Raw genomic sequence first — 48,746 nt, 5'->3', positions numbered from 1 at the left:
GGCCAATCACCCAGCATCATCCCAGCTCACCGGCTTGCCGAGCGAGAACGCAACGGCCCTGTGACCCGGCTCTCCAATCCTCACAGCGGCTTTGCCCTACGTACGCATTTACAGGACTTGCCGGATACCCGCCATGTGGACAAAGCCCCCGTCATGTCGTACGGCAGAGGCTCACCCTCTCGGGCAAGATTCTGCCGCGCCACCCCCCGGCGAGATCACGGACGGTGGCCGGGCCGGCGGTAGCCCGGACCGCCAGGCACAGTCGGGTCGTCGCACCCCAGGGCACTACGCCCGTCCACTTGACACGCTTTTGACACGACCTCTACGTAAGAGGCGAATAGTGCCACTATCTGTCACTGGCGGTGACTCATTCAACTACACAACACAACCGTCGAGAAATCGGGAGTTGCCTATACCAATGACGAGCGATAGTATCCAGCGTTAGCGAGACGCCGACAAATAGAACAAACCTCCTTGGAAGAATTCATTTATGCGCTTACACAGCCGAGCGGCACGGCACCACAGGTGCCCCCGACAAACGTCCGACCGGCACTCCGGGTGACCTCATGTTGATGGGGGAGGTAGCCGTCAGGCGTGCGTTGTGGACGATGCGCGAAAGGCTTGACGAGCCGCTGACAATCGACGAACTCGCGAGCGTGGCGATGTTCAGCAGGTACCACTTCTCGCGACTGTTCCGCCGGATGACAGGGATATCACCGGGACGCTTCCTCGCCGCGATCCGGATCCAGGAGGCAAAACGTCTGCTCGCCAACACCTCGATGACCGTGGCGAGTATCAGCATTTCTGTCGGATACACCAGTCTCGGCACCTTCAGCTCGCGATTCCATCGCAGCGTCGGAGTGTCCCCGGTAGCCTACCGGCGTCGATTCCTCAACCCGTTGCCGCCGATCGGGCAGAACCGGACGTCGCAGGGCAGCGCCATCATCAGCGGTGAGGTACGCACGTTCTGCCCGCGCCTCACCAAGCCGATCTTCATCGGACTGTTCCCGGACGCCATCGCCGAGGGGCCACCGATGAGCTGGACCACCTTGAACCGTCCGGGCCCCTACCGGCTGTGTGGCGTCGGCGCCGGTGACTGGTACCTCGTCGCGCACTCGCTCGGCCAGTGGCAGTGCCCGCCCAGCGATCAGCACCCCACCGATCATGTCCCCGGGGTGGCCCGGTACGGACCGATCCGAGTCTCCGAGGGCGGGAACGTGCAGGGGGCCGAGGTGTTCGTCCGCCCCCACCGCGACCTCGACCCACCAGCACTGCTGTCCCTGCTCGACCTGCCACCCGAGACGGCGCTCAGGATCCGACGCGCCCAGGAACGCGACCGCCGTCAGCCGCCGCCGTCCACCGCCCTGACCAGCATCGGCAGCCCGCCGCGGATCCTCAGCGACAGCATCGGCTCCGGGACTACCTGGTGCCCGGGAGGCGTCGAGAGCCGGAACTCCCGGGCGATCATCGCCAGCACGAACACCGCCTCCATCAAACCGAGATTGCTGCCGACACAGATGCGTGGGCCGGCACCGAACGGGATGTAGGCGTACCGGGGTCGGTCCCGCGCCCTGGCCGGGTCGAACCGCTCGGGGTCGAACCGCTCAGGGTCCACCCAGAACTCTCGATGCCGGTGCAGGGTGTACGGCAGGATCACCACATCGGCTCCGGCCGGCACCGCGTGCCCCCCCACCACGTCGGGCGCGACGGCGATCCGGGGCAGCAGCCACACCGGCGGGTGCAGTCGCATCGCCTCCTTGACCACCATCGTGGTGTAGCGCAGCTGGTGCAGGTCCTCGTAGCAGGGCAACCGTCCGCCCAGCACCGCCTGCGCCTCCGCTCGCAACCGGTGCCGCACCTCCGGCTCGCGGTCGACGCGGTACAACGTCCAGCCAAGGGTGCTGGCGGTGGTTTCGTGGCCGGCCAGTACCAGCGTGACCAACTCGTCGCGAAGTCGACCACGCGCCACCCGGGGATCCGGCTCGGCGCGGGTGGATACGATGAGCCGGGAGAGGGCGTCGTCCTGACCGTCGGCATCTCCCGCCCGCGCCGCCACCAGCCGGTCCACCACCCTTTGCAGCTCACGTCGTGCCCGCCGAAAGCGCAGCTGGCGAGGCAGCGGCACCCAGGCGGGCACCATCCCGAGCGTGGCCAGCTCGAACATCGCCTGGTCCTGGACCGCCGCGAACTGCTCGCCGACGGATCCGAACGGGCTCAGGTCGGCATCGAGCAGGGTCCAACCCAACACACTCAGGGTGAGGCCGGTGAACTCGGCGATCACGTCCACCGCACCGCCCCCCTCGCGCTGACGGAGCCGGTGGACCAACCGCTGCGCCTCGGCCGCGATAAAGCCGGCGTGGTGTGCCAGCCGCCGCGGCAGGAACACCGGCTGGATCACCTTACGCTGCATGCGCCACAGCTCGCCCTCGCTGGTCAGCAGGCCGTCGCCGAGTGCCCGCCGGGCGTGCACCAGACCGATGCCCTTGCGATAGTTGCCCGCGTTGTCGGCCAGCACGTGCTGCGCGTGGTCCGGGTGGTTGAACACGTGCAGGCTCTTGTGGCCCACCGGGATCCGTACCGCATCGCCGTACCGGTCGACGGCGTCCCTGATCATCCCCAGCCGGTCGCGGGTCATCACCGCCAGCATCCGCAGCGCCGACCGCCTGGGCGGCCCCGGCGGTGCCACCGGTCGTGGATCCCGTGCCGTCATCCCCACGTCCTCCGCTCGTACTCGGTCGTGCCCAGCAGCCCGTCGTGAAACAGCAGGGCCCCGCCGGCGGCGACCCGCCCGGCCGCGAGCAGCCGGGCGACGACGATCGTGTGATCGCCGCCGTCGTACCGTCGCCACGGCTCGCACTCGAACCAGGCCAGGGCACCGGCGATCAGCGGTGCACCGGTCCGCGCCCCGGGCACCGTCCGGATCCCGGAGAACTCCTCCGGTCCGACCGGGCGCCGGGAATCGGCGAAGTAGCGCGCGATGTCGGCGTGACCGGCCGCCAGCACCGAGACCCCGAATTCCACGGCGTCCGCCAAGCGGGAATGCATCACCGTGCGACGGCCGACACAAACGAGCACCAGCGGCGGGTCGAGCGAGACGGACGCGAAGGAGTTCGCCGTCATGCCGTGCGGATGCTCACCACCCACCGTCAGGACGGTCACACCGGTGGCGAAGGTGCCGAAAACCCGCCGCAGCTCACGGCCGGTGGCGAGGTGCCCATCGGGTGGGGGTTCGGGCCGCACACCCGGCGCTGTGGTCACGACGCCTCCGCCCGCACGTACGGCGCAAGCGCCTGTGCCAGAACCTCCGGTACCCGGGTGGGCACGGTCCGCGTGTTCGGGCCCCGCATGCAGGCCACCCGCTGCATCCCCCGGGCCACCAGCGTTTCTCCCACGGCCTCGGTGAGGCGCAGGTAGTCGAAGCCGAACTCGACCTGTGTCTGCGCCAGATCGACCAGTCGCATCCGGACGGACACCTCGTCGAGGGCGGTGAGTTCGGCGAAGAACTCGCAGTCGACCCGCAGGGTGAACAGCTTGAGATCCGCCCGTAGTTCGTCGAGCACCCGCGGCGCCCGTTCCCGCAGGAACAGCTCACGACATCGGCCCTGCCAACGCAGGTAGTGCACGTAGTAGACGTTGCCGACGAGGTTGGTCTCCTCGAACCCGACCACGTGCCGGTACTCGAAATAGCGGGCCATCAGCCCTCCCTGGTCAGGAGCCCGAAAACCACCGGCTCGGGCACGTCGCGCAACGCCGTCACGAAGGTCGCGACGGTGATCGGTCCCGCGCTGAGCACGACCCAGCCGGGCTGCTCGACAGGCCGGACGGTGATCGGGCCCGCCAGGGGTTCGCCCGCCTTCTGCAGGCATTCCATGGCCACCCAGACACGGGTGCCCGCCACGTCGCGGTCGTCGCCACCGTCCGGCCCGGTCAGCAGCTCCGCGTGCGCGCCGAGCAGCCCGCGCCACTCCACCGAGGTACGGGGCACCACCGCCTCCACGTCACAGCCGGTCGGTTGGGACGCCACGGTGCACACCGTCACTCCCGCACCGTGCGCGAACGAGACCTGCTGTCCCCCGTCGATCTCCGGCCGACCGTCACCGCGATACCGCACCAGCCACCTGCGCCCGGTGGCGCGGGCCAGTGCCCGGGCCGAGCGGGACCGGCGGGTCGCCACCAGATCGCCACTGTCGTTGGCGTCCGTCCCGTCGGGCTCGACCCCGACCGCGACCTCGACGCCGGTCAGCTCACCGGCCGCGCGTTGCAGGATCGGCCCGAGCAGCGGCGCGAGCCACGGCCCCCGCCCGTCGCCACGGCGTACGGCACGCAGGCTCAAACCCTCCCAACGCTCGACCACGTCGCCGTCACCGGTCCGCAGCACCACGTCATAGATGAAGGTGTCGCCGTCGCGGGACCGTTCGACCGCCTGATACCGGTACGGTCCCGGCCCCCGCGCGCCGGCGGCGGCCCGGATCTGTGCGACCCCGGTCGGCAGCAGGGTGGCGTTCGGCACGCAGACCTGGTTGCCGTGCATCAGCGCGTCCCGGAGGCCGGGGTCGCCGAGCAGCAGCGTCCGCGGATGGAAGGCGGCGAACCAGTCGTGCTCCTCGGCAAGCAGGTCGGCGTCGACCTCGCGGGCCGCGGCTTGGTGGTAGCGCAGTACGCGCTGGAACCGGCGGCCCTGGAACAGCAGGTCACCGTAGAGCTCCGTCGCCGGCCGCACCGGCACCTCCGGCACATCCGCCGGTACCGGCCAGGGCGGCCCGTCGGGTACGACCGGTGTGCCGTACCGCAGGCGGGCCCGGAAGTGTTCGGCGGCGAACCGGGTCTCGCTGCTGTGGATGGCCACCTGCACCACGTCGGGAGCGGTAACCACCGCTGCGACGCGGATCTGGGTCGCCCCCTGCGGCGCGATGACGATCGGTCGCAGGAACTCCGCGTTCTGCACCGCCGGCGCCGACGACCGACCGGTCAGTGCCGACGCGACCTGAGCCATCGCCTCCATGCCGAGCACCGCCGGAAACAACAGATTCCCGTCGAGACGGTGGTCGGACAGGTAGAAGTCGCTGCCGGTACTCAACTCCGCCTCGGTCACCAGCTCGACCCGGGGATAGTGCACCAGCGGCCGTTCCAGGAACCGCAGCAGCGGCAGCTCCACCCGCTCGTAGCGCACGGTCTCGATGCCGGAGGTGCGTCCACTGATCACCACCACCGGCGGCACCGCCGGGTCGGTCACCAGCCGGCGCAGGAGTTCGACACCCTGGGTGGGAGTGATCGGCGTGACGCCCTCCCGGGCCAGCGTGTCCACCACGGAGAGCCGCTCACCCATCCCCACCCCGGACCACACCGACCATTCCAGGCAGACCGACCGGCAGCTCGGATGCTCCTCGCCGACCGTCCGGGTCACGTCGACCAGCCACTCGTTGGCCGTCGCGTAGTGGGCCTCGCCCCGCAGGCCGGCCCGGCCGATGATGCTGCCGAGGGTGACCAGCAGACGCAGGTTGCCAGCTCCGACGACGTCCAGCACCGCCCGCAACCCACCCACCTTCGCGGCGAAGGCACGCCGCAGCGCGACGGTGTCGATGCGGCCCAGCGCCGCCGGTTCGTTGGTACCCGCGCCGTGCAGCACAGCGGTCACCGGACCAAGCTCCCGGACGGCCTCCTCGACGGCGGCGGCCACCTGATCCGGCTCGGTGACGTCGGCCCGCACGTAGTGGGCGACCACGCCGTGATGGGCTAGCCGCTCCAGGTTCGCCGCCAGCTCCGAGTCGGTCGCCGGGTCGGATCGCCCGAGCAGGGCAAGCCTGGCCCCGGTCTCCGCGGCCAGGGTCAATGCGCACTCGGCCGTGATGCCCTTGCCACCGCCGGTGACCAGCAGGACGTCCGACTCGTCAAGCGGCGCGCGGGTCTGCTCCGGTTGCAGGGGCATCGCCCGCAACGTCGGCACCCGTCGCGTGCCGTCAGAATCGTAGTACGCTTCGACGTAGTGGCCGGTCGCCCGTACCTCGTCGACGACGTACTCGACCGCGTCGGCGGTGGCGGGGACGTGCGCGATCGTCACCCGCACCCGTGGCTGCTCCATCCGCAGCGTCTTCGCCAGGCCGGCGGCACCGCGGTCGTGTTGGACGAGCACGAACCGGTCGACGTCGGCATCGTCCAGCGCGTCCTGGGCGCCGTGCAGCGCCCGCTCCAGGTCGGACTCCGTACAGCCCCGCGGCAGGCAGACCAGCACACCGGAGCCGGTGTCCGTCGCCGCCAGCCGGTCGGCGAGCACGACGGCGAACGGATGGTCCGCCGGGGCGTACAGTCGCCAGCCACCCGGCCCGAGCGGGTCGACGGGCTCGGGCACCGGCGCCGGATCCAAATCGACCGCCCAGGCTCGCGCCCAGCTCTCCGCGCCGAGCACCGGCGGGCTGGCCACTACGGCCGCCTCGCCACCGGTCGCCTGCAGTTCCTCCAGCGCGGCGGCGAGCTCCCGCACCGACGCCGCAGCGAAGTTCAGTGGCATACTCACCACGCCCATTCCCATCCGCTCGGCCACCTCGTTGACGAGTTTGCCGACGGTGATGGAGCTCAGGTGCAGGTCGTCCAGGAGCCGGCTGTCCGGCCGCACCATCTCGACCGGGAGCTCCGCCCGACTCGCGGCCATCTGCCGGAACAGGTCGAGCGCTCCCGGCCCGGACCGGTCGGCGGGCTCCCCCGGCCACGTCATCTCACCCGGTGGTGCGGCCGGACCGAAGGCCGCGCCCTCACCCCCGGCGACGCCGGCCACCGGCACCGCCTCGCAGGGGCTGGTCAGCACCGCCGGTGGCACGGTGACGTCGATCGGGCGGGCCAGGCGGTCCTCGAACAGCGCGGCGGGGATCCCGGCCGCGCCCCCGACGTACGCCGCCCCGACCACCCGCAGCAGGCTGACCAGCGACTCGTCGTCGGTGTCGAGCGGGACCGCAGGAGTGCCGGTGGCCTCGGCCGCGAGCCGCGACAGCACCCGGCCCGGTCCCACCTCCACGAAGAGGTCGACCTCGCCGCTGGCGATGGCGACGGCCGCGCTGAACCGCACCGGCTCGGTGATCTGCCGGCGCAACAGGGACGGCACGTCGGAACCCGCCGGCAGCGGCTCGCCGGTGACAGTGGAGACGACCCGACGCCCGACGGGAGCGAGGTCGGCGCCGACCAGCGTGGCGGCAAAGACCTCGGCCGCCGGCGCGACCAGCGGCGAGTGAAAGGCGTGGGAGACGGTCAGCGGGGTGGCGCCGATGCCGTCGGCGGCAGCACGGCGGCAGACCTCACGTACCGCGGCGACCGCACCGGATACCACCGTCTGCGCGGGACCGTTGTACCCGCTGACCACGGCCGGCAGCCCGTCGACGAGACGGTCGACGATGGCCGGTGGGGCGGCGATCCCCGCCATGGTTCCGGACGCGCTGTGCCGCGCCATGGCCGCTCCCCGCGCGGTTGCCAGCCGCAGCAGCTCCGCCTCACTCATCACGCCAGCCCAGTGCAGCGCGGTCAGCTCGCCGAGGCTGTGACCGACGGCCACGGTGGCCTCGATGCCGAGCAGCGTCAGCGCGGACAGGCCGGCGACCGAACCGGTGACGATGCGGGGCTGGGCGACCTGGGTGGCGACCGAGTCGGCATCGCCCGGCAACCCCGCCTGCAGGTACACCGTGTCCACAACCGGGAACCTGCGTCGCAGCGCGCCGCCGGCCGTGCTCCGCCCGGAGCCCTGGCCGGGAAAGAGGTAGCCGATCCGGGACCGGCCGGCGACCTGCCCCAGGAACACCCGGTCCTCACCGTCGGGAAGCGACTGCTCGCCCCGGCTCACCACCTCGACGATCCGGCGCAGCCGGCGTTCGGCGTCCTCCGGGTTCACCACCACGACCGCGGCCCGGTACGGCAGGTCGCGCAGTTCACGCCGCAGGGTCACGGCGAGGTCGGTCAGCTGTGCGTACGTGGCGGCGCCAGCGAACGTCGCGAGCTGCTCCGCCCGGTCCCGCAACGCCGCCCAGGACATCCCGTCGAGCACGAGCAGTTCGGCGTCCTGCGCTGCGGCGGCCAGCCTCGCGGTCCGCGCGTCGAGGCCGCCCGGCCGCCTGGCCCGGGTGCTCTCCACCACCACGTGGGCGTTGATCCCACCGAAGCCCATGGCGGTAACGCCGGCCCGCAGCGGTGCACCGGTCGGCCAGGGTTCGGCTACCGGGAGCACCCGCAGGGTCCGCTCCGCTCCGGTGAGCAGTTCGTGCGGTTCGGGGCAACTGAGCGCCGGGGGGAGCACCTGTTGGTGCAGCGCCAGGACCGCCTTGATCAGGCCAGCGACTCCGGCCGCCGCCTTGGTGTGCCCGATCATGGCCTTGATCGAGCTGATCACCGCCGGCGGCGCATCGGGGTCGGCCAGCCGGCGGGCCTGGGACAGCGCGGACAGCTCGGTGCTGTCGCCCACCTGTGTACCGGTGCCGTGCCCCTCGAAGAGCGCGACCGTCTCCAGCCCAAAACCGGCCCGCGCGTAGGCACGCCGCAAGGCCAGCTGGTAGCCGCCGATCTCAGGCCGGGTGATGCCACCACGGCCGTCGGAGGACACGCCCCAGCCGGCCACGGTGGCGTAGATCCGGTGTCCGGCGCGCCGGGCGTCCGGCTCGCGCATGAGCACGACCATGCCGCAGCCCTCGCCCGGCCAGAACCCGTTGGACCCGCGGTCGTACACCCGCATCTCGCCGGTGGCGAGAGCACCCGTCCGGGCGAACCCGATGGTCTCGAACGGATCGATCGAGAGGTCGACCCCGCCGGTCACCATGACGTCGACGTCACCGTCGGCGAGTGACCGGCAGGCGGTGGTCACCGAGAGCAGTGACGACGAGCAGGCGCCGTCCACCGTGTAGCCGCCACCACGCAGGTCGAAGTGGTTGCAGATGCGCCCGGCGATGGTGTTCGACAGCGCTCCCGCGAGCGTGTCCTCGTCGATGGGCGGGAAGGGTCGCTTGTAGTCGGCCTCGACAAGGTCGAGGAAGTCTCGCGTTCGCTGCTCGCCCCAGTCCAGCTCCGACAGGACGGGTGCGAGTACCCGCCGGACGAACGGCCAGCGCAGCCGCAGCTGGTTGGCCCGGGCGAATTCACCGGTAAGGCTGTTGCCGACCACCACCCCGGTCCGTTCGGTGGGAAGGCCCGCCCCCATCGGGAAGCCGGCGTCCGCCAGCGCGGCGGCGGCAACCTCCAGGGCCAGCCAGTGCGTCAGGTCGGTGGATCGGTAGGTACTGCCGGCCACCTTGAAGGCGACCCGGTCGAATTCCCAGTCCTGCAGCACCGCGGCGTTGCGGGCGTAGAAGCGGTCCGGCGCGGCGGCGTCGGCCGACCAGTAGTCGTCCAGACTCATCCGGGCGTCAGGCAGCCGGCGGAAGGCGCGCCGGCCGGCGACCGCGTTCTCCCACAGCTCTGTCGGCGACGACGCGTCCGGGTATCGACAGGCCATTCCGACGATGGCGATCCTTGTCATGGTGGCGGAATCTCCGATCTGGTCGCGGGCGACCGCAGTGCTAGCGGTCGGTTGCGGCACGGGCACGCTGGCCGACGACGAAGCTGTCCCGGATCCAGTTCCGCCAGATCTCGTACGTCGGTGGTTCACCGGGCAACGACAGGCCCGGCCGGACCCGGTCGGTGACCGCCGCCGCGTCGGCCGGCGAGAGATCGCAGAACAGCCGGGTGGCCAGTTCCACGTGGGGCACCACGAGTCCCGCCCGGACCCTGGCAGCCGCGCCGAACGCCGCGCCCTGAGCCAGGTGGGAGCGGTACGTGGCCGCGCGCCGCCACAACTCGCGCAACTCGGATTCGTCGGCGCCACCGGCATAGGTGGCGGCCAGCCCGACACCGCTGTACAGGTCGGCCCGGCGGGCTTCGGCGAACCCCTCGACGAGGCGGCTGACCTGGCGTACGTCGGTGCCACCGACGAACCACAGGGCACGGCCGATGCCCTGGTCGATGACCCGGGTGGCGTAGCCGGTGTCGTCGTCGACGGGCCAGGGGAACCGCTCGTGCCGGAACTGCTCGATCACGTACTTTTGGGTGTGGAAGTACGCCTGGTGGAAGCCGTACCCGTCGAGCACGAGCCAGCGCAGCAGCGGGTCCGGGGCGTACAGCCGGGACCACCGGAACCGGGGCAGGCGGGCCATCGCCCAGCCGATCCCGACGTACGCCATGTAGATGTGCGGGTCACCGGGACCGGCGAGGAACTCCTTTACCCGGCCCCCGCCGAACGGCAGGCAGTCGCGGACGGCCAGTCCCATCGCCGCCCCCTCGTAGGCGAAGCCGCGGAAGCGGGTCGGCACCCGATCCAACGCCGGTTCGGTCTCGGCGACCCGGCGGGCCCCGGCGGCTTCGCCGTACCCTTCCAGGAAGGTTCGGCCGATAGTCTCGAGCAGATCCCGCGCCTGCTCGGATCGAGTGTGGAAGCCCCGAACGCTCATCCGGGTCCCACGTGGGTCCGGCGTCAGGACGGCACGGCGCAACGAACCGATGAAAGCCACAACTACCCCTCATATGGTCAGCGTCGACCGGACGGATCGGGGCATGCGTCCGATTCGCCTGGCGACACGGGTGGCGGCGGGCCGACTACCCGCCGTGGATGGGTCAGGACTCCGGCGCGCCTGCCGGCTGGCTGGCGAGGCGCGACCGGACCCGGCGGCGCCACACCTCGTACGGAGGGTCGGCCCGCTCGGCCGGGATCCCACCGACCGCGACCTCGTCGGCCAACGCCGAGGCGGCGGCGACCGACAAGCTGGTCAGCGCCGCGACTGTGTCCTCGGTGTACGGCGGCACCGCACCCGAGAACGTTCGGGCCCGGGCCGCGAAGACCGTCCCCTGTGCCAGGTGTGACCGGTGCCCGCCGGCGTGCCGGCGCAGCGTCACCAGGCCGGCCGGATCGCAGCCGCCGGCGAAGGTGGCCGCCAGACCGACACCGGCCCAAAGGTCGGCCTGCCGCTCGCCGGCGAAGCGGCCGATCGCCGTCGTCACGTCGTCAGGCCGGGCACCGTGGATGAACCACAGGGCGCGACCGACTCCTTGGTCCACGGCGCGCAGGAAGTAGTCGGGCGCGCCCGCCCACGGGTACGGCCGGGGTCGCTCGCCCCTGCCCACCCAGCGTTCGACGTCGAGGTAGGCCAGGTCGAAGCCGTACCCGTCGACGGCGAGCCAGCTCATCGTCGGGTGGTACGGCATCCCGGACAGCTCCGGCAGGATCCGGCGCCAGGTCGCCCGGGGCAGCCGCGCCATAGCGAACCCGATGCCGATGTAGTTGAGGAAGATGTGTGGCCGCCCCGGCCCGAGGAGCAGATCACGGGTACGGCTGGTCCGGAACATCGACATCGCGTCGCGGATGGTGAACGCCATCGTGGCGCCCTCGTAGGCGAAGCCGCGCAGGTACGGGTCGACCAGCGCGAGACGGTGCTCCGCCTCCGACAGGTCGCACGAGTCGATGCCCCACTCGAATCCACACACGACCGCCTGCGGGATTGCCTCCAGTCGCCTCGCGGCGGCCGAGGCGGCGGCAGGGAAACCTCGCGCGGGGAAGCCCACCTCCTGCCACGACGGAGCCAGTACGTGGCGACGTAGCGAACCGACGATGGTGGGCATCGCTCCCGCTCTCCTACCGAGGTCGACTGGTAACCGTCAGCTGTCGACGGCTGTTCCATCGTCGGCCACCGGGGCGGACGATTCTTCTCCCGCCGTGCCCAGTGCCCCTGCCGAGCAGGCGACGACGGGACCGGCGCAAGTGCGTCCGGGGCGACCATGTCGCCGATCAAAAGCGCACAGCGGGAGAGGACGGCGTACGGCCGCGTCGGCAGGCTGAACCTCGCCACTGCCCCGACGCGTTCGCCCCCGTACGCCGTCGCGACAGCGACGCCGGCGGGGCGCACGGGGCATCGTCAAACGCGAAGGAACGAGATGGACAAGTCGAACGTGTTCGCCGACCTGGCGGACGACTGCGCGGAATTCGACCGGCTGCTGGCAACCCTGGACGCCGACGACTGGGCCCGACCGACGCCGGCGCCCGACTGGGAGATCCGGCACCAGATCGCGCACCTGAGCGCGGTCTTCCGGATGGCGGCGGTGGCCGCCTCCGAACCCGAGGCGTTCCGGGCGCTCGCCGCGAGGCTCGGCGACGACTTCGACGCCAACGTGGCGGTCGCGCTGTCCCGCTATCTCGACGGCGGCACGGCGGCCCTGCGCGGACGGTGGCGCGAGGAGTGGACCACGGCCGTGGAGGAGCTCGCCGGCGTGCCGGCCGACCAGGTCGTGCCCTGGCTCGTCCGCCCGTTGCCGGCCTCGGTCCTCGCCGCCGCCGGAATGATGGAGCTTTTCGCGCACGGCCAGGACGTGGCCGATGCCCTGGGTCGGACGCCCGAGCGCACCGACCGGATCTGGCACGTGGTCGACTTCGCCGTCCGGACCTGGGACTTCGGTTACCTGAGCCGTGGCCTGACGCCGCCCAGGGAGGGCCTCCGGTACGAGCTGACCGCGCCCTCGGGTGAGGTCTGGGCGCACGGGGCCCAGGACGCCGAGTTGATCGAGGGCCCCGCAGTGGACTTCTGCCTGCTGGTCACGCGTCGGCGGCACCGCGACGACCTTGGCCTGCGGGCGACCGGAGCCGACGCCGACCACTGGCTGGACATCGCTCAGGCCTACCGTGGCCCGGCGGGGCCCGGCCGGCGTCCGGGCCAGTTCGCCGCGGGCGCGACCGAGGCGCCGGGCGACGCCGGGCGACGCCGGTGATGGCCGCCGCCACGCCGGTCGAACCGGCGACCACGGCGACTCTGGAGGCTTTCGCCGACACGATCGTCCCGGGTGTGAAGCGCTCGCCCGACGACCGGGCGATCGCCGGTGTCGAGGACGATCCGGGCGCGGTGCAGGCGGGCGCCCTAGAGGTGCTCGCGCATCCCGCGCTGGGCCTGACAGAGGCGCTGGACGGGATCGCCGGCCTGCTCAACATGCACGCGCAGCACCAGGCGCGAGTCGGGCAGCACACCCTGGACCCGGCGGTGCCACCGTTCGTCGCCCTCGACTTCGACACCCGTACCGCCCTGGTCGAGCAGCTGACCGACCCATCACATCCGGAGCGGGAGGTGTGGTTCGGCGTCGCCCTGTTCTGCACCATGGCCTTCGACAGCGCCCCGCATCTGCCCACCGCTGAGGCGCTCGACCAGGGTCACCCCGGGCTGTCCCTGCTCGGCGTTGGTCAGCCGGACCTCGACGGGCTCTGGCGTTTCCCGCAGTTCTCCTATCATCGGCGGTTGGCCTCCGTGCACCCGCACACCACGGCGACGGGGAGTCCGGCATGACCAGCATCGAGCAGACCGACGTCGTCGTCGTTGGCAGCGGCTTCGGCGGCGCGATCCCGGCGTACCACCTCGCCGCCGGTGGGGCCCGCGTGGTGATGCTGGAACGGGGCCCGTGGCTGGCCAGCGACGAGTACCAGCACGACTTCCTCCTCGGCTCCTCGTACACCCGGATCTTCGACTTCACCGTCGGCGACGGGATGAGCGTGCTCGCCGGCAACTGCGTCGGTGGTGGCAGCGTCGTCTACTTCGCCACCATGCCGCGCGCCCCTCGGTTCGTCTTCGACCGGACCGGTGGCCTCGGCCGGCGGATGTGGCCCTCCTCGATCGACCGGGACACCCTGGAGCCGTGGTACGACATCGTCAGCGGCGCGCTACCGGTGACCGAGCAGTCCTGGGACGACGTGCCGTTCGCCGGTGGCCTCTTCGCCGCCGCCTGCGCCCGCGCCGGGCGTACCGCCAACCCCGTCCCGTCGGCAATCGACAAGCCCCGCTGCACGAACTGCAATTGGATGATGGCGGGTTGCCGGTTCGACGCCAAGCGGTCGCTGCTGCTGAACTACCTGCCCGCCGCGCTCGCCCACGGCGCGCGGATCCGGCCCCTGCACGAGGTCCAGCGGCTGACCCGGACTCCGACGGGCGGGTACCAGGTCCACTACGACGTCGTGGACGACGTCGACTATCGCCTCACCCGGGGCTCCGGCGTCATAGAGGCGAAGATCGTGGTGCTCGCCGCCGGGGCCGGTGCCACCCCGGTCATCCTGCAACGCTCGGCGGCGGCCCTGGGCACGATGCCACCGGCCGTCGGCCGCTACTTCTCCGGCAACGGCGAGCGGTTGAACACCGCCGTGGTGGACGAAGAGCGGGCCCGCGACCTGCTCGGGCTCGACCGGGGCGACGGCACCGCGTACGAGGCGTACCAGATTGGGCGGGGCCCGTGCGTGGCCACCTGGGACAGGCTCGACGGTTCGTTGCCCGAGTACAGCCGCTTCTCGCTGGAGCAGTTGTACTTCCCGCCCGGCTTGGGCACAGTCCTCGCCCAGGTGCCCGGAGCCACCGGACCGACCTGGTTCGGCCGGGAGAAGAAGGCGATGCTGCGCCGGTGGCGTTCCTGGCTGACGGTCTTCACCATGAGCGAGGACGACAACGAGGGTGTCTTCGGCGCCCCACCGCAGCGCGGCAACGCCGAGCGGATCGCCCAGCAGATGCTCGGCCGTGGTGCCCTTCGCTACGAACCGACCGTGAACACGCTGCGCGGGTGGGCCGAGTCCGACACCGAGGTCCGGGACATCCTGGAACGCGACGGCCTGGCCCGGGTCAGTCCGTGGACCAACGACCAGGTGGGTGCGTACACCGTGCACCCGCTGTCGTCCTGCCGCATCGGCGACGACCCGGCGACCTCGGCCCTCGACGACCGGCACGAGTTGCGGGATCATCCGGGCATCTTCGTCACTGACGGCTCGGCGGTGCCAGGAGCCCTGACCGTCAACCCGGCCCTGACCATCGCCGCGTTGGCCGAGCGTGCGGTACCCGGTCTGGTACGCGCGGCCCAGCGGCGGGGGGTGACCGTCAGGTACGGCGCGCCCAGCCCCGACGGCACCCGGACAGTGGCGGTGCCGCCGCCGCTGGCCGCGTGACCGGGCTACCGTCGTCAGAGGAGACGCCGTGGGCATCCTGCTCGCCCGGCTGACCAGCCGGGCCACCCAGCGTCACATCGAACACCTACGACCCGTCCCGGCGCGGGCAGCGCCGCCGCTGGTCCGCCAGGTCTACCGCCAGCTCGCCCGCGAGTTCGGCCTGCTCGCCCCGCCGATCACGCTGCACGCCGCCGCGCCACCGGTCCTCGGCGCCTGCTGGTTGCTGCTGCGCGAGGCCCTGCTCTCCGACGGCCCCGTCGGCCGGGACACCAAGGAGGCGGTCGCCGCCGCGGTCTCCCTGGCCAACCGCTGCCCGTACTGCGTCCAGGTGCACGGCAGTGCTCTGCGCGGAATGCTGCGCGGACCGGACTCCGCCGCGGTGGCCGACGACCGGATCACCGAGATAGCCGAGCCTCGGCTACGCGAGATCGCAACGTTCTTCCGGTACGGCGGTGGCGGCCCGCCCGTGGTCACGGCCCGGCTGGACGCCACCGAGCTGGCCCACCTGGTCGGCGTGGCGGTTCTCTTCCACTACCTCAACCGCATGGTGAACGTCTTCGTCGCGCCCTCGCCGATGCCGGACCTACCGTCCCCGGCGACCGGCGTGGTCCGCTGGCTGGCCGGCATCATGATGGGCCGGCTGGCCCGCCGTGGCGGTGTCGCGGGGCGGCAGCTCGACCTGCTCCCGCCGACGTCCCCGCCGTCCGACCTCAACTGGGCGCGGCCGGACGCCACCCTGCACACCGCCTTCGCCCGGGCCTACGCGACCATCGACGGTGCCGCCGAGCCGGCGGTTCCGCCGTCCGTCCGTCGGTTGCTGCCCGAACTGCTGGCCGGGCAGCGGACGCTCATCGACCCCGGTGAGGTGGCGGCGGCGCTGGACGGGCTTCCGGTGCGGGACCGCAGCGCCGGGCGGCTCGCGCTGACCATCGCGTTCTTCTCGTACCGGGTCACCGACTCGATGGTGGCGAGCTACCGGCGGCACGACCCGGCCGACCGCCGCCTGCTGGAGCTCACCGCCTGGGCCAGCCTCACCGCGGCCCGGACGGCCGGCCCACGGCTCTGCTCGGCATGGCAGGACGCGACGTCGGCCTGAGCCGGCGTAAAATCCGGCCGCCGTGGTCAGCCGCCCACGGCCGACACCGACGTGGGCGGCCCGGCTCCCGGGCCGCTCACGTCGGTGTCGGGCTGGACTCACACGACATGCACGTGTGGCACGTAGAGGATCCAGCGTCCACCCTGGGCCACGAAGTGAGGCTCCTTGGCCACGATCTCCTCGGCGTGGTTCCAGGCGAAGAGCAGAGCGTAGTCGGGGTACGGATCCGCGAACGCCGCGTGCGGGCGCACCGGGATGTGCATCCCCGGTGACAGCCGGCCCTGTTTCTCCGGGGTGGTGTCGCAGATGAACGGCACCAGGTCGGGACCGATGCCGCAGAAGTTGGTGACGGTTGCGCTCTTGGATGTGGCGCCGTAACCGACCACCCGTCGCCCGGCGTCACGCAGGTCGGTCAGCAGCGCGACCAGGTCTGCGCCGGTGCGTTCGATCTGCCGGGCGAACCGCAGGTACGTGTCGTACTCGCCGATGGCGTGCCGGGCCTCGTCGTCGATCATGCGGGCCGCACCGTCGCGGCGAGGGCGGGCTCCGGGCCGCGCGACGGTAAAGCGCAGCGAGCCGCCGTGGATCGGGATCCGTTCCACGTCGACCAACTCGAAGCCGAATCGGGCCACCATCGCGTCCACCGCGCGCACCGAGAACAGGTAGAAGTGCTCGTCGTAGATCTGGTCGAAGTACGCGTACTCCACGATGTCGGCGACGTACCGGTCCTCGAACACGAAGATCCCGTCCGGTGTGAGAAGCCGGTCAACCCCCCGGAACACCGTGCCGATGTCGGCGACATGGCTGATGGTGTTGGCCGAGAAAACCACCTTGGCCGGCCCCCGCTCGGCGCGGATCGCAGCGGCGGAGGTTTCGTCGAAGAAGCCGACCCGAACGTCGGCGCCCCGGGCGGTGGCCGTCCGCGCGGCACCGGCCGACGGGTCCACGCCGAGGTGCCGCACACCCGCCGCGCCGAATACGCCGAGCATCGCGCCATCGTTGCAGCCGACCTCGACGACCAAGTCGGCGCGATCGGTGAGTTCTGTGTCGCGCAGCCAGCCGGCCACCGCCTCGAAGTGCCGGCGCAGGCCGTCCGAGGTGGACGAGCGATAGGGATAGTCGGCACGGAACATTCGGTCGGTCGGCATCGCCTCCAGCTGCTGGACCATGGTGCAGTCGGCACAGATGCCGACCGCCAGCCGGAAGAACCGCTCCGCGCCGGTCTCGTCCGGCCGGGGAAAGGCGTTGGAGGCCGGTTGCCGGCCAAGGTCCATCCATTCGCGCACCGGGCCGGCACAGAGCCGGCAGGTTGGGGCGACTGACACCAGCTCGGGGCCATTCACGTCGTCGTACTCCTTCCGCCGACCGTCATCGTCGCCAGTACCGCCCGGCCGGCGCACATCCGAGATTGCTCGTCCCGGGCCGCCCCCGGGTGGCCGCATCACGGGTTGGTGCCGGCCGAGTTGGTGGGCAAGCAAGGAGATGCCGCTCCCGGCGATCGGCGACAGGATCTGTGGCATCGGGAGAAACGAACCCAGCGCGGCCCAGCTCACCGTTCACCGGCTGCCGGCGGCTGGCGGCTGGCGGCTGGCGATCCCGAGCACCCTCCCGGTCCGACGCTGCGGCAACAGCGTCGGACCGGGAGTTGATCTTTGCGACGAGGGTGAGGGAACACGCATGTCCAATGCCACACCGCGGGTGTGCCCGGCGGATCCACCGCGCCGGGCGCGGACCGAATCCGGGCGCACCACAGGCCGGACGGGAGGAGCGGCGTGACCGAACCAGCCGTGGTCGCGGTCGTCGGCATGGGCTACGTCGGATCGTGCGTCGCGGCCACCCTCGCCGATCGCGGCCTGTCCGTCGTCGGTGTGGACACCGACGACGCCCTGGTGGACCAGCTCAACCGGGGCGCCACACCGCTGAAGGAACCAGGCCTGACCAAGCTGATCGCCACCGAGGTCGACAGTGGCAGGCTGCGCGCGACCACAGCCGAGTGGGCCTGTGCCAGCGCCGACGTCGTGCTACTCACCATCGCCACCCCAGTCCGGCAAGACGGGTCACTGGCCGACGAACACCTCCGGGCGGCCTGTACGGCGTTGTCCGCGAACCTGCGCTCCGGGCAACTGGTGATTCTCAAGAGCACGGTGCCGCCCGGCACCACCCGGGACGTCGTCCGCCCGCTGCTGGAGGCGGGCGGCCTCCGGACCGGTACTGATTTCGCGCTGGCCTACGCGCCGGAACGGCTCGCCGAGGGTACGGCGCTGCACGACCTGCGTACGCTGCCGGTGGTCGTCGGAGGCTTCGACCCGTACAGCACACGGCTCGCCGCGGACTTCCTGCACAGCTCGCTCGGCACACCGACACTGCCACAGCAGTCACTGGAGGCAGCGGAGATCGTCAAGCTGGCCGACAACTGGTGGATCGACCTCAACATCGCCCTGGCCAACGAGCTGGCGATGTTCTGTGACCTGTACGGGGTCGACGTGCTGGACGTGATCACCGCCGCGAACGCGATCCCCAAGGGCGACGGCCACGTCAACATCTTGCGGCCGAGCGTCGGCGTCGGCGGTTCCTGCCTGACCAAGGACCCCTGGATGGTGTGGCAGTCCGCCCGCCGGCACGGGCTGGAAATCACCACCGCGCCGACCGGCCGCGAGGTCAACCAGCGGATGCCCGGCTACACGGCCCGGCTGATCCTCGACGACCTGGCCACCCGTGGTGTGCCCCCGGCCGAGGCGACGGTGGCCGTGCTCGGTCTGGCCTTCAAGAACGACACCGGCGACCTGCGGGCGACCCCGACCGAGCCGGTGGTGGCGGCGCTGCGCGCGACCGGCGTCCGGGTGCGGGTGCACGATCCACTTGTCGATCCGGTACGCGCCCACCAGACCTTCGGTCTGCCGGTCACCGACACCGTCGAGGAGGCGGTGCGGGGGGCCCACTGTGTCGCTCTGCTGGCCATGCACCGCCAATTCCAGGCCGTCGACTTCGCCCGGCTGCCGGTTGCCGAGTCCTGCCTGGTCCTCGACGGACGCGCATACCTGTCCAAGGAGAAGATCGCCACACTGGAACGCCTGGGCTACACCTACCGTGGGATCGGGCGGTGAGCAGCCCCCGCGTGGTCGTCACCGGCGGCCACGGGTTCGTCGGCAGCCACCTCGCCGACCGCCTTGTCATGGCCGGCGCGGAGGTGACCGTGCTCGACAGCGGCGACCCACCGCCGCACCTCAACCTGCTGCGCCAACACGCCCGGCACGTACGCGGTGACGTACGGGACCCGGACCGGCTGGCAAAGGTGATCACGCGGGGGGTGCAGGTGGTCTACCATCTGGCCGCGGCCGTGGGCGTCGACACGTACCTGGACCGCCCGTTGGAGGTCATCGACGTCAACTTCGTCGGGACACAACGGGTACTGGAGCGCGCCAACGAGGTCGACGCGCGGGTGGTCGTCGCCAGCACCAGCGAGATCTTCGGCAAGAACCCGGCGGTGCCCTGGCGTGAGGACGCCGACCGGGTGCTCGGCCCCACCAGTGCCCAGCGGTGGAGCTACTCCACCAGCAAGGCCCTCGCCGAGCACCTCACCTTCGGGTTCGTGCAGCAGCACGGCCTCGCCGCCGGCGTGGTCCGCTACTTCAACGTCTACGGCCCCCGCCAGCGGCCGGCGTACGTGATCAGCCGCAGCGTGCACCGCGTGTTGAACGGCCGTCCCCCGATCGTGTACGACGACGGCCACCAGACGCGCAGCTTCACCTACGTGACCGACGCGGTCGAGGGCACCATCCTCGCCGGGGCCAGCGCGCAGACCATCGGCAAGGCCGTCAACATCGGCCACACCCGCGAGACCACCATCGCCGACGCGGTCGCCCTGGTCACCGCCGTGTCCGGAACCGGTGACGGCGCGGTCGCGGTGGACACCGCCGAGCGGCTCGGCGCGAGCTACCAGGACCTGCCCCGGCGAATCCCCGACGCCAGCCGCGCCCGGCTGCTGCTCGGATGGAGCGCGCGGACCGGCCTCCAGGAAGGGCTGGACCGCACGGTGTCGTGGGCAAGAGCCAACCCGTGGTGGTTGGCCCTGCCGGACAGCGGTGCCGGCCGATGAGCCCGGGAACCCGGCCGCTGACCGGAGACGAGTACGTCGAGACGCTCCGCGACGGCCGGTCGGTCTACCTGTACGGCGAGCGGATCCGGGATGTAACCCGCCACCCCGCCTTCCACAACCCGATCCGGATGACCGCCCGGCTGTACGACGCGCTGCACTCCGACGAGCACCGATCGGTACTCACCACTGCCTGCGACGCCCCCGGCAGCCAGGGCTACACGCACCGGTTCTTCACCACCCCACGCAGCGCCGACGACCTGGTCGCCGCCGAGCGGGCCATCGCCACGTGGGCCCGGATGAGCTACGGCTGGCTGGGTCGCAGCCCCGACTACAAGGCCTCCTTCCTCGGCACGCTGGGCGCCAACGCCGACTTCTACCGGCCCTTCGCCGACAACGCGCGCCACTGGTACCGGCTGTCGCAGGAGCGGGTGCTCTACTGGAGCCACGCCATCGTGCACCCGCCGGTGGACCGCTCGCGCCGACCCGACCAGGTCGCGGACGTGTTCGTCCACGTGGAACGGGAGACCGACGCCGGCGTCGTGGTCAGTGGCGCGAAGGTGGTCGCGACCGGGGCCGCCCTGTCCCATCACACGTTCGTCGCCCACTACGGCCTTCCCGTGGCCCGGCGGGAGTTCGCCCTGGTCGCGGCCGTACCGACGGACGCGCCGGGGGTACGGCTGATCTGTCGTCCCTCGTACGCGGCCACCGCGAACGTGGTGGGCAGTCCGTTCGACTACCCGCTGTCGTCCCGTTTGGATGAGAACGACACGATCCTGGTGCTCGACAAGGTCCTCATCCCGTGGGAGAACGTCTTCATCTACGGTGACCTGGCCAAGGTCCAGACCTTCGCCGGCCGCTCCGGATTCACCGAACGGTTCACCTTCCACGGCTGCGTACGCCTCGCGGTGAAACTGGAGTTCCTGGCCGGCCTGCTGGCCAAGGCGCTGGAGACGACCGGCACCGCCGACTTCCGAGGCGTGCAGAGCCGGCTGGGTGAGGTGCTGGCGTGGCGCAACCTGTTCCAGGGGCTGGCCGGCGCCGCTGCCCGCGACCCGGTGCCCTGGCACGACGGCTCCGTCCTGCCCAATCCGCGGTACGGGGCGGCGTACCGGTGGTTCATGCAGGTGGGCTATCCGCGGGTACGGGAGATCGTGCTGCAGGACGTGGCCAGCGGCCTCATCTACGTCAACTCCGGCGTCGAGGACTTCGCGAATGCCGAGATCCGCCCGTACCTCGACCGGTATCTGCGCGGTTCGCAGGGCGTCGAGGCGGTCGAGCGGGTCAAGGTGATGAGGCTGCTGTGGGACGCCGTCGGGTCGGAGTTCGGCGGCCGGCACGAGCTGTACGAACGCAACTACGCCGGCAACCACGAGAACACCCGGGTCGAGCTGCTCTCGGCGGCGATCGCCGACGGTGACCTGGCCGGGTGCAAGGCTCTCGTCGACACGTGCCTGGCCGAGTACGACCTGACGGGCTGGCGGGTCCCCGATCTGTCCTCGTACGACGGTCCGCGCCCGCCGCGCTGAACCAGCGCGCTCGCCCGCGCGCCGAAACAGCGCTCAGTCGTCCACCAGGAGCGCGGCGGCCGCCGCGACGTCCCCGGCGTCGTGAGCGGCGACCGACCCGGCGGCTGCCGCCCACCCGATCCACCGCCATGTTGCCCTCGGTACGGCTCAGGCCCGGTACGGCACCGGTCAGCACCACCCGCATCGGGGTCCCGGCGAGCCGTCGCAGCAGCCCGCCTGCCGCGTCGGCCGGGGCGGATCCGGTTCCGGCGTCCGCCGGTAGCCCGGCAGCCGGCCCGACCAGGTTGACTCCGCGCACGGCCAGCCGGTCGATCAGCGGGGCCAGCTCCAGGATCGCCAGACCATCGATCTTCGGCTCGACGACGAGCGCGTCGGCCGGACGGCTGAGCATCCGCTCCAGCCGCCCGCCCAGCGCCGCAGCTGCTCCTCACCGAAGACGTTGTCCAGGCCGAGCATCGGCTCGCCGTGCTCGATCTCGCCGCCGGCCGCGACGACAGCTCGGTCGGCGAGTCCACCGACGTCGGCCGTCGGCCCGCCCGGTAACGGCGAACGTCATCGGGCGGGCCGAGGAGAGCGGCGACCCTCTACCGTCGGTTCCGGGCGTCCCCGGTAAGGCTCTCGAGGACCGACACGACGTCGTTCGGGCTGGGCATGGCCCGCCAGACATCATAGATCGCCTCGGCGCCCCGCCGGTAGGACGCATCGTCGAGCACGGTCCGGATCGCCTCGCGCAGCTCCGTCACCGACTGCGTCTGGTGGTTTAGCCGTACGCCCGCGCCACGGGAGACGACGTAGTTCGCCACCGGGGTCGCCTCCAGCTTTTTGGCCGGCATCACCCAGCGCACGGCAGGCCGCTGCTCGCGGGCGTCCAGCTCGCGGACGCCGTACTCGACACCGGAGCGGTAGATGCCGGTCTCGTCGGTCAGCTCCGCCGAGGTGTCCCCGTCGGTCAGCTCCACCGACGTGTCCTCCTCCATCCGCAGCATGATCGATTCGCGGGTGTCGCAGACGAGTTGTGGCACCCGGGCGGCGACGGCCGCCTGGAAGGTACCCAGACCACCATGGTGGATGACCGCCGCGCAGGTGGGCAGGATCAGATTGAGCGGCAGGTAGTCCAGCGTGCGCACGTTCGGCGGCGGGACGCGCCCGTCCAACTGCACGTCGTTGAGGGTGGCAACGACCTCGACGTCGAGGTCGGCCAGCGCCTCCAGCAGCATCGGGGTGCGATTCCAGTCGCCCCGGATGAAGCGTCGGTAGGACTCGCCCAGGGTCAGACAGATCCTCGGCCGCTCGGCCGGCTCCCGCAGCCAGTCCGGCACCGGTGCCGCGCCGTTGTACGGCACGTACCGCAGGGGCACCTTGCGGGTCCGGGTCGGCAGCTCCAGTCCGGGCGGCGCAGTGTCCAGCGTCCACTGCCCGACCAGCAGCTCGTCGTCGACCTCCACGCCGTACCGCTCGGCGAGCGGGCGGACCAGCGTGGCCAGCGGGTTCTCGTCGAGACCGGCCGCGGCGAGGGCCTGCCGGCCGGCGGCGAGACGGTCGAGGCTCCAGCCCGACGGGTCGTATGCGAACACGAGGCGGGCGTGTGCCGCACCGCTCACCCGGGCCGCGACGGCGCCGGCCGCCTGGGTGAGATCCCAGATCACCAGATCCGGCCGCCAGGCGCGGGCGAAATCGATGAGGGCGTCTGCCTCCGGACGGTCCGGGCGCAGGTAGTCCGCGGTCGGGGTCATCAGGTACTGGAAAAAGAGGTACCAGTACTCGCGCTCCTCCACGTGGAGGCCGAGCGCATCGGCGTACCGTTCTGCCTCCACGTGCCCCCTCGGCTCCAGCGGGTCGTCGCTGACCCGGGCGGCCCAGACGGCGTCACCCAGCGGCACCGGGGTCAGCCCGGTGGCGGCGATCTCGTCGGCGAAGGCAGCCGGGGAAGCCAGCCGCACCTCGTGGCCGGCGCTCTGCAGCGCCCAGGCCGTGGGCACCATCGGGTACAGGTGGGCGATCGACGGGTCGATGGCGAACAGGACGCGCATGTCTCTCCCTCGCTAACGGTCGGGTCAGAACGTGGGAACGGGGGACGGTTCGGTGCCGGGACGGCCCGCTGGTCGGCGTACGCCGACCAGCAGGGGCCGGCCAGCGAGGCCGGTGGGTAGGAAGTCGGCGGCGCAACCCGCCGCCGCCAGCGCGTTCAGATGCTCGCGCCGGCCGAACGCGCGCAGCGTCCGGACATCGGCGGTGTGCCGGACGCCGTCGCCCTCGGCGAGCAGGATGTGCCGTTCGACGCGGTGGGCGCCGTCGCGGGGCACGCCCCGCGAGACCCGCACGACGGTGCGGCCGTCGTCGCCACGGCTCAACCCATCGCCGGCCGTGCGGCGGACCGCCACGTCGGGCATCCAGAACGGGGCGAGCAGCAGAAGCCCTCCGGGGTCCAGCAGCCCGGCCAGCGTCCGCAGCACCTCGCGGTAGCCGACCAGCGGGAGCTCGGCCAGCCCGTCGTGCAGGCAGGCGACCACGTCGTAGCGGCGGCCCAGGTCGAGCCCGGTAAGGCCCGCCTGGTGGATCGTGGTGCCGGGCGTCGCCAGCCGGGCGACGACCGCCGTCTCGTCGTCGGAAGCGACGCCCTCGACGAGGGGCAAGTGCTGGCCCAGCGCCCGCAACCGTTCGCCCGCGCCGCACCCCACCTCGATCAGCGAGCCGACCCGCGGGTGCCGGGCCCGGATGATGCGCATCATGGTCAGGACCTCGGCCACGGGGTCGCGGCTGTCGTCGGCGTAGAGCAGGTCGTGGTACGTGGACTCCGCCTCCACGGGCATCGTCACCTCCGGTCGTTTCGGCCCGTACGGCCGCGGCGAGCCGCGGTCGTACCGGCGCATGATGGTCTCGCCCGTCGGTGCGGGCATGATCGGCGCCGCCGTTTAGGCGGGCAGCGCGCGGTCCAGGGTGTCGCGGTAGTCGTCGATCAGGCCGGCCGCCGTGGCGGCGCGGAACTGGCTGCGTCGGTAGCCGATGCTGCCGACGATGCCGCCGGCGGCGTCGAACTCGACCGCCCAGAGCGCGCCGTCCGGGATCTGCGAGCCGAACTCCTGCGAGCGCAGTCGCCGCCGCATGGCACGGTAGGTCAAGTCGCCGATGCGCTCGTCGATGGTCATGAACGGGGACTGGACCAGTTGGAACACGCAGGACGCGTGTTGCTCGCCGGCCGCCGCACCCATCAGTGCGGGCGCCACGGTCAGCAGGTCGACGAAGGGGATCTCGTGGCGGTAGGCCGCCACGCAGGTGGCCCTGACCCGGTCCACGAGGTCGACGAAGCGGTCGCCCGGCGGCGTGGCGACCCGTAGCGGCAGCAGGTTGAAGAACGAGCCGACCATGTCGAGCGTCCACGCCGGGCGGCGTCCCGGGGTGAAGGTCGGCATCACCACCTCGTCGAGCCCGGTGGCGTCGGCGAGCTGCCGCACGTACGCCGCCGCCAACACCATGAAGGGGGTGCAGCGCCGGTCGGCCGCGTATGCCTGCACCCGGCGGCGCAGGTTGTCGTCGTACCGGAAGCGGTGCCACGCGCTGCCGTCGGCCTGGTTCCGCCCGCGCGGCCAGTCCAACGGGATCGGTGTGACCACCGCCCCGGCCAGGTGGTCGCGCCAGTACCGGCGGGTAGCGATGACGGCCGGAGCGTCGGCCGCCTGCCGCTGCCACCGCACGTAGTCCTGGTACTGGCGCACCTCGGGCAGTTCGGGAGAGCGGCCGACACGTCGGGCCCGGTAGCAGAGCGCCAGGTCGCGCAGTACCACGTGGATCGACCAGCCGTCGACGCCGGTGTGGTGGGCGGCGAGCACGAGCACGGCGTCGTCACGGTCGAACCGCCCCAGGTACGCCCGCAGGCTCGGGCACTGTTCCATCGGTACCGGTCGGGACTCCACCTCGTTGAGCAGGAACTCCGCGCCCCGTTCCCGGTCCGTGCCGGTGTCCGGCAGTGCCTCGACGTCCAGGTTTGGCTCCCTGGGTGGGCGGACCAGCTGGTGCGGGTCACCGGGATCCCGGACGATCGACGTCCGCAGCGACTCGTGCCGCGCGACCACGTCGGCCAGGGCGGTCCGCAGCACCGCGACTTCGAGCGGCCCGGTGATCCGCCACCCGCCGACGATGGTGTAGCACGGGCCGAACGGCCCCGACTCGTCGCCGCTGTCGACCATGCGGAGAAACTCCTGTTGCCGGGAGAGCGCGAACCGCCGCGCCGGCCCGGACAGCGGCTCCGGTCGCTGCGCACTGGTGGTCGGAACATTCGCCGGAAGGGTCCACAACGACGGCGGCGGGCCGGGCTCATCCCGCCTCATGCTCCGCTCCCGGCGGTGTTGGCGCGCCGACCGTCGTCGGGCGCGGGCCGGCGCCACCGCATCCCGTCGGCTGACGGAACCAGCCCATCCGGGCGGATCGGGCGTTGGTCGTCCACACTGCCGCCCAGCGCCGCCTGGGTCTGCATCCGGACCCCCTCCTTGAGGACGTCCTTGAGTAGTGCGGCGCCCAGCAGGTCGCGGTCCTCCCCGGGCACGCCGACGGGGCTTTGCACGACGTCGGTCAGCTCCTGGAACGCCTCCTTGCGCCCCCGCAGGTAGGCGTCGGGGTCGAGCAGCGCGCCCTCGCCCGAGCCTCCGCCGCCGACGAGCCGCACGAAGGCCTGCACCGCGCTGGCGACACCGTCGTCGTTGAGACGCTTGGCGGCCCAGAAGTACGACTCCTCGTCCTGATGTGTGTCGTAGAAGGCGACGAGGAAGTCGTGGAACAGGGCGTACTCGCGGCGGTAGCGTGCCTCGAACTCCTCAAGGGCGTTCGGCTCGTCCAACTCCCCGACCAGACAACTGTTGATCGAGCGGGCGGCGAGCAAGGCGCTGAACGTGGCCAGGTGCACGCCGGAGGAGAAGACCGGGTCGATGAAGCAGGCCGCGTCGCCGACCAGCAGCATGCCGGGTCGGGTGAAGGTGTCGTGGATGTACGAGTAGTCCTTGCGTACGCGCACCTCCCCGTAGGGTCCGTCGGTCACCCGGGTCGCCTCGGCCAAGTACTCGGCGATCAGCGGGCACTCGCTGACGAGCTGGCGCAGCACGGTCTCCCGGTCGCCCTCCCGGACGCGGTCCAGCGCGTCGGGGCGCAGAACGGCGCCGACACTGGTGAGGGTGTCGCTGAGCGGGATGTACCAGAACCAGCCGCTGGGAAAGGCGACGGCGAGGATGTTGCCGCTGTTGGGCTCGGGGAGTCGCCTTCCGCCCTCGAAGTAGCCGAACAGAGCGAGGTTGCGGAAAAAGTCCGAGTAGTGCCGTGCGCCCCCGATCCGGTGGTGGATGCGGCTGCGGTGACCGGAGGCGTCCACCACGTACCGGCTGCGCACTTCCCGGCGTCGGCCGTCCTCGTCGTCGAAGCGGACGCCGCACACCCGCTCCCCCTGCTCCAACACGTCCACCACCGCGCACCGCTCGCGCACCGTCACACCCTTGCGCCGAGCGTTGTCGAGCAGGATCTGGTCGAACTTCATCCGCTCGACCTGGTAGGCGGTCGCGCCGTCGCTGGCGAAGCGGGGTGAGATCGCGAAGGCGAACGTCCACGGCTCCGGGTTGCGGCCCCAGCGGAACGTGCCGCCCCGCTTGACGGGGAAGCCCGCGCGGACCAGTTCGTCCGCCACGCCGGTCAACCGGCACACGCCATGGATGGTCGATGGCAGCAGCGACTCCCCGATCTGGTATCGGGGAAAGGTCTCTCTCTCCAGCAGCAGGACCCGGTGCCCCTGCATCGCCACCAGGGTGGCGGCCGTCGAGCCGGCCGGTCCACCGCCGACCACGACCAGGTCGTAGTCGAATTCGTCGTCGGTCACGTCATGTCCCCCAGGACTGCTCTGATTGGTACGGCTCACCGCAGGACCACCTGGGCGCGCAGCACGGCGTCGAGCAGTTCGCCACGGCTCAGCGCGGTCGCCACGGCGACGAGGTCGTCGGCCATGTAGCGGTCTTCGCGAAGGGTGGGTGCGAGGGAGCGGGTGAGCTCGTAGGCGGCCCGGCCGGCCGGGCCCAGCCCCTCGACGCGGTCGGCCACGTCGACCGCCTGGGCGGAAGCCAGCAACTCCACCGCCAGGATGGTGTCGTTGTTCGTCAGGACCCGGCGGGCGTTGCGGGCGCTGATCAGGCCCATGCTCACGATGTCCTGATTGTCGCCGTTGGAGGGGATGCTGTGGATGCTGGCCGGGCCGATCGTGCGGTTCTCCGCGACGAGCGCCGTGGCCGGGTACTGTGCGCCGGCGAAGCCGCTGTTGAGCCCCGGTTCGCCGAGCACCAGGAACTCCGGCAGGCCGTAGCTGAGATGCCGGTTGAGCAGCCGGTTCGTCCGCCGCTCGGAGAGCACTCCGAGCTGGGTCAGTGCGATGGTCACGTAGTCCATCACGAAGGCGACCGGTTGGCCGTGGAAGTTCGCCCCGTGGAAGACCTCTCCGCTGCCGAAGAAGAGCGGGTTGTCGTTGGCCGAGTTGAGCTCGACCTCGATGGTCGCGCGGGCGTGGCTCAGAGTGTCCCGGACCGCGCCCAGCACCTGCGGGACCGCCCGCAGCGAGTACGCCTTCTGAAGGTAGATGTCGGTGCGCTGGACCGCCTGTTCGTGCTGCCACTCCTCGGCGACCTGCTGCCGCAGGGCGGCGTGGGTGACAGTGAGCGTGCTGCCGTCGAGGAGGGCCCGCATGTTCGCCGCGGAGTCGATCTGGCCCGGGTGCGGACGGGCCAGATCGTGCCCCTCGGCGAGGAACGGACCGGTCGAACCCCGGAGAGTCTCGATCACCAGTGCGGCCACGATCTCGGCCTGGCGGACCTGTTCGGCCGCCCGGCCGAGCACCAGGGCACCGAGCCCGGTCATCGCGGAGGTCCCGTTGATCAGTGCGAGACCTTCCTTGAAGCGCAGCTTCAGGGGCTCGATGCCGTACTCCCACAGCACCCCGGCGGTCGGCACCCGCTGGCCGTCGCGCAGCACGTAGCCCTCACCGAGCAGTGTGCTCGCGATGTGTGACAGCGGCGCCAGGTCACCGCTGGCGCCCAGCGAGCCGATCTCGGGGATCGCCGGGATGATGCCGAGGTTCAGGTACATCTCCAGCCGCGTGATCAGTTCCGAACGGACGGCGGAGTAGCCCTTGGCCAGGGCGTTGAGCCGGGCGGTCAGGATCGCGCGGGCCTCCACCTCGGAGAAGTGCGGCCCCACTCCAGCGCTGTGGCTGCGGATCAGGTTCGTCTGGAGCTCCACCTCCTTGGGGTGGTCCACCAGCATGTAGATCATTTCGCCGTACCCGGTGGTCACGCCGTACACCGGCACGCCCTGCCGGACGATGTCCTCGAACCGCTGCCGGCTAGCCACCGCGCGGGCCAACGACTCCGCCGGCACCACGCAGGGCCTACCCCGTTCGGCCACCTGCCGGACGCCGTCGACCGTGAGTCCGGCACCGTCGAGGACCACCGGCGTCGCGCCGCTGTCTATGTCAGCCATGCTCGTCTTCCGTTCGTCGTGGGCGGCCGGAGGACCCGGCCCGTCCCGGGGCGTCGGCTAGGGTGCGGGGATCGGGCAGCCGGGCCCGGTCGACCTTGCCGGCGGGGTTGCGGGGGATCCGGTCGAGCGAAACGAAGGAGGTGCGGTGACGCACCGGCCCCTGGTGTCGGCGCAGCAACGCGCGCAACTCCCGCACCACCACCGACGGCTCCGCGTCTGCGCGCAGGACCACGAAGGCCACCAGCCGGCTCACCAGGCTGTCCGGGTCGGTCACCGGCGACACTGCACAGTCGGCGACCAGTGGATGCTCCGCCAGCCCGGCCTCCACCGCCGCGAGTTCGAGCCGGTAACCGGCGAGTTTGACCTGGTGGTCCCGACGGCCGAGGTACTCCAGCTCGCCGTCGAAACGGCGGCGACCGAGGTCACCGGTGCGGTAGCAGCCGGCCGCCGGGTCGGCGGTCGGGGGCAGGCCCGGCAGCGCCCGGAACGGCGCGTCGTCGGTGCCGGCTGCGGTTGGCAGGTAGGCCGGGCCGGCGTAACGGCTACGGACCAAGATCTCGCCGGGCATCCCGGCCGGGCAGTGCCGGCCCCGCCCGTCGACGATCAGGACCTGCCGGCCGGGTATCGACCGGCCGATCGGGACGCGTTCACCGCGGACCGGTGCCACGATCTCGTACACGCTGGCCGCGACCGTCTCGGTCGGGCCGTACAGGTTCCACAACCGGACGCCGGTGAGCGCCTGGCGCAGTCGGTTCGCCAGCCTCACCGTGAGGGCCTCGCCCATCAGGAACAGGTGAGCCAAACGGGCTGGAACGCTGCCGTCGCGCTCGATCACCCCGACCACTTCGCGGGCGAAGCTGGGCACGATCTGCACCATCGTGATGCCCTCACGGTCCAGCCAGCGGACGAAGCGCTCCGGGTGCACGCGTACCCGCTGCGGCACCGGGACCAGGGTCGCGCCGCAGGTGAGCGCCGCGAAAACCTCGCACAGCGCCGGGTCATGCGTGACGGCGGCCCACTGCGCGACGCGGGCTCCCGGTCGCAGTTGCGCGGTGCGCGCCAACCAGAGGGCGAACTGCGCCAGGGCCGCATGAGTCTGCACCACCCCCTTCGGCCTTCCGGTCGACCCGGCGGTGAACGACACGTAGGCCGCCGTCGTCGGCGCGGCCGGGGCTGGGGTGCGCGGTGCGGCGGGCGAGAGCGGCGCGGAACCGGTCACGAGCACCGGCCCACCTCGGACGATGCGGAACCACTCGGCCAGCGGCTCGCCGGTCTCGCCGTCGCCGATCAGCAGGACGGCAGGGCACAGGTCGACCAGGAGCGCCCGGGCCTGCTCCCCCGCGCCGGTCGGGTCCAGCCAGGTGACGTGGCCGCCGGCGTGCAGCACGGCCAGGGACGCCCGCACCAGTGCCGGCCCCATCGGCAGGCGCAGCGCCACCGCGTGTCCGGTGACCGAAACCTGGGCGTTCAGCCAGGCCGCCAGGGCGGACACCTCGGCGGCCAGCTCCGCGTACGTCAAGTTGCCCGTCTCGTCCCGGACGGCCACCGCGTCCGGGAAGCGCCTCGCGCATTGGTGGACCAGCTCGGTCACCGGCCGGGGCGTCGGCACCACCGTGGCGTCGGCGGCCCGGACCATCGCGGCCTGCTGCGCCGCGTCCTCCAGCGGAAGGTCTGCGAGGGGAAGGTCCGGGTCGCGCAGCGCCACGGTCAGCAGGGTGCGGAGCTGCCCGAGGACACCCTCGATCCACCGGCGGCCGATCCGGTCGGCGGGGGACGCGACCGTGCCGGTGAGTGTCCTGCTGGTCGAGCCGACGGTGAGCAGCAGGTCGACGGGGAGCGCCCGGACCGGGGACGGTAACGCCAGGACCGCGGTGCCGGCCAGTCGCAGCGGGGCCGGCACCGCGACGGCGAGCACGGTGGCGCACGGGGTGCCGCCGTGCTCCGGGCCGTCGGCGCGGACCCGCCAGCGGACAGACGACGGGCGGAGCCGACGGGCGTCGTGCCGGCGGCGCGCCATCTGCCGCAGGTACGCCCGGAAGGTCCCCGCATCGCCGAACCGGCCGTCGACCGCCGACAGGGTGGTCAACGGGCCGACGAGCCGTTCCTGTCCCGGTTTCCTCAGGTCGTCCGCAACGGCGATGGTTACGCCGTCGTCCTCGCTGTGCCTGGCCAGCACGACGTGGCAGGCGGCCAGCAGCACCGTGTCGACGGTGCTGCCCTCCCGCAGGGCGAGGTCCCGGAGAGCCCGACCGAGGTCCGGCCCCCAGTCGAAGGCCACCTCGCCGGCGGAGGCGAGCGCGCCGGCCTCCAGTGCCGGGATGGGCGGGGGCGTGGCAGCGGGGACGGGCGTGATCCCGGCTGTCTCGGCGTACGCCGTCGAGAGATCGGCGGCCAGAACCGACATCGACGTGGGGTCTGCCACTGCCAGGTGAGCGCTGAGCACCACGCGGTGGTGCCGGGCGGTGACCGGGTACACGGTCAGCTGGGCAGGCGGTCCGGTGTCGAGGTCGTTGGAAGCGGTCGGGGCGGCGTCGTGCCCGTGGACCGCGAAGGAGTCGGGGTGCGCGGGGCCGACCGACGAGGCGGTGGTGGTGGTGCCCTCCGTTGTCCGCAGCGCCGCGTGCCCTTCCAGCACCAGGTGCCAGGCAGCCCGCAGGGCGTCGAGATCGAGCGGACCGTCGACCCAGTACGACCTGCACAGGGCGGGCCGGGCACCAGGACTAAGTCGGCCGAGCAGCCAGACCGCCTTCCGAACCTCGGCGGCGACCGGGTCCAGGTCGATGAGCGGCACCGGCTGCGGCGCGGGGACGTGGATCGTCACGCAGCAAGTCTCGGCAAGCGCCGGCGGAGGGGCATCTCTGGACGTGCGCGGCGGCGACCGCCCCAGGCCGGGTGGCCCAACGAATCGAAGCGATCTCCCGGAGTGCGCATTCGCAGAGATGCCCGCCACTGCCGGCGCTCCGCACGATGAGGACAGAGCCGAGCGCACGTGGAAGAGAGTGCCGATGAACGAGATTCCGGGGGCCACCCCGACCGCACTGGACACACCCGAGCTGCGTCGTCGGATCGGTGCCATCTGGCGGGACGTACTAGGTGTCCGAGACGATGCCCTGACCGACGCCACCTTTCTCGATCTGCAGGGGCAGTCGATCTCCGCAGTCCGAATCGCCGGACGGATCGAGGAGGAACTCGGTGTCGAGGTCGACGCCGCGGTCCTGTTCGAGGACCCGAACCTGGCGACCTTCGTGGACCTGGTCGTCGCTGGCACCCGGGGCGTTCACTAACCGACGACGGTCCGGCCGCCGGGCCGGGCGCCGCATCAAACTAGGGAGCGGGGCAATGCTCTCCATCAGGCTGTACGACATCGCGACGGGCCGTGTCCAGACACTCACCGAAGTGGTCGATTTGGCCAGCGCCGACCGGTGGCTCACCCGGTTCGCCGCCGGTGGCATCGGCACCGACGACGTGGTGTACGTCGTGGAGTCGGTGCCGCGGCCGGTCATGGCGGACCGGTCGGAGGCGAGCTGCCCGGTCACGGCCTGACCGGCCCGCCGAACCGCTCGGGCGGGACGCCTCCCTTCCTCCGCAGACGTACGCCCCGGCCGGAAGTCATCGGTCGGGGCGCAGTTTCGTTCCCGTGATCGCGACATCGAACCGGTAGGACACCGACGGGTGCACGTAAGATCATTGATGATAAGCGCGTCACGTACCTCAGTGGTCCGGTGCGTAAGTCCTTCGGGGGTTGACGGCTGAGGGCTGGGATGTGGTCAGTCTGTGATCGGGCTAACGAGGACGCTGCAGATGAAGTCGAGGGCGTCTTCGGTGGTGCCGCTGAACCAGTACTGGTCTTCGTAGCTGTGGTTGCTGGCCTTATAGCTGGCCAGGGCCCAGCGGTGGGCGGATCCGCTGTAACGCAGCCGCATCAGCGGTAGTTGGTCTCCGCCGGTGAGTTCGCCGGTGACGTAGGCGAACTGGCCGTGGTAGCGCACGTGCACCTCGGCCAGCTGCGGCCAGTTCGCCTTGGCGCGGGCCCGGAGCCGCTGCGGCAGGGACGTCTTGGTGGAGGCAGGAATGACCGGCATAGGTTCACATCCTGCCGGTCCGGCGTGTCCTGTCGGCTGCCGGCACACCGCAGCGGCATTCTCGACCGGCCCCCGATCAAGATCGCCTTCGATGGAAGCTGGCCGGTGCCCGTCCCTCACGCACGCCCCATCACGCTGACCGCTGCCGAACGACGGCGTCTCACCGTCCTGGCCTACTCACACACCGCCGGCTACCAGCAGGTCATGAGGGCCAGGATCGTCTGCGATGCGGCCCGCGGAGACTCCAACGCCGTGATCGCCCGCCGGCATGAGATCACCGTCGACACCGTGCGCCGCTGGCGGGACCGGTTCGCCGAGCAGGGCCTGGCCGGACTCGCCGACCGGCCCCGGTCTGGTCGGCCGGCCCGGTTCACGCCGGTCCAGGTGGCCGAGGTCAAAGCCCTGGCTTGCCAGCTACCAGCCGAAACAGGCACGCCACTGTCGAAATGGACTTGTCCCGACCTGGCCGCCTGGGTCAACGAGATCGAGATCTACTTCTCAATCGTCCAACGCAAAGTTCTCACACCCAACGACTTCACCAGCCTTGACCAGGTCGAAGACCGACTCACCGCCTTCGAGCAGCGCTACAACGCAACCGCCCGGCCCTTCAGATGGAAGTTCACCCCGGCCGACCTCGAGGACCTCATGACCCGGATCGAGCGACACGAACAGAAAGAGCAGAACCTCCAACAACCCGACGGCTGCGATCACCAACCTTCCGCACTCGCCCTGGGCCGCATAACGCCCGAAGGATTTACGACCTGAAGCACTAAGGTCGTCCACATCAGCGGGACCTGTCGCGTCGGAACTGTTTCCGGTTGTGTGGTGACGCACCGCGGCGGCCCCGGACCGATCGACGACCAGCGAAAGGGTCAGCATGACTCTGTCCATACTGCGGCGTGGACGACGCAACGACGCCGGTGGCAGCCCGACCGGCCGGAGGAGATCGCTCGGACGGCAGGCGGTCGCCGCCGTCGCGGCCGCCGCGATGGTGCTCGCACTCGGGGCGTCCTCCTCCTCGGCCGCCGACCCGTATGTCGAACCGCTGACCGGCGGGGCGGCCTTCGACCCGTCCTTCCGGCACGGCACGGTGGCCGTCGACGGCGGCCGGCTGCACTACGTCACCGGCGGCTCCGGCCCGGTCCTGGTGCTGCTGCACGGCTGGCCGCAGACCTGGTGGGCCTGGCACGACGTGATGCCGGCCCTCGCCCGCAACCACAGCGTCGTCGCGTTCGACCTTCCCGGCCTGGGCGACTCCAGTCACTTCATCGACGGGTACGACAAGGTGACCACCGCGCACCGCATCCGTCAGGCGGTGCGCGCCCTCGGGCACCGGCAGGTGTCGATCCTGGCGCACGACGTCGGGGTTCTCGTCGCCTACCCGTACGCCCGCGAGTTTCCCGCCGAGGTCTCCCGGATCGCGGTCCTCGACTCGACGCTCTCCGGCTTCGGCCTGGAGGATGCCTACACGTTGAGCTTCCACTTCCTGTTCAACGCGGCGCCCGCGCCGATCCCCGAGCGGATCCTCGACAACGGCGACGTCTCCACCTACCTGGGGACGATCTTCGACTTCAGCCTGAACAGGGACGCCATCGACCGGAGCGTCTACTACCGCTACTACCGGGATCCCGCCGACCGCACCGCCGGCTACAACTACTACCGCGCGTACGCCGGCGACGCCGAGAACAACCAGGCCAACGCCCACCGGCGGCTGTCGATGCCGGTACTGGCGATGGGCTCCGCGACGACCTTCGGACCGGCGGTCGCGGCGTCGTTCCGGCAGGTGGCCGACGACGTACGGGAGGTCGTCGCGACCGACTCCGGCCACTTCATCCCAGAGGAAAACCCGAGGTTCCTGGTCTCCTGTATCAATCTGTTCACCGGCGTCGCGGTCACCCCGCCGACCCCGGAACTGGTCAACTGCGCCGCCTGATCCTTCGGCTGCACCGGACACCGGGGGCACGTCCGGCCGTCGCGCGCACCTCGCGCGACGGCCGTTCGCGTGCTCCGGCCGGTCGCCTTACGCCTCGTCCGGCAGGGTGGGAGCGGCGAGGCCGGCTGCCGGGTGCGGCCACTGTGCGACCAGGTCCAGCCGGGCCGAGACGAGGGCCAGATGGATCCGGGCCGGCCAGGCGTCGACGGCGGCGTCCCGGCACAGGTCGCTCGACCAGTCACCCGGCACGCAGCCGGCGGCCACGAGGCCCAACTCCGTCCGAATCCGGCCGCCGAGTTCCACGGCACGGTCCCACCAGCCGGGCGCACCGGGCAGCAGCAGCACACCGTGGGCCCCGCGGCGTCGCCGCCCGGCCAGCTCGTGCAGTGCTTCGTCGTCGGCCCACGGGTCGGTTGCCGACCAGGCGACGAACGGCAGCGGGTTCCGCCCGGGGGCCAGCAGCCGGCCCTCGGTGCCCGGAGCCCACCCGGTGCCGGTTGGGTGGACCGGGCCCGGCCACGGCTCCAGCCACCCGGCCGGCACGGAACGCGGCCCGTCCGAACCGGGTGCTCCGGGCCCGTAGGTTCCGACGCCGACCAGCCGGTGGGGCAGGCGCAGGCCGCGCGCGGTGAACGGCTCGGCGATCGCGTTGCGGCCGGTGGCTGCGTCCGGCGGTGTGGCCACCGCGGACTGCCTGGCCGGGCATCCGCCGGCAGCAGCGGCCGCGACCGGGGAGGCGGCGGGTTCAGCGGCGACGGCCTGCCGGAACGCCGTTTCGGCCGCGTCGACCGGGGCCGGGCAGCGTCGCCGCAGGCCGACATAGCTGAGCGCGGTGGTACGGGTGATGAAGTGCAGGCCGAACTGCGCCGCCGGCAGCTGCATCCGCCGCCCGTACGTCTCCCACCACCGCATGCTGGGCCCCGCCAGGCGCTGCACCCGCGCCGCGGCGGGCCGGCGCTGGCGCTCGTACGCGGCGAAGGAGTCGCCCACCGCGCCCCGGCCCCGCAACGTCGCCGCCAGGGCCAACGCGTCGGCGAGCGCCATCGAGGTGCCCGACGCCACGGTGAAGTGGGCGGTGTGCGCGGCGTCGCCGACCAACACGACGTTCCCGTCCGACCAGCACCGGTTCGTCACCACCGGAAACCGGGACCACCGGCTGCGGTCGCCGAACAGCGGCGCACCGAGCCGTTCGGCGAAGACGCCGTCGAGCAGAGCCAACCCGGCCGGCCCGATCTCGTCGGGCACCGCGCCGACACGGCACGGCTGGTCGAGGCCGGCCCGGCGCCAGGTGCCCTCGTCCATCTCCACCACCACCGTGCTCGGGCCACCGCCGCAGGAGTAGGCGTGCGCGGCCATCGGCCCGTGCTCGGTGGACACGAAGAACATCGTTGCGGCGTCACCGAGGTCGGCGTCGGTGCCCAGCCAGATGTAGCGGGCGAGGCCGGTGCGGACGGTCGTACCGAACGCCGCCGCCCGCGCCGTACGGTTCGTCGAACGGGCTCCATCGGCGAGGACGATCACGTCGGCGTCGAGGTCGGCGGCGCGTACGTCACATCCGTGGTGCACGCGCACCCCGACCTGGCGCGCCTGTTCGGCCAGTACGGCCTGCAGGGACGCGCGGGAGACCGTGACGACCGGGAAGCCGTCGTAGCGCAGCCGCCGGTCGGGAAGCCGCAGCTCGATGCCGGACAGCGACCGGGCGACCTGCCCGACCCGCTCGGCGAGCACCCGGTCGCCGGCCGCCAGCTGCCGCATCGTCCGGTTGGACAGAGCGATACCGAAGCCGCCTGTGGTACCGGGAGCGGCACGCTCGTAGACGTCGACTGCCGTCGTGCGCATTGTGAGGCCGAGCAGCCGGCCGAGGAAGAGTCCCGCCGGGCCGGCACCGATTATCGCCACCCGCCGCGCGCCCATGACCCTCCACACCGCCGGTTCTGTAGCGGCCGGGCCACATCCCCTTCCCGCAACAGACGCGGCCCGGCCTTATCCCGAGGCTGGCACCGCCGAGCGGTGAGCACACCTTCCGTCGTGCGCTGACCGGACACCACCCGATCACGGCCGGGGCCACGGTCGAGGACGCGCACTCACGGAGGTGCCCGGCGACCACCGGCGCGACCACGATCGGTGCGTCCCCGCAGCCGCCACCCACCGGGACGCCCGGTCGAAACGTCCGGCGCGGGCGGGAAGGAGAACCATGGGCATCGACCGGCACGTGGCGGTCACGGAGGCCGACTACCTCCGGCTGCTGGCCCACGGCACCACCGCGTTCGAGCTGCTCCGCACGGCCCTGGAACTGGGGATTTTCGAACACCTGGAGCACGCCGGTGGGATGAATCCCCGACTGTTGGCACAGGCGCTGGGCATCGAGGTCCAGCCGGCCCGCGTCATGCTGCTCGGACTCTGCGCGCTGCGACTGGTCGACAAGCACGGCGACGCGTACGTCAACGCGGGGATGACCCGCCGCAAGCTGCTGCGCTCCGGCCCCCGGTACCTCGGCCAACTGGTCGACGTACAGGCGAAGGTGATCAACCGGGCGTTGCCCGACCTGGCTGAGTCCGTCCGCCAGGGCACCAACGTCGGCCTGCGGCACCTGGACGGCCCCGGATCCACGCTCTACGAACGGCTGGCGGCCCATCCGGAGCTGCAACGGGTCTTCTATGCGAACATGGGGGACGCCTCGCGCAAGGCGATCGGCCCGCTGCTGGACCGCTACGACCTCAGCGGCGTCCGGCACGCAGTCGACGTCGGTGGTGGCGACGGGACGAACGCCATCCACCTCGCCCGGCGCTACCCGGACCTCACCGTCACCGTCTTCGACCACGAGAGCGTCACCCAGCTCGCCGCCGATCGAGTGGACGATCCAGACCTGCGGCGCCGGGTGCGCTTCCACCCGGGCGACATCATGACCGAGCCGCTGCCCGAGGGAGCCGACGCAGTCCTCGTCTTCCACATCTTCGAGATCTGGTCTCGGGCCCGGAACACGGAGCTGCTGCGCCGGTGCCGGGCCGCGTTGCCGGAGGGCGGGGTCTGCCTCGTCTACAACTTCGTCTCGGACGACGAGGGCACCGGCCCGATGAGCGCCGGGCTGGTGTCCCCCTACTTCCTGGCTCTCGCCTCGGGCGAGGGGATGGCCTACTCCGCCGCCGACATGGAACAGGCGGCCCTCGACGCCGGCTTCTCCGAGGTCGAGCGGCACGAGGACATGGGGTTCAGCCACGCGCTCGTCGTCGGCCGCCGATAGTCGCCGTCCGGGCCGCACCCTGCCGCCGCGTCCGGTGCCCTCGCCACGCGTCAAGGAGCTGTTATGACCTCGTCCGACCCCATCGCCATCGTGGGAATGGCCTGCCGGTTCGCCGGTGACGTCGATTCGCCCGAGGCGTTCTGGGCGTTGCTGCGCGACGGCCGGGACACCGTCGGGGAGATCCCCGACGACCGCTGGAGCTGGTACGCCCGACAGAGTCCAGAGCACGCGGAGGCGGTGGGCGGGGCAACCCGGCACGGCTCCTTCCTGAACGACATCGCCGGCTTCGACGCCGACTTCTTCGACATTACTCCCCGGGAAGCGGCACTGCTCGACCCGCAGCAACGAATCGTGCTGGAGCTGACCTGGGAGGCGCTGGAACACGCCGGTATACCACCGCGAGGGCTGGCCGGCGGCGACACCGGCGTCTTCATGGGGGTGGGCACGGACGACTACGGCCGCCGGCTGCTGGAGGACCTGCCGCGCGTCGAGGCGTGGACCGGAATCGGCGGTGCGTACTGTGCGGTGGCCAACCGGGTGTCGTATGTGCTGGACCTGCACGGACCCAGCATGACCGTGGACACCGCCTGCTCCTCCTCACTGGTCGCCATTCACCTGGCGGCGCAGGCCCTGCGCGCCGGAGAGTGTGACCTCGCCTTGGCCGGCGGCGTGCTGGTGATGGCCGCGCCCGGTCTCACCCTGGTCCTCGATGCGGCGGGGGCGACCGCACCGGACGGGCGCTGCAAATCCTTCGACGCCGGCGCCGACGGCTACGGCCGGGGCGAGGGCGGCGGTGTCGTGGTGCTCAAGCGCCTCACCGACGCTCGCCGCGACGGTGACCGGGTCCTGGCTGTGCTGCGCGGTAGCGCCGTCCGCCAGGACGGGCGGACCAACGGCATCATGGCCCCGAACGGGCGGGCGCAGGCCGAGCTGATGCGCCGCGCCTGCCGCGAGGCCGGCATCGACCCGAACACCGTCGACTACGTCGAGGCGCACGGCACCGGGACACCGGTCGGCGACCCGCTGGAGGCGGGCGCGCTCGCGGCGGTCTACGGCGTGGGGCGGCCCGCCGCCCGTCCGCTGCTGATCGGGTCGGTGAAACCGAACATCGGCCACCTGGAGGCCGGCGCGGGCGTGGCCGGCCTGATCAAGACGGTCCTCGCCCTCCGGCACGACCAACTTCCGCCGAGCCTGCGTATCACCCAACCCAACCCGGCGGTGAGCTGGGAGTCCTCCGGAGTGCGGGTGGTCCGGGAGGGGACACCCTGGCCTCGGGGGGAACGACCACGACGGGCGGCGATCTCCGGTTACGGGTACGGCGGGACCATCGCCCACCTCGTCGTCGAGGAGCCCGATCCGGTGCCGAGCCGGCCGCACGGACCCGAGCACGACAGGCCCCGGCTGTACCCGCTGTCGGGCGCGTCCCCCACCGCGCTGCGGCAGTACGCCGACCGCCTCGCCGACCGCCTCGAAGCGGACCCGGACCTGGCCACCATCGACGTGGGCCACACCCTCGCCCGGCGCCGCAGCCACCTGCCCTACCGAGGTGCCGTCGTCGCCGCCGGCCGGACCGAGCTGATCGACCGGCTGCGGGAGCACGCGGCGACCGGACGCGGCGGTGCCGCCGATACCGCGCCGACCGGGGAGCGGGGAGTCGTGTGGGTCTTCTCCGGACACGGCTCGCACTGGATCGGGCTCGGCCGGGACCTGATCGACGACACCCCGGCGTTCGCCGACGTGTTCGACCGGCTCGATCCGGTCTTCCGGGCGGAGGCGGGCTGGTCGGCGCGGTCGGCGCTGTTCGACGACCGCAGCCAGCCGGTGGACGTCGTGCAACCGATGATCTTCGCCGTCCAGGTCGCGCTCGCCGCCACCTGGCGGTCGCTCGGACTGCGCCCCGCCGCCGTGATCGGCCACTCCGTCGGCGAGATCGCGGCAGCGGTGACCGCCGGAATGCTCTCCCTCGACCAGGGTGCGCGGCTTGTCTGCCGCCGCTCCGCGCTGCTGCGCGGTGTCGCCGGGGCCGGCGCGATGGTGATCGTCGACATCGACGCCGACTCGGCGCAGCGGCGGCTGCGGGGCCGGTCCGACGTGGTCGTGGCGATCACCGCCTCCCCCCACGCGTCTGTGCTCTCCGGCGACGTGGCGGCGATCACCGAGGTTGCCGCGCGGTGGCGGGCCGACGGGACCCGGGTACGGACGGTCAACTCCGACGTGGCGTTCCACAGCCCTCAGATGGATCCGCTGTTGCCCGGACTACGGGCCGCGGCCGCCGACCTGCCGACCACCGACGCCCACACACCGACATATACGACCGCGCTCGCGGACCCCCGCTCGACCGTGCCCCGGGACGGGGACTACTGGGCGCGGAACCTGCGCGGCGTCGTCCGCTTCGCCCAGGCGGTGACCGCCGCCGCCGAGGACGGTCACCGGCTCTACTTGGAGGTGTCCGGGCACCCGATCGTGGCGCACTCGATCGGCGACACGCTGGCCGGTCTGTCACTCGCCGACACCCGGGTGGTGTACTCGCTGCGCCGGGGCTGCGCCGGGCGCGAGACGCTGCTGACCGGCCTCGGCGATCTCTATCGGCACGGCGCGGCGGTGGACTGGTCGACGCTGTGGCCCGACGGCGACCTGGCGGACCTGCCCACCCCGGCGTGGCAGCGCAGGCGGCACTGGGCAGCGGAGCCGTCGGCACCGGCCAGCACGACCGGAACCCGCCACGACCGGGCCAGCCGCACACTGCTCGGCGGGCACACGGTGGTGCGGGGCGCCTCCCCCGTCGACGTCTGGCTGACCCGCCTGGATCACGGTAGCCGTCCGTACCCCGGTGAGCACCCGGTCCGCGGCGTGGAGATCGTGCCCGCCGCCGTGCTGCTGAACACCCTCCTCCGCGCCGCGTCCAGCGGGCGGGGCTGGTCCGACCTGGTGGATGTCGCCCTGCGGACGCCGGTCAGTGTGACCCGGCCTCGGGAGGTCCAGGTCGTCCGTCAGGGCGAGGACCTGCGGCTGAACTCTCGCGTGCTGGGCGACGACCCGGACGGGCACGCGGGCTGGGTGACGCACACCGTCGCCGCCGCCGACCCGCACGCCGGCCTGTCGGCCGGCGTCGACGCGCCCGCCACGGTGACCACCGTGCTGGACGAGAACCACGTCGTCGACCGGTTGGCCGCCCTCGGCGTGGCCGCGATGGGCTTTCCCTGGGTCGTCCGCCGGCTCGGCCGTACCGCGGACGGTCTGGTCGCCGACGTCGACGCCGACGCCGGCACCCCGGATGGCCATAGCTGGACACCGGTCCTGGACGCCGCGTTGTCGATCGCGTCGGTGGTCTTCCCCGGCCCGCCGGCGCTGCGGATGCCGGCGCACATCGCACGGGTCACGCTGTCCCCGGCGGCGGTCGCCCGGGCCCGGCTCACCGTCCACCGTCGCGCCGCGGACATCGTCGACGTGGAGCTGGTCAACTCCCATGAAGAGGTGGTCGGCCGGCTCACCGGCCTCCGTTACGGACTGCTCGACCGGGACGTGGCACAGCTCGACGACCGGACGCCGCTGGTGTACGACACCGCTTGGCGACCAGCACCGCACCTGATCGGCGACCCGCCGGACGGGGTGGTTCTGGTTGGACCACCGACTCCGCTCGGCGACGAGCTGGCGGCCCGAATGGACGAGCGGGACGTACCGTGCCGGCAGGTCAGCGACCCGGACCAGATCTCCGCCGACGAGCTGCTCGACGGCCGGGCGGTGCTGGTGGTGCCCGCCGAGGCCGGCACCGACGACGTGCCCGGCCTGGTCGCCGCGAACGCCTGGCTGCTGGCCCGGTCAGCGCGACGGGTCGCGGCCGGCCGGGGAGCCCGCCTGTGGTGCGTGACACGAGGCGTCCGCACTGGCACCCGGCGCGAGTCGCTCGGCCACTGCGCACTCTGGGGACTGGGCCGGATCATCGGCGGCGAGCGGCCCGAGACCTGGGGTGGCGTCGTCGACGTCGGCGACGACGGCCGCGACCTGTCCACCCTCGTCACCCTCGTCGGCATGGGCCACGGCGAGGACGTGGTGGCGGTTCGCGAGGGCGACGCGCTGGTCCCCCGGCTGCGGGCGGTCACGGAAGGCCCTGTGGCGCCGCCGCTGTCCTGCCGGCCCGACGGCACGTACCTGATCAGCGGCGGGCTGGGGACCCTCGGCCTGGAGGTGGCGGCGTGGCTGGTCGGGCACGGAGCCCGCCGGATAGTCCTGGCCGGACGGCGCGGCCTGCCGGCGCGCGAGACATGGAACCGGCTCACCGACCCGGGGCAACGGGCCGCCGTACGGGCCATCCGGGCGCTGGAGCGATCCGGGGTGACGGTCGTCGTCGCGCCGCTCGACGTAGCCGACCCCGACCAGGCTGCCCGGCTGCTGCGGACCGCCGCCTTCGGGCTGCCGCCGGTACGCGGAGTGGTGCACGCGGCGGGCGTACTGGACGACCGGACCGTCGACATGCTCGACGAGCCCTCGCTGCGGCGGGTGCTACGGCCCAAGGTGGCCGCGTTGAACCTGCACGCACTATTCCCGCCGGGCAGCACCGATTTCTTCGTGCTCTTCTCCTCGGCGGGCCAACTTCTCGGCCTGCCCGGCCAGGCCAGTTACGCGGCAGGCAACTCCTTCCTGGACGGTCTCGCCCGATACCGGCGCGCGGCCGGTGACACCGGGACGCGAAGCATCCGTTGGACGTCCTGGCGCGGGCTCGGCATGTCCACCTCCAGCGCGGTCATCGACGCCGAACTGGCCGCTCGGGGCACCGCGGACGTCAGCACCGCCGAGGCGTTCTCCGCCTGGGAGCAGGCGCACCGGCACGACCTGGGCGAGCCGGTCGTGCTGCGGGTGCTGCCGGCGAGGGCCGGTGGCCGCCGCCCGCCGCTGCTCGGCGAGCTGGACACGGCAGACAGGACAGACCTCGCACCGGACGGTGCCCCGCGTTGGGCTGGGCTGGACGGCGTCGCGCTCCGCGCTTACCTGCGGGAACGGATCAGCGCGCAGGTCGCCGACGAGACGCGACTGCCCGGCAGCGAGATTGCCCCGCACCGACCGCTGTCGGAGATGGGACTGGACTCGGTGATGACGACGCGGATCCGGGCCGCCCTGGAACAGGAGTTCCGCCTTCCGCTGGCGACCACCCTGCTGTGGGACCGGCCGACTGTCGAGGGCGTGGCGGAGTACCTCGCCAGCCAGCTGACGAGCACCACTGGCACGACGAGCATGCGGTGACGACCGACGACGGGCTCGTGACCTGGCCGGAGGATCTGGCGTACGCCTACCGGACGGCGGAGTGCTGGCGCGGCCGTCCGCTCGGCGACTACCTGTGGGAGTGGGCGGACCGGTGGGGTGAGCAGGTCTCGGTGGTCGACGGCGATCGCCGGCTGACCTACCGGGAGCTGGCCGAGCTGGCCGACGCACTGGCCGAGAAGCTGGGCGAGTACGGGCTGCGCCGGGGCCACCGGGTCCTGCTGCAGCTGCCGAACTGCTGGGATTTCGTGGTCGTCACACTCGCGTGCTTCCGGCTGGGCGTGGCACCAGTGATGATGCTGCCGCAACACCGCGAGCACGAACTGTCCGCGATCGCCGCCCACGTCGGGGTCCAGGCGCTGATCGTGCCGGACCGTTGGCGCGACTACGACCACCAAGCGCTCGCGTACCGGGTGGCAACCGGGCTGCCCGGCCCGACCCCCGTCTTCGTGTTCGGCGGCGACACCCGCGCGCCGGGTGTTGACGGGCGGGCTTTGCTGCGCGCCGGCCGCCACGTCGAGGCGCGGCGCCGTCGGCTGGACGCGCTCGCCCCGGCCGGGGACGACGTGGCGCTGTTCCTGCTCTCCGGCGGCACCACCGCCGTGCCGAAGGTGATCGCCCGCACCCACAACGACTACGAGTACAACATCCGGCGCTGCGCCGACGTGTGCCGCTTCGGCCGGGACACCGTCTATCTGACGGTGCTGCCGGTCGGACACAATTTTCCGCTGGCGAACCCGGGGGTGCTGGGAACGCTGTACAGCGGCGGCCGGGTGGTCCTGTTGCCGTCGCCGCGCCCGAGCGCGGCGTTCGCGGCTGTCGAGGCGGAGCGGGTCACCACGACCTCGCTGGTCCCGGCGGTCGCGATCACCTGGATGGTGGCCGCCACCGACTGCGCACGGGACCTGTCCAGCCTGCGGCAGGTCCACGTCGGCGGTGCGATGTTCGCCCCCGAACTCGCCGCGGCGCTCGGCCCCGTCCTCGGGTGCGAGGTGCAGCAGGTCTACGGCATGGCGGAGGGGCTGGTCTGCTACACACCGGTCGGCGCGCCGCCCGAGATCGCACACCGCACCCAGGGTCGACCGCTCAGCCCGTTCGACGAGCTGCTGGTGGTGGAGCCCGGTACGGAACGGCCGGTTACGGCGGGCGTCATCGGCGAGCTGCTCACCCGTGGCCCGTACACCCCGCGCGGCTACTACCGGGCGCCTGAACAGAATGCCGTCTCCTACACCACCGCCGGCTGGTACCGCACGGGCGACCTGGTCAGACTCACCGACAGCGGCGACGTCGTCGTCTGCGGGCGGACCAAGGAATTGATCAACCGGGCGGGTGAGAAGATCTCCGCCGGCGAGATCGAGACGCTCGCGCAGGAGCTGCCGGAGATCGCCGAGGCGGCGGCCGTGGCGATGCCCGATCCCACGGTCGGTGAACGGCTCTGTCTGTTCGTCCAGCTGCATCCTGGGCACGGGCTGACGCTGCGCCGGCTGGCCGCGGCACTGACCGCACGCGGTCTCGCCGCATTCAAGGTGCCGGAGCGCCTCGTGGTGTTGGACGAGCTGCCGCACACCCCGGTCGGCAAGCCGGACAAGAAGGCGCTACGGCTGATGCTGACACCGCGGCTTGATCGCTGAAATTTTCTCCCGGGAACGCTTATCCGGCGGCAGACCCGTCGTCGTAACTGTCAGAGCGCTCATGACACGGCTCGACGGACGACAATGAATCACGACACGGGTGCTCATCTTCCGTCGCGTCACGCCACCCTGCTCCCCCGGGAACGGAAACGACTGGTCCCAGCAGAAGTGTGCCTCGTCCAAGAAATGGAGCTTCACGTGTTCGTCAGGAACTGGAAACGCGCCCTTTCCGCCCTCGGCATCGGTGCGGTGATGGCCCTCGGGCTCACCGTCACCGGATCGGCACCGGCCGCCGGCGCCCCGACCAAGCCCGGCGAGGCCCCCGCCCCCGCCGCCCCCATGGTCACCGCCACCCCGGCGACGGGCCTCGCCGACGGCCAGGTGGTCACCGTCGACGCTGCCGGGCTGCGGCCGAACACCGTCTTCCACATCGGTCAGTGCGCCATCGTCGGCAACGAGATGCCGTGCAACGACGCCGAGACCGTCAGTGTCAGCACGACCGCCAGCGGCACGCTCTCCACCAAGCTGCCGGTACGCCTCACCTACCGGCGCACCCTCGGCCCCGACGGCACCCCGTGGGGCGTCGTCGACTGCAGCGGGGTGCCGTGCGGCATCGGCATGTTCAACAACCTCGGTGAGGGCACGGGCGTCGCGATCTCGTTCCGGTAACAGCACCACCGACACTGTTCCGGGTCGCGCCCCTATGCGGCCCGGAACAGTCGTTCCGGGCCTCTCCACACAGCGCCACCGGCTCTCCAAAGACGATTAACTATCGTATTGATCCGTCCTCCGGCATGGTGCTGAAACTGCCGTCGACGGTTATCCGAGCGGCACGGCCGGGCACGTCACCCCCATGTCCGGCGGATCATTCACTACCGGCGTCACCGCCTCTGAGAAAGGACGACCACGTCCGCACCGCCGCCGTTCGTGCGGGCGCATCGGCCCGGCGGCATCAGTGGGACCCGGCGCCCCGCACCCACCATCCGACACAGGAGGTCCACATGAGTCCAGTGCGACACGGCATCCTCGAGGTGCCCGGCGCACAGCTTTACTTCGAGGTCCGTGGCGACGGCCCGCCGCTGCTCTGCATCCCCACCGGCAACGGCGACGCCACGCCCTTCGGGCCGCTGGCGGACACCCTGGCGACACGGCGCACGGTGATCAGCTACGACCGGCGGGGTTTCTCTCGGAGCCCGGTCTTCGATCCGGTGGTGGACCACCGACGGGTCGAGGTCGACGCCCGGGACGCGCGGCAACTGCTCGACCACGTCGTCGACGGGACGGCGGACGTCTTCGGCACCTGCTCCGGCGGGATCGTGGCCCTGGAACTGCTCCAGGCACATTCGCACCGCCTGCACACCGTGGTCGTCCACGAGCCGCCACTCGCCTCGGTCCTGCCCGACGCCGCGCACTGGTTGGCGTTCTACGACAACCTGTACCTGACCTACCGCGAGCGCGGTATCGATGCCGCCCGCGAGATGTTCCGCGACCACGTGGGCCTGGCGGACGAGACGCGGCCACCGAAGGACGCCCAACTGCCGCCAAATCAACTCGCGCAGTTGCAGGATCGACTCCGCCGCAACCAGGTGTTCTGGTTCGAACACGAGACCCGCACCTTCCCCGCGTACTGCCCCGATCCGGTCCTGCTGCGCCGGTACGCGGCGCAGTTGGTGCTGGCCGGCGGCAGCACCTCACGCGAGCAGTACGCCTACCGCCCCAATGAGGCTCTGGCCCGGCTACTCGGGCTCGCGCTGGTCGACTTCCCCGGCGGGCATGTCGGACACGTCACCCACCCGTACGAGTTCGCCGACCGGCTCGTCGACGTCCTGCGCCACGCCGTGGACCAGACCCGCTGACCGGTCGACCGTAGCGCGGGCATAAATCGTTCGTTCATTGTCGGGTGCCGAAAATAACGACGACCGCACGAATAGATCCGCCTGACACAAACCGCTGCGCACTACGGGAGGCGGTTTGGGTAGACCGCTCCGACATACTGAATAAACGAGGCGAAAGAAAGGGGAGGGCGACACCCCGCCTCAGTGCTCGCGGAGCATTTCCGCGATCACGTACCACCATTTCGACATGGAGGACAACATGCGTAAGAAGCGAACCGTCGTCACCCTCGCCGCGGTGGCACTGGCCGCACTGACCACGCTGTTCCTCGCGGGGAACGGGGCGGCCACGGCCGGCTCCCAGGAGGCCGCGGCAGCCCCAACGAAATTCAGCAACGAAGATCTCCGGCAGATGCTGGTGCCGGAGAGCGAGCAGCGCAAGACCGCGTCGTCCCTGCAGCCCACCATCACCATCGCGGAGGCGGTCGCGACCGGGCAATTCGGCACCGGCCCCGGCATCTCCTCAGAGCCGAAGGCGTGTCTGGAGATGACCAGCGCTCTGGGCGACCTGAGCAGGGTCGAGGGCTACATGCAGTCCGGTGAGCGGTCGCAGGGCGCTGCGCCGGAGAGCCTCCAGCGGTACTTCATGACCGCGGTGTTCCAGATCCCGGGCGGTGCCAGCACGGCAATCGACAAGGTGGCCAAGGTGCTGCGGACCTGCAGCGCCGGCACCATCCGGCTGGACGCCGGCGGCGGCGAGCCGCTGCGGGGCAGCATCTCCTACGCGGAGCACGAGGCGCCGGCGCTCAACGGTGCCCGCACCTTCGCCTCGGCCCTTACCACCATCCTCCCCTGGACCGACTCGTCGTCGACGGACACCGTTCCGGTGGTCCAGGAGTGCCACGCCCAGCTCACCCTGGCCGCCAACGGTGACCTGCTGATCTGGTCCGTCGAGCCGACCAAGCAACTGGCCGTCAATTCGGTCCGTACCGTCCACGAGCGGGCTCTGGCCCTGAGCTGATCCACCGTCGCCCTCCCGGGTCGTGCCTGCGCCCTCCGGCGCAGGCACGACCGTCGTGGATGGACCGGCACCACCGCCCACCGCGGTGGCGACGGGTTTCAGCGGCGGGCGCTGAGCACCATCGCCGTGATGAGCACCCCACCCACGGCGAGGTGCATCAAAGCGAGCACGGCCGTCGCCGCACCGTTCTCCGCCGTGAACGGCCCGGCGAGGGAGAGCACCGTGAAGAGCACCGCCACGATCACCCAGATGCGCAGGCCATATCGGGTAGTTCGCTCCAGCAACGCGAGCAGCACCCAGCCGAGCAGTGCATTGATCAGTGACGCGACGATCACCGCGCTCACGCCGATGGTCATCGGCGGTTCCCCCTGCGCCACCGTGGCGGCCAGGTCCACCCCGGCCAGCGGTACCGACATCACCCAGATGAGAACAGCGGCCAGCACGGCCGCCAGGACGCCGATCGCGCGTACACGCCAGCGCGGACCGCGCTTCTCCGGATTTGCGATGGCCGGTGAGACTGAGGTGATCTCAGCAACGCATAAGGTTTGATTGGTGCGACACGGGCGAATGCGGCGA

33 protein-coding genes and 1 pseudogene are annotated in these 48,746 nt (G+C 71.6%); 18 read left to right on the top strand and 16 right to left on the bottom strand.

All coding sequences use genetic code 11. The features are described 5' to 3' along the window. Positions 1–566 precede the first annotated feature (566 nt). Positions 567–875, top strand: a pseudogene (locus ACFHWY_RS23835) (helix-turn-helix domain-containing protein); the annotation flags it as partial. 467 nt (positions 876–1,342) lie between these two features. Here ACFHWY_RS23835 and ACFHWY_RS23830 read toward each other — a convergent pair. From ACFHWY_RS23830 to ACFHWY_RS23805, 6 genes are all read right to left on the bottom strand, one after another. After that, complete coding sequence (locus ACFHWY_RS23830) at positions 1,343–2,710, bottom strand: cytochrome P450 (protein ID WP_416582478.1); 1,368 nt, start codon at positions 2,708–2,710, stop codon at positions 1,343–1,345. Beyond that, positions 2,707–3,258, bottom strand: a complete 552-nt coding sequence (locus ACFHWY_RS23825) for a flavin reductase family protein (RefSeq protein ID WP_416582477.1) — start codon at positions 3,256–3,258, stop codon at positions 2,707–2,709. The genes ACFHWY_RS23830 and ACFHWY_RS23825 overlap by 4 nt, the downstream gene beginning before the upstream one ends. Next, on the bottom strand, positions 3,255–3,695 hold the full coding sequence (locus ACFHWY_RS23820; RefSeq protein ID WP_416582476.1) for an acyl-CoA thioesterase: 441 nt from the start codon (positions 3,693–3,695) through the stop codon (positions 3,255–3,257). Before ACFHWY_RS23820 ends, ACFHWY_RS23825 begins: the two co-directional genes overlap by 4 nt. Then, positions 3,695–9,484 (bottom strand): SDR family NAD(P)-dependent oxidoreductase, encoded by a 5,790-nt coding sequence (locus ACFHWY_RS23815; protein ID WP_416582475.1) that lies wholly within the window; start codon positions 9,482–9,484, stop codon positions 3,695–3,697. Before ACFHWY_RS23815 ends, ACFHWY_RS23820 begins: the two co-directional genes overlap by 1 nt. A 40-nt stretch (positions 9,485–9,524) precedes the next feature. Further along, a complete protein-coding gene (locus ACFHWY_RS23810; RefSeq protein ID WP_416582474.1) occupies positions 9,525–10,511 on the bottom strand; it encodes a DUF1702 family protein in 987 nt (328 codons plus the stop codon). A 103-nt stretch (positions 10,512–10,614) separates the two neighbouring features. Further along, positions 10,615–11,616, bottom strand: a complete 1,002-nt coding sequence (locus ACFHWY_RS23805) for a DUF1702 family protein (protein ID WP_416582473.1) — start codon at positions 11,614–11,616, stop codon at positions 10,615–10,617. 312 nt (positions 11,617–11,928) lie between these two features. Between ACFHWY_RS23805 and ACFHWY_RS23800 the strand changes: the two genes are divergently transcribed. Genes ACFHWY_RS23800 through ACFHWY_RS23785 form a run of 4 tightly spaced genes read left to right on the top strand, consistent with a single transcriptional unit; the run spans position 11,929 to position 16,052 of the window. After that, on the top strand, positions 11,929–12,756 hold the full coding sequence (locus tag ACFHWY_RS23800) for a TIGR03084 family metal-binding protein (RefSeq protein WP_416582472.1): 828 nt from the start codon (positions 11,929–11,931) through the stop codon (positions 12,754–12,756). Then, positions 12,756–13,322 (top strand): DUF5987 family protein, encoded by a 567-nt coding sequence (locus ACFHWY_RS23795; protein WP_416582471.1) that lies wholly within the window; start codon positions 12,756–12,758, stop codon positions 13,320–13,322. The genes ACFHWY_RS23800 and ACFHWY_RS23795 overlap by 1 nt, the downstream gene beginning before the upstream one ends. Further along, complete coding sequence (locus tag ACFHWY_RS23790) at positions 13,319–14,956, top strand: GMC family oxidoreductase N-terminal domain-containing protein (protein WP_416582470.1); 1,638 nt, start codon at positions 13,319–13,321, stop codon at positions 14,954–14,956. Before ACFHWY_RS23795 ends, ACFHWY_RS23790 begins: the two co-directional genes overlap by 4 nt. 28 nt (positions 14,957–14,984) lie before the next feature. Then, a complete protein-coding gene (locus ACFHWY_RS23785; RefSeq protein WP_416582469.1) occupies positions 14,985–16,052 on the top strand; it encodes a carboxymuconolactone decarboxylase family protein in 1,068 nt (355 codons plus the stop codon). Positions 16,053–16,150: 98 nt separating this feature from the next. On the opposite strand, the gene ACFHWY_RS23780 is transcribed toward ACFHWY_RS23785, so the two are convergent. Next, a complete protein-coding gene (locus tag ACFHWY_RS23780) occupies positions 16,151–17,395 on the bottom strand; it encodes a methyltransferase domain-containing protein (RefSeq protein ID WP_416582468.1) in 1,245 nt (414 codons plus the stop codon). 429 nt (positions 17,396–17,824) lie between these two features. On the opposite strand from ACFHWY_RS23780, the gene ACFHWY_RS23775 reads away from it, so the two are divergent. Genes ACFHWY_RS23775 through ACFHWY_RS23765 form a run of 3 tightly spaced genes read left to right on the top strand, consistent with a single transcriptional unit; the run spans position 17,825 to position 21,674 of the window. Further along, positions 17,825–19,156 carry a nucleotide sugar dehydrogenase gene (locus tag ACFHWY_RS23775; RefSeq protein WP_416582467.1) on the top strand — a complete coding sequence of 444 codons (1,332 nt, stop codon included), beginning with the start codon at positions 17,825–17,827 and terminating at the stop codon, positions 19,154–19,156. After that, positions 19,153–20,148, top strand: coding sequence for an NAD-dependent epimerase/dehydratase family protein (locus tag ACFHWY_RS23770; RefSeq protein ID WP_416582466.1), 996 nt, complete (start codon positions 19,153–19,155; stop codon positions 20,146–20,148). The genes ACFHWY_RS23775 and ACFHWY_RS23770 overlap by 4 nt, the downstream gene beginning before the upstream one ends. Next, positions 20,145–21,674 carry a 4-hydroxyphenylacetate 3-hydroxylase family protein gene (locus ACFHWY_RS23765; protein ID WP_416582465.1) on the top strand — a complete coding sequence of 510 codons (1,530 nt, stop codon included), beginning with the start codon at positions 20,145–20,147 and terminating at the stop codon, positions 21,672–21,674. Before ACFHWY_RS23770 ends, ACFHWY_RS23765 begins: the two co-directional genes overlap by 4 nt. Positions 21,675–22,258: 584 nt before the next feature. Here ACFHWY_RS23765 and ACFHWY_RS23760 read toward each other — a convergent pair. Genes ACFHWY_RS23760 through ACFHWY_RS23735 form a run of 6 tightly spaced genes read right to left on the bottom strand, consistent with a single transcriptional unit; the run spans position 22,259 to position 31,995 of the window. Beyond that, positions 22,259–23,704 carry a nucleotide disphospho-sugar-binding domain-containing protein gene (locus tag ACFHWY_RS23760; protein WP_416582464.1) on the bottom strand — a complete coding sequence of 482 codons (1,446 nt, stop codon included), beginning with the start codon at positions 23,702–23,704 and terminating at the stop codon, positions 22,259–22,261. 24 nt (positions 23,705–23,728) lie between these two features. Continuing rightward, positions 23,729–24,571, bottom strand: a complete 843-nt coding sequence (locus tag ACFHWY_RS23755) for a hypothetical protein (protein WP_416582463.1) — start codon at positions 24,569–24,571, stop codon at positions 23,729–23,731. Between the two features lie 15 nt (positions 24,572–24,586). Beyond that, complete coding sequence (locus ACFHWY_RS23750; protein WP_416582462.1) at positions 24,587–25,999, bottom strand: condensation domain-containing protein; 1,413 nt, start codon at positions 25,997–25,999, stop codon at positions 24,587–24,589. Continuing rightward, positions 25,996–27,528, bottom strand: a complete 1,533-nt coding sequence (locus ACFHWY_RS23745) for a tryptophan 7-halogenase (protein WP_416582461.1) — start codon at positions 27,526–27,528, stop codon at positions 25,996–25,998. Before ACFHWY_RS23745 ends, ACFHWY_RS23750 begins: the two co-directional genes overlap by 4 nt. A gap of 35 nt (positions 27,529–27,563) precedes the next feature. After that, positions 27,564–29,174 (bottom strand): tyrosine 2,3-aminomutase, encoded by a 1,611-nt coding sequence (gene cmdF, locus ACFHWY_RS23740; protein WP_416582460.1) that lies wholly within the window; start codon positions 29,172–29,174, stop codon positions 27,564–27,566. Next, positions 29,167–31,995 (bottom strand): AMP-binding protein, encoded by a 2,829-nt coding sequence (locus ACFHWY_RS23735; RefSeq protein ID WP_416582459.1) that lies wholly within the window; start codon positions 31,993–31,995, stop codon positions 29,167–29,169. The genes cmdF and ACFHWY_RS23735 overlap by 8 nt, the downstream gene beginning before the upstream one ends. A 184-nt stretch (positions 31,996–32,179) precedes the next feature. Here ACFHWY_RS23735 and ACFHWY_RS23730 point away from each other — a divergent pair, with 184 nt between their 5' ends. Then, positions 32,180–32,458 (top strand): phosphopantetheine-binding protein, encoded by a 279-nt coding sequence (locus tag ACFHWY_RS23730; protein WP_416582458.1) that lies wholly within the window; start codon positions 32,180–32,182, stop codon positions 32,456–32,458. Positions 32,459–32,513: 55 nt separating this feature from the next. Beyond that, entirely contained in the window at positions 32,514–32,717 is a 204-nt protein-coding gene (locus ACFHWY_RS23725) for a hypothetical protein (RefSeq protein ID WP_416582457.1), read from the top strand. 224 nt (positions 32,718–32,941) lie between these two features. Here the strand turns inward: ACFHWY_RS23725 and ACFHWY_RS23720 are convergent, their stop codons facing one another. Further along, entirely contained in the window at positions 32,942–33,256 is a 315-nt protein-coding gene (locus tag ACFHWY_RS23720) for a hypothetical protein (protein WP_416582456.1), read from the bottom strand. Positions 33,257–33,361: 105 nt separating this feature from the next. On the opposite strand from ACFHWY_RS23720, the gene ACFHWY_RS23715 reads away from it, so the two are divergent. Both ACFHWY_RS23715 and ACFHWY_RS23710 read left to right on the top strand, forming a co-directional pair. Continuing rightward, entirely contained in the window at positions 33,362–34,021 is a 660-nt protein-coding gene (locus ACFHWY_RS23715; protein ID WP_416582455.1) for a helix-turn-helix domain-containing protein, read from the top strand. Between the two features lie 112 nt (positions 34,022–34,133). Further along, on the top strand, positions 34,134–35,189 hold the full coding sequence (locus ACFHWY_RS23710) for an alpha/beta fold hydrolase (protein ID WP_416582454.1): 1,056 nt from the start codon (positions 34,134–34,136) through the stop codon (positions 35,187–35,189). Positions 35,190–35,276: 87 nt separating this feature from the next. On the opposite strand, the gene ACFHWY_RS23705 is transcribed toward ACFHWY_RS23710, so the two are convergent. After that, positions 35,277–37,103 carry an FAD-dependent monooxygenase gene (locus ACFHWY_RS23705; protein ID WP_416582453.1) on the bottom strand — a complete coding sequence of 609 codons (1,827 nt, stop codon included), beginning with the start codon at positions 37,101–37,103 and terminating at the stop codon, positions 35,277–35,279. 280 nt (positions 37,104–37,383) lie between these two features. On the opposite strand from ACFHWY_RS23705, the gene ACFHWY_RS23700 reads away from it, so the two are divergent. The 6 genes from ACFHWY_RS23700 (at position 37,384) to ACFHWY_RS23675 (ending at position 48,170) form a co-directional block, all read left to right on the top strand. Further along, complete coding sequence (locus tag ACFHWY_RS23700) at positions 37,384–38,430, top strand: methyltransferase (RefSeq protein ID WP_416582452.1); 1,047 nt, start codon at positions 37,384–37,386, stop codon at positions 38,428–38,430. Positions 38,431–38,493: 63 nt separating this feature from the next. Beyond that, on the top strand, positions 38,494–43,668 hold the full coding sequence (locus tag ACFHWY_RS23695) for a type I polyketide synthase (RefSeq protein WP_416582451.1): 5,175 nt from the start codon (positions 38,494–38,496) through the stop codon (positions 43,666–43,668). Further along, positions 43,665–45,317: a (2,3-dihydroxybenzoyl)adenylate synthase gene (locus ACFHWY_RS23690; protein WP_416582450.1), complete on the top strand. Its 1,653-nt coding sequence runs from the start codon at positions 43,665–43,667 to the stop codon at positions 45,315–45,317. Before ACFHWY_RS23695 ends, ACFHWY_RS23690 begins: the two co-directional genes overlap by 4 nt. A 198-nt stretch (positions 45,318–45,515) precedes the next feature. After that, a complete protein-coding gene (locus ACFHWY_RS23685) occupies positions 45,516–45,986 on the top strand; it encodes an enediyne antibiotic chromoprotein (protein ID WP_416582449.1) in 471 nt (156 codons plus the stop codon). A gap of 332 nt (positions 45,987–46,318) precedes the next feature. Next, positions 46,319–47,173 carry an alpha/beta fold hydrolase gene (locus tag ACFHWY_RS23680; RefSeq protein WP_416582448.1) on the top strand — a complete coding sequence of 285 codons (855 nt, stop codon included), beginning with the start codon at positions 46,319–46,321 and terminating at the stop codon, positions 47,171–47,173. Between the two features lie 238 nt (positions 47,174–47,411). After that, positions 47,412–48,170, top strand: a complete 759-nt coding sequence (locus tag ACFHWY_RS23675) for a hypothetical protein (protein WP_416582447.1) — start codon at positions 47,412–47,414, stop codon at positions 48,168–48,170. Between the two features lie 98 nt (positions 48,171–48,268). Here ACFHWY_RS23675 and ACFHWY_RS23670 read toward each other — a convergent pair whose 3' ends face one another. Further along, entirely contained in the window at positions 48,269–48,676 is a 408-nt protein-coding gene (locus ACFHWY_RS23670; protein ID WP_416582479.1) for a DUF6069 family protein, read from the bottom strand. Between the last annotated feature and the right edge of the window lie 70 nt (positions 48,677–48,746).

This window comes from Micromonospora sp. LOL_024 (assembly GCF_048060415.1).
Lineage (GTDB): Bacteria > Actinomycetota > Actinomycetes > Mycobacteriales > Micromonosporaceae > Micromonospora.
Note: the sequence above shows the minus strand (reverse complement) of the source record. Positions and strands in the feature narration are given on the sequence as shown.

What these genes read in the sequence shown, in the direction of transcription:
- ACFHWY_RS23750 (WP_416582462.1), bottom strand. Translation starts at nt 25,999, where the DNA reads ATGAGGCGGGATGAGCCCGGCCCGCCGCCGTCGTTGTGGACCCTTCCG.
- ACFHWY_RS23760 (WP_416582464.1), bottom strand. Translation starts at nt 23,704, where the DNA reads ATGCGCGTCCTGTTCGCCATCGACCCGTCGATCGCCCACCTGTACCCG.
- ACFHWY_RS23815 (WP_416582475.1), bottom strand. Translation starts at nt 9,484, where the DNA reads ATGACAAGGATCGCCATCGTCGGAATGGCCTGTCGATACCCGGACGCG.
- ACFHWY_RS23805 (WP_416582473.1), bottom strand. Translation starts at nt 11,616, where the DNA reads ATGCCCACCATCGTCGGTTCGCTACGTCGCCACGTACTGGCTCCGTCG.
- cmdF (WP_416582460.1), bottom strand. Translation starts at nt 29,174, where the DNA reads ATGGCTGACATAGACAGCGGCGCGACGCCGGTGGTCCTCGACGGTGCC.
- ACFHWY_RS23725 (WP_416582457.1), top strand. Translation starts at nt 32,514, where the DNA reads ATGCTCTCCATCAGGCTGTACGACATCGCGACGGGCCGTGTCCAGACA.
- ACFHWY_RS23820 (WP_416582476.1), bottom strand. Translation starts at nt 3,695, where the DNA reads ATGGCCCGCTATTTCGAGTACCGGCACGTGGTCGGGTTCGAGGAGACC.
- ACFHWY_RS23675 (WP_416582447.1), top strand. Translation starts at nt 47,412, where the DNA reads ATGCGTAAGAAGCGAACCGTCGTCACCCTCGCCGCGGTGGCACTGGCC.
- ACFHWY_RS23710 (WP_416582454.1), top strand. Translation starts at nt 34,134, where the DNA reads ATGACTCTGTCCATACTGCGGCGTGGACGACGCAACGACGCCGGTGGC.
- ACFHWY_RS23720 (WP_416582456.1), bottom strand. Translation starts at nt 33,256, where the DNA reads ATGCCGGTCATTCCTGCCTCCACCAAGACGTCCCTGCCGCAGCGGCTC.
- ACFHWY_RS23790 (WP_416582470.1), top strand. Translation starts at nt 13,319, where the DNA reads ATGACCAGCATCGAGCAGACCGACGTCGTCGTCGTTGGCAGCGGCTTC.
- ACFHWY_RS23800 (WP_416582472.1), top strand. Translation starts at nt 11,929, where the DNA reads ATGGACAAGTCGAACGTGTTCGCCGACCTGGCGGACGACTGCGCGGAA.
- ACFHWY_RS23695 (WP_416582451.1), top strand. Translation starts at nt 38,494, where the DNA reads ATGACCTCGTCCGACCCCATCGCCATCGTGGGAATGGCCTGCCGGTTC.
- ACFHWY_RS23700 (WP_416582452.1), top strand. Translation starts at nt 37,384, where the DNA reads ATGGGCATCGACCGGCACGTGGCGGTCACGGAGGCCGACTACCTCCGG.
- ACFHWY_RS23705 (WP_416582453.1), bottom strand. Translation starts at nt 37,103, where the DNA reads ATGGGCGCGCGGCGGGTGGCGATAATCGGTGCCGGCCCGGCGGGACTC.
- ACFHWY_RS23795 (WP_416582471.1), top strand. Translation starts at nt 12,756, where the DNA reads ATGGCCGCCGCCACGCCGGTCGAACCGGCGACCACGGCGACTCTGGAG.
- ACFHWY_RS23755 (WP_416582463.1), bottom strand. Translation starts at nt 24,571, where the DNA reads ATGCCCGCACCGACGGGCGAGACCATCATGCGCCGGTACGACCGCGGC.
- ACFHWY_RS23680 (WP_416582448.1), top strand. Translation starts at nt 46,319, where the DNA reads ATGAGTCCAGTGCGACACGGCATCCTCGAGGTGCCCGGCGCACAGCTT.
- ACFHWY_RS23765 (WP_416582465.1), top strand. Translation starts at nt 20,145, where the DNA reads ATGAGCCCGGGAACCCGGCCGCTGACCGGAGACGAGTACGTCGAGACG.
- ACFHWY_RS23830 (WP_416582478.1), bottom strand. Translation starts at nt 2,710, where the DNA reads ATGACGGCACGGGATCCACGACCGGTGGCACCGCCGGGGCCGCCCAGG.
- ACFHWY_RS23730 (WP_416582458.1), top strand. Translation starts at nt 32,180, where the DNA reads ATGAACGAGATTCCGGGGGCCACCCCGACCGCACTGGACACACCCGAG.